This window comes from Humibacter ginsengiterrae (assembly GCF_054780115.1).
Genome location: NZ_BAAGWY010000010.1, coordinates 1 through 57,671, shown reverse-complemented (window position 1 = coordinate 57,671; position 57,671 = coordinate 1). Strand labels below are relative to the sequence as shown.

The 57,671-nt window shown below is 66.9% G+C and carries 49 protein-coding genes (1 of these 49 running past the window's edge); 26 read left to right on the top strand and 23 right to left on the bottom strand.

Features of this window, described 5'->3' with window-relative positions; translation table 11 throughout:
• From ACYVII_RS12640 to ACYVII_RS12605, 8 genes are all read left to right on the top strand, one after another.
• Window positions 1-277: the 3' portion of a MarR family winged helix-turn-helix transcriptional regulator gene (locus tag ACYVII_RS12640; protein WP_460535545.1), read on the top strand. The gene continues 179 nt to the left of window position 1, outside the view; the window shows 277 of its 456 coding nt (coding positions 180-456); the start codon falls outside the window, past its left edge; it ends in the stop codon at window positions 275-277.
• A 32-nt stretch (window positions 278-309) separates the two neighbouring features.
• On the top strand, window positions 310-3,762 hold the full coding sequence (locus ACYVII_RS12635; RefSeq protein WP_460535543.1) for a DEAD/DEAH box helicase: 3,453 nt from the start codon (window positions 310-312) through the stop codon (window positions 3,760-3,762).
• An 85-nt stretch (window positions 3,763-3,847) separates the two neighbouring features.
• Window positions 3,848-4,291, top strand: a complete 444-nt coding sequence (locus ACYVII_RS12630; protein ID WP_460535540.1) for a MarR family winged helix-turn-helix transcriptional regulator — start codon at window positions 3,848-3,850, stop codon at window positions 4,289-4,291.
• Between the two features lie 139 nt (window positions 4,292-4,430).
• Window positions 4,431-5,888: an MATE family efflux transporter gene (locus tag ACYVII_RS12625; RefSeq protein WP_460535538.1), complete on the top strand. Its 1,458-nt coding sequence runs from the start codon at window positions 4,431-4,433 to the stop codon at window positions 5,886-5,888.
• Window positions 5,889-6,064: 176 nt separating this feature from the next.
• Complete coding sequence (locus ACYVII_RS12620) at window positions 6,065-6,478, top strand: YciI family protein (protein WP_460535536.1); 414 nt, start codon at window positions 6,065-6,067, stop codon at window positions 6,476-6,478.
• Window position 6,479: 1 nt separating this feature from the next.
• Window positions 6,480-7,775: an RNA polymerase sigma factor gene (locus ACYVII_RS12615; RefSeq protein WP_460535534.1), complete on the top strand. Its 1,296-nt coding sequence runs from the start codon at window positions 6,480-6,482 to the stop codon at window positions 7,773-7,775.
• A gap of 176 nt (window positions 7,776-7,951) precedes the next feature.
• The gene (locus ACYVII_RS12610) at window positions 7,952-9,199 is read left to right on the top strand and encodes a hypothetical protein (RefSeq protein ID WP_460535532.1); all 1,248 of its coding nucleotides are present in this window, start codon (window positions 7,952-7,954) and stop codon (window positions 9,197-9,199) included.
• 32 nt (window positions 9,200-9,231) lie between these two features.
• On the top strand, window positions 9,232-9,672 hold the full coding sequence (locus ACYVII_RS12605; RefSeq protein ID WP_460535530.1) for a YdeI/OmpD-associated family protein: 441 nt from the start codon (window positions 9,232-9,234) through the stop codon (window positions 9,670-9,672).
• On the opposite strand, the gene ACYVII_RS12600 is transcribed toward ACYVII_RS12605, so the two are convergent.
• The 4 genes from ACYVII_RS12600 to ACYVII_RS12585 all read right to left on the bottom strand — a co-directional run bounded on the left by ACYVII_RS12600 (window position 9,663) and on the right by ACYVII_RS12585 (window position 12,793).
• Window positions 9,663-10,898, bottom strand: a complete 1,236-nt coding sequence (locus ACYVII_RS12600) for an RNA polymerase sigma factor (protein ID WP_460535528.1) — start codon at window positions 10,896-10,898, stop codon at window positions 9,663-9,665. The two genes, ACYVII_RS12605 and ACYVII_RS12600, sit on opposite strands and share 10 nt — an antisense overlap.
• Window positions 10,895-11,218, bottom strand: coding sequence for a YciI family protein (locus tag ACYVII_RS12595; RefSeq protein ID WP_460535526.1), 324 nt, complete (start codon window positions 11,216-11,218; stop codon window positions 10,895-10,897). Before ACYVII_RS12595 ends, ACYVII_RS12600 begins: the two co-directional genes overlap by 4 nt.
• Before the next feature lie 26 nt (window positions 11,219-11,244).
• A complete protein-coding gene (locus ACYVII_RS12590) occupies window positions 11,245-11,853 on the bottom strand; it encodes a dihydrofolate reductase family protein (RefSeq protein WP_460535525.1) in 609 nt (202 codons plus the stop codon).
• A 109-nt stretch (window positions 11,854-11,962) separates the two neighbouring features.
• Window positions 11,963-12,793, bottom strand: coding sequence for a helix-turn-helix domain-containing protein (locus ACYVII_RS12585; protein WP_460535523.1), 831 nt, complete (start codon window positions 12,791-12,793; stop codon window positions 11,963-11,965).
• 64 nt (window positions 12,794-12,857) lie between these two features.
• Between ACYVII_RS12585 and ACYVII_RS12580 the strand changes: the two genes are divergently transcribed.
• Both ACYVII_RS12580 and ACYVII_RS12575 read left to right on the top strand, forming a co-directional pair.
• Window positions 12,858-13,376 carry a VOC family protein gene (locus ACYVII_RS12580; protein WP_460535521.1) on the top strand — a complete coding sequence of 173 codons (519 nt, stop codon included), beginning with the start codon at window positions 12,858-12,860 and terminating at the stop codon, window positions 13,374-13,376.
• Between the two features lie 155 nt (window positions 13,377-13,531).
• The gene (locus ACYVII_RS12575; protein WP_460535519.1) at window positions 13,532-14,326 is read left to right on the top strand and encodes a PadR family transcriptional regulator; all 795 of its coding nucleotides are present in this window, start codon (window positions 13,532-13,534) and stop codon (window positions 14,324-14,326) included.
• Window positions 14,327-14,444: 118 nt separating this feature from the next.
• On the opposite strand, the gene ACYVII_RS12570 is transcribed toward ACYVII_RS12575, so the two are convergent.
• The 3 genes from ACYVII_RS12570 to ACYVII_RS12560 all read right to left on the bottom strand — a co-directional run bounded on the left by ACYVII_RS12570 (window position 14,445) and on the right by ACYVII_RS12560 (window position 16,083).
• Entirely contained in the window at window positions 14,445-14,858 is a 414-nt protein-coding gene (locus ACYVII_RS12570; RefSeq protein WP_460535517.1) for a YchJ family protein, read from the bottom strand.
• Window positions 14,859-15,004: 146 nt separating this feature from the next.
• The gene (locus ACYVII_RS12565; protein ID WP_460535515.1) at window positions 15,005-15,733 is read right to left on the bottom strand and encodes a uracil-DNA glycosylase; all 729 of its coding nucleotides are present in this window, start codon (window positions 15,731-15,733) and stop codon (window positions 15,005-15,007) included.
• Entirely contained in the window at window positions 15,730-16,083 is a 354-nt protein-coding gene (locus ACYVII_RS12560) for a hypothetical protein (RefSeq protein WP_460535513.1), read from the bottom strand. Before ACYVII_RS12560 ends, ACYVII_RS12565 begins: the two co-directional genes overlap by 4 nt.
• Before the next feature lie 151 nt (window positions 16,084-16,234).
• Between ACYVII_RS12560 and ACYVII_RS12555 the strand changes: the two genes are divergently transcribed.
• Together ACYVII_RS12555 and ACYVII_RS12550 are read left to right on the top strand one after the other, a co-directional pair.
• Window positions 16,235-17,527, top strand: a complete 1,293-nt coding sequence (locus ACYVII_RS12555) for an alpha/beta hydrolase family protein (protein ID WP_460535511.1) — start codon at window positions 16,235-16,237, stop codon at window positions 17,525-17,527.
• Between the two features lie 187 nt (window positions 17,528-17,714).
• Complete coding sequence (locus tag ACYVII_RS12550) at window positions 17,715-19,196, top strand: ricin-type beta-trefoil lectin domain protein (protein ID WP_460535714.1); 1,482 nt, start codon at window positions 17,715-17,717, stop codon at window positions 19,194-19,196.
• Window positions 19,197-19,239: 43 nt separating this feature from the next.
• Here the strand turns inward: ACYVII_RS12550 and ACYVII_RS12545 are convergent, their stop codons facing one another.
• The 13 genes from ACYVII_RS12545 to ACYVII_RS12485 form a co-directional block, all read right to left on the bottom strand.
• Window positions 19,240-20,115, bottom strand: coding sequence for an EamA family transporter (locus tag ACYVII_RS12545; protein ID WP_460535712.1), 876 nt, complete (start codon window positions 20,113-20,115; stop codon window positions 19,240-19,242).
• A gap of 103 nt (window positions 20,116-20,218) precedes the next feature.
• Entirely contained in the window at window positions 20,219-21,433 is a 1,215-nt protein-coding gene (locus ACYVII_RS12540) for an ROK family transcriptional regulator (RefSeq protein WP_460535509.1), read from the bottom strand.
• A gap of 2 nt (window positions 21,434-21,435) precedes the next feature.
• The gene (locus tag ACYVII_RS12535) at window positions 21,436-24,045 is read right to left on the bottom strand and encodes a beta-galactosidase (RefSeq protein WP_460535507.1); all 2,610 of its coding nucleotides are present in this window, start codon (window positions 24,043-24,045) and stop codon (window positions 21,436-21,438) included.
• Window positions 24,042-24,803 carry a carbohydrate ABC transporter permease gene (locus ACYVII_RS12530; RefSeq protein ID WP_460535505.1) on the bottom strand — a complete coding sequence of 254 codons (762 nt, stop codon included), beginning with the start codon at window positions 24,801-24,803 and terminating at the stop codon, window positions 24,042-24,044. Before ACYVII_RS12530 ends, ACYVII_RS12535 begins: the two co-directional genes overlap by 4 nt.
• A gap of 149 nt (window positions 24,804-24,952) precedes the next feature.
• Entirely contained in the window at window positions 24,953-25,924 is a 972-nt protein-coding gene (locus tag ACYVII_RS12525; protein ID WP_460535503.1) for a carbohydrate ABC transporter permease, read from the bottom strand.
• Window positions 25,925-25,932: 8 nt separating this feature from the next.
• The gene (locus ACYVII_RS12520) at window positions 25,933-27,231 is read right to left on the bottom strand and encodes an ABC transporter substrate-binding protein (RefSeq protein ID WP_460535501.1); all 1,299 of its coding nucleotides are present in this window, start codon (window positions 27,229-27,231) and stop codon (window positions 25,933-25,935) included.
• Between the two features lie 241 nt (window positions 27,232-27,472).
• Window positions 27,473-27,862: a hypothetical protein gene (locus ACYVII_RS12515; RefSeq protein WP_460535499.1), complete on the bottom strand. Its 390-nt coding sequence runs from the start codon at window positions 27,860-27,862 to the stop codon at window positions 27,473-27,475.
• Window positions 27,863-27,954: 92 nt separating this feature from the next.
• Entirely contained in the window at window positions 27,955-30,009 is a 2,055-nt protein-coding gene (locus ACYVII_RS12510; RefSeq protein ID WP_460535497.1) for a beta-galactosidase, read from the bottom strand.
• Entirely contained in the window at window positions 30,006-30,701 is a 696-nt protein-coding gene (locus ACYVII_RS12505) for a YesL family protein (protein WP_460535495.1), read from the bottom strand. The genes ACYVII_RS12510 and ACYVII_RS12505 overlap by 4 nt, the downstream gene beginning before the upstream one ends.
• A gap of 4 nt (window positions 30,702-30,705) precedes the next feature.
• Window positions 30,706-32,367: a type 2 periplasmic-binding domain-containing protein gene (locus ACYVII_RS12500; protein ID WP_460535493.1), complete on the bottom strand. Its 1,662-nt coding sequence runs from the start codon at window positions 32,365-32,367 to the stop codon at window positions 30,706-30,708.
• 87 nt (window positions 32,368-32,454) lie between these two features.
• Complete coding sequence (locus tag ACYVII_RS12495) at window positions 32,455-33,327, bottom strand: carbohydrate ABC transporter permease (protein ID WP_460535710.1); 873 nt, start codon at window positions 33,325-33,327, stop codon at window positions 32,455-32,457.
• A gap of 110 nt (window positions 33,328-33,437) precedes the next feature.
• On the bottom strand, window positions 33,438-34,403 hold the full coding sequence (locus tag ACYVII_RS12490; protein WP_460535491.1) for an ABC transporter permease: 966 nt from the start codon (window positions 34,401-34,403) through the stop codon (window positions 33,438-33,440).
• A 356-nt stretch (window positions 34,404-34,759) separates the two neighbouring features.
• The gene (locus ACYVII_RS12485) at window positions 34,760-35,809 is read right to left on the bottom strand and encodes a LacI family DNA-binding transcriptional regulator (protein WP_460535489.1); all 1,050 of its coding nucleotides are present in this window, start codon (window positions 35,807-35,809) and stop codon (window positions 34,760-34,762) included.
• Window positions 35,810-36,015: 206 nt separating this feature from the next.
• Between ACYVII_RS12485 and ACYVII_RS12480 the strand changes: the two genes are divergently transcribed.
• From ACYVII_RS12480 to ACYVII_RS12460, 5 genes are all read left to right on the top strand, one after another.
• Window positions 36,016-37,056: a DUF6807 domain-containing protein gene (locus tag ACYVII_RS12480; protein WP_460535487.1), complete on the top strand. Its 1,041-nt coding sequence runs from the start codon at window positions 36,016-36,018 to the stop codon at window positions 37,054-37,056.
• A 1-nt stretch (window position 37,057) separates the two neighbouring features.
• The gene (locus tag ACYVII_RS12475) at window positions 37,058-38,272 is read left to right on the top strand and encodes a Gfo/Idh/MocA family protein (RefSeq protein ID WP_460535485.1); all 1,215 of its coding nucleotides are present in this window, start codon (window positions 37,058-37,060) and stop codon (window positions 38,270-38,272) included.
• Window positions 38,269-39,285: an endo-1,4-beta-xylanase gene (locus ACYVII_RS12470; RefSeq protein WP_460535483.1), complete on the top strand. Its 1,017-nt coding sequence runs from the start codon at window positions 38,269-38,271 to the stop codon at window positions 39,283-39,285. Before ACYVII_RS12475 ends, ACYVII_RS12470 begins: the two co-directional genes overlap by 4 nt.
• Entirely contained in the window at window positions 39,282-40,079 is a 798-nt protein-coding gene (locus tag ACYVII_RS12465) for a cupin domain-containing protein (RefSeq protein WP_460535480.1), read from the top strand. The genes ACYVII_RS12470 and ACYVII_RS12465 overlap by 4 nt, the downstream gene beginning before the upstream one ends.
• A 100-nt stretch (window positions 40,080-40,179) precedes the next feature.
• Window positions 40,180-41,865 (top strand): glycoside hydrolase family 30 beta sandwich domain-containing protein, encoded by a 1,686-nt coding sequence (locus ACYVII_RS12460; protein WP_460535477.1) that lies wholly within the window; start codon window positions 40,180-40,182, stop codon window positions 41,863-41,865.
• Window positions 41,866-41,926: 61 nt separating this feature from the next.
• Here ACYVII_RS12460 and ACYVII_RS12455 read toward each other — a convergent pair whose 3' ends face one another.
• Window positions 41,927-43,450, bottom strand: a complete 1,524-nt coding sequence (locus ACYVII_RS12455; RefSeq protein WP_460535475.1) for an alpha-N-arabinofuranosidase — start codon at window positions 43,448-43,450, stop codon at window positions 41,927-41,929.
• Window positions 43,451-43,752: 302 nt separating this feature from the next.
• Between ACYVII_RS12455 and ACYVII_RS12450 the strand changes: the two genes are divergently transcribed.
• From ACYVII_RS12450 to ACYVII_RS12420, 7 genes are all read left to right on the top strand, one after another.
• Window positions 43,753-45,027: an ABC transporter substrate-binding protein gene (locus ACYVII_RS12450; RefSeq protein WP_460535473.1), complete on the top strand. Its 1,275-nt coding sequence runs from the start codon at window positions 43,753-43,755 to the stop codon at window positions 45,025-45,027.
• Window positions 45,028-45,091: 64 nt separating this feature from the next.
• Complete coding sequence (locus ACYVII_RS12445) at window positions 45,092-46,030, top strand: carbohydrate ABC transporter permease (RefSeq protein WP_460535471.1); 939 nt, start codon at window positions 45,092-45,094, stop codon at window positions 46,028-46,030.
• Complete coding sequence (locus ACYVII_RS12440; protein WP_460535468.1) at window positions 46,027-46,944, top strand: carbohydrate ABC transporter permease; 918 nt, start codon at window positions 46,027-46,029, stop codon at window positions 46,942-46,944. Before ACYVII_RS12445 ends, ACYVII_RS12440 begins: the two co-directional genes overlap by 4 nt.
• Before the next feature lie 65 nt (window positions 46,945-47,009).
• The gene (locus ACYVII_RS12435) at window positions 47,010-48,026 is read left to right on the top strand and encodes a LacI family DNA-binding transcriptional regulator (RefSeq protein ID WP_460535466.1); all 1,017 of its coding nucleotides are present in this window, start codon (window positions 47,010-47,012) and stop codon (window positions 48,024-48,026) included.
• A 66-nt stretch (window positions 48,027-48,092) separates the two neighbouring features.
• Window positions 48,093-50,579 (top strand): glycosyl hydrolase family 95 catalytic domain-containing protein, encoded by a 2,487-nt coding sequence (locus tag ACYVII_RS12430; protein WP_460535463.1) that lies wholly within the window; start codon window positions 48,093-48,095, stop codon window positions 50,577-50,579.
• A 123-nt stretch (window positions 50,580-50,702) separates the two neighbouring features.
• Window positions 50,703-51,911 (top strand): glycoside hydrolase family 3 protein, encoded by a 1,209-nt coding sequence (locus tag ACYVII_RS12425; RefSeq protein ID WP_460535461.1) that lies wholly within the window; start codon window positions 50,703-50,705, stop codon window positions 51,909-51,911.
• Between the two features lie 153 nt (window positions 51,912-52,064).
• On the top strand, window positions 52,065-52,469 hold the full coding sequence (locus ACYVII_RS12420; protein WP_460535459.1) for a PLDc N-terminal domain-containing protein: 405 nt from the start codon (window positions 52,065-52,067) through the stop codon (window positions 52,467-52,469).
• A gap of 28 nt (window positions 52,470-52,497) precedes the next feature.
• Here the strand turns inward: ACYVII_RS12420 and argG are convergent, their stop codons facing one another.
• Window positions 52,498-53,925 carry an argininosuccinate synthase gene (gene argG / locus ACYVII_RS12415; protein WP_460535458.1) on the bottom strand — a complete coding sequence of 476 codons (1,428 nt, stop codon included), beginning with the start codon at window positions 53,923-53,925 and terminating at the stop codon, window positions 52,498-52,500.
• Window positions 53,926-54,060: 135 nt separating this feature from the next.
• Here argG and ACYVII_RS12410 point away from each other — a divergent pair, with 135 nt between their 5' ends.
• Together ACYVII_RS12410 and ACYVII_RS12405 are read left to right on the top strand one after the other, a co-directional pair.
• Entirely contained in the window at window positions 54,061-54,489 is a 429-nt protein-coding gene (locus tag ACYVII_RS12410; RefSeq protein WP_460535457.1) for a YciI family protein, read from the top strand.
• Between the two features lie 22 nt (window positions 54,490-54,511).
• Window positions 54,512-55,738, top strand: a complete 1,227-nt coding sequence (locus ACYVII_RS12405; RefSeq protein ID WP_460535456.1) for an RNA polymerase sigma factor — start codon at window positions 54,512-54,514, stop codon at window positions 55,736-55,738.
• A gap of 48 nt (window positions 55,739-55,786) precedes the next feature.
• Here ACYVII_RS12405 and ACYVII_RS12400 read toward each other — a convergent pair whose 3' ends face one another.
• Window positions 55,787-56,740 (bottom strand): ketoacyl-ACP synthase III, encoded by a 954-nt coding sequence (locus tag ACYVII_RS12400; protein ID WP_460535454.1) that lies wholly within the window; start codon window positions 56,738-56,740, stop codon window positions 55,787-55,789.
• Window positions 56,741-57,671 lie beyond the last annotated feature (931 nt).

Sequence of the window (57,671 nt, the reverse complement as noted above, 5' to 3'; positions counted from 1 at the left end):
AGCGGGCGAGACGCCGAACCAGGTGCGCGTGGCCGCACAGGCCGGCGTCGAGGTGAAGACTGCGTCGGAGGTTTTCGGCCGGCTGGAGGCGAAGGGTCTGCTCACGCGAGCACCCGACCCGAACGACAGCCGGGCCAAGACGATCCGGGTGACGCCTGCGGGCGAGGAGCTGGCAGTGAAGGCGGTTGCCGTCGTTGAGGATGCCGACGCAGCGTTCTTCGCGGGCGTCGAGACCGAGCGCGTCGTCTCGGTGCTGCGGGCGCTCACAGACGGCTGACCGCCGTCGCACGGGCGTGAGAGGATGCTCCGGTGTCCGGCTCCGCGTTCCCGATCGTCGAGCCGAGCGTCATCCGCAGCTACGTCGGCGAGGCATCCTTCGCTCGTGCGGAGCCGTACGCGAGCACTGCCGTGCTCGAACTCCGCTGGAAGCTGGGCATCCTCGAGGCGACAGTCGCCGGATCCGAGCCGGAGCCGTACGGCACCTGGGTGACGCTGGTGCCGGCATCCGGTGCGCGCTACCGGCCCACGGCCAGCGGATGCTCGTGCCCCGTCACGACGCGCTGCAAGCACGTCGCCGCAGCGATGCTCGCCGCACGCGAGAGCCAGTTGCTGGCGGATGCCTCGACACCCGACGACGGCCCCGGCTGGCGTTCGGCCGTGCGTACTTTGGCCGCGGAGCCGCCCCGCGAATTCACGCCGCTCGCGCTCATCGTCGAGGTGCGCGAACGCATTCAGAAACGCACAGGCGGACGCTGGAATCGCGTCACCCAGACCGCCCACGCGGCGTCTCGCGAATCCGCCGGACGCATCGAGATCACCGTGCGCATCGGCGCGCCGGGCAAACGAGGCTGGGTCGGGGCGAAACTGAACTGGGGATCGCTGCAGTACCGCACCCACGAGCTCGGATACGACCCGGCGCAGGTGCGCTGGTTCCTCGAGTTCGAGACGCTCGCGCGCGCCGCGCCCGGCCGCTACTTCCAGGTCGAGAACGGCAGGCTCGACCTCGCCGAGTTCTCCAGCCCCCTCCTCTGGCGCTTGTTAGCGGATGCCCGCGAGCGCGGCATCCCGGTCGTCGCCGGCAACAAGAACGGCTCGGTGGTGCTCGCCGAACGGGCGCACGTCGTGGTCGATGCAGCAGAACACGACGGCGGGCTGGCGCTCGTGCCGCGCATCCTCGTCGATGGCTCCGCAGTGGAGCCATCTGCCGTGCGTGCAATCGGCGACCACGGCGTCACGGTGCTGGAGTGGCCGTCACCCGATGCCGGCGTCGAGGCCGGCCCCGTGGTCACGCTCGCGCCGACGGACCGTCCGATCTCCGGCGCCGTACTCTCCGCGCTTCGTCGCGGCGCGATCCAGGTGCCGGCGGACGAAGTGGCGGAGTTCGAGCGCGAGGCGTATCCGCAACTGGCGCGGTCTGTGGAGGTGCGCGCAGCGGATGCGGGCATCCGGCTCCCCGAGCTCAGCCCGCCGATGCTCGTGCTCACCGTCGAGTTCCGCGCGAGGCAGACCGTGTCCCTCGGCTGGTCGTGGGAGTACCGGTTCGGCGGCGAGGTGACCCGATTCGGGGTGGCTGCCGGGGCGTCCGATCGCGGCCGGCGCGACCTCGATGCGGAGGCCGGGGTGCTCGCGGCGGTGACGGAGGCGGCTCCCATCGCTGTCGTGGACGGCCGACTGCTCGACGACCGCACGATGTCGGGCGTGGACGCCGCAGAGTGGGTGGCCCACGTGCTTCCGGCGCTCGAGACGCTGGCGTCTGGCGCGGCACCGGATTCGTCGGCCACCGGGCCGGACGCGTCGACTGCAGCGGACGACCCGCCGAACGCCGAGCACCTATCCGATCCGGGTCTTCGCGTCGACATCGTGGGCGACCGCGTCGACTACCGGGAGCTGACGGACCGGCCCGAGCTGACGGTGACGACCGTGCCCACCGACCAGCGCGACTGGTTCGACCTCGGCGTGCTCGTCACCGTGCAGGGCAGGCAGATCCCGTTCCTGCCGTTGTTCCGTGCGCTGGCCACGGGCAAGAAAAAGCTGCTGCTCGTCGACCACAGCTACCTCTCGCTGAACCAGCCCGTCTTCGATCGGCTCAAAGACCTCCTGGTCGAGGCGGAAGGACTCGCGGAGTGGGAGACCGGACCGCGCATCAGCCGCTACCAGGCGTCGCTCTGGGAGGACTTCGAAGACCTCGCCGACCAGTCGCAGCCCGCGGTCGAGTGGCGGACGACGGTGGTCGGGCTGCTGGCAACACCTGCCGGCGCCGCGGGTGCCGACACCGATGCGTCTTCGAGCGGCGCGGAGTCCGAGCCGGTGGTGCACCGCGCTCCCCTGCCGGCCGGGCTGAACGCCGAACTGCGTCCGTACCAGCGTGCGGGGTATGACTGGCTCGTGTTCCTCCGGGAGCACGGCCTCGGCGGAGTGCTCGCCGACGACATGGGACTGGGCAAGACGCTGCAGACGCTGGCGTTGATCCAGAGGGCTCACGAGGAGGGTGCGGATGCGCCCTTCCTCGTGGTGGCGCCCGCGTCGGTGGTCGCGAACTGGGCGAGTGAGGCGGCGAGGTTCACGCCCGGGCTGCGTGTGGCATCCGTCACCGCGACACGGCGCAAGGAGCACACCTCGCTGCAGGATGCGATCGCCGGCGCAGGCATCGTGCTCACGACGTACACCGTGTTCCGCCTGGATCACGACGAGTTCACCGCGCAGAAGTGGGCGGGTCTCGTGCTCGATGAGGCCCAGTTCGTGAAGAACCACGCGTCGCAGACCCATCGGCTCGCCACGGAGCTGGATGCCCCGTTCCGCCTTGCCGTCACCGGAACGCCTCTGGAGAACAACCTGCTCGAGCTGTGGGCGATGTTCCAGATCGTGGCGCCCGGGCTGTTCCCGTCGCGCCGCCGGTTCGTCGAGGAGTACGTGAAGCCGATCGCTGCTGCCGCGAGCCCGGTGCACGGAACCGACGAGGCACACGGCCGCGCGCGTCTGGAGCGGCTGCGGCGGCGCATCCGTCCGCTCATGCTGCGGCGCACCAAAGACGTCGTGGCGCCCGAGCTGCCCGAGAAGCAGGAGCAGGTGCTGAGCATCCCGCTCGCCCCGAAGCACCGGGCACTGTACGACACGTGGCTGCAGCGCGAACGGCAGAAGGTGCTCGGGCTGCTCGACGACCTGAACCGTCAGCGCTTCATCGTGTACCGCTCGATCACCCTACTGCGCATGCTTGCGGTGGATGCCTCGCTCATCGATCCCGCGAACGAGGGCGTGCCCTCCACAAAGCTCGACGCGCTGCTCGATCAGCTGAGCGACGTGCTCGCCGAAGGGCACCGAGCGCTGGTGTTCAGCCAGTTCACGTCGTATCTCGCGAAGGTGGCGGCGCGACTGGATGCGGCGGGCATCCGTCACTCGTATCTCGACGGGTCGACGAGGCGGCGGGCGGATGTGATCCGCGGATTCCGCGAGGGCGACGACCCGGTGTTCCTGATCAGCCTGAAAGCGGGCGGATTCGGTCTCACGCTCACCGAGGCGGACTACGTGTTCCTGCTCGACCCGTGGTGGAACCCCGCCGCCGAGGCGCAGGCCATCGACCGCACGCACCGCATCGGGCAGACGAAGCAGGTGATGGTGTACCGCATGGTGGCCTCCGACACGATCGAGGAGAAGGTGATGCGGCTGGCCCGCAAGAAGGGTGAGCTCTTCGACGCCGTGCTCGACGACGACGGCGCGTTCTCGTCCGCGTTGTCGGCCGACGACATCCGGGCCCTCCTGGAGTGAGGGATGCGGCCGTCAGCCGGCGCGGATGCGACCGACACGGTTCGACCAGTTGACAGTTAGGGATCTAACTATTAGAGTATCGAACATGAGCGAACGCGCGCCTCGAGAGGCGACCGGTCTCCAGCTGCTGCGTCAGATCGGCTGGGCGCAGCGCAAGGCCGCGGAACACTGGGTGCGCGAGCGCGGGCTCAGCTTCGAGCAGGGGTTCGTGCTCGGCTACCTCGTGGACCAGCCTGGACCGATCCAGCGCGAGATCGCCAAGGTGACGCGCACCAGCGCCGCGAGTGTGTCGAGTCTTCTGCAGGGACTCGAACGCCGTGAGCTCATTGAACGACGCTCGGAGGCCGGGGACGACCGCAGCAAGCGCATCTACGCCACGCCGGCCGGCGCCGAACTGGTCTCCGGATTCGAAGAGGCGATGGTCGCGGCAGACGAGGTCATTCTGGCGCCACTCACAGCCGCCGAGCGAAAACAGCTCGAAGCGCTGCTGACCAAGGTCACGGCCGCGCTTCCCGCACCCACTCGCTGACGACCTTCCCGAACCGACTCCCTGAAATCACGTATCCGTCGGGCCACATGCCGCCCGCGGATGCCTGAATCCACTTCTCCGTGCCCGGCGCACCTCGGTGCGACGGCGCCATCTCGTCATGCCCGAAAGGAGCACGATCATGAGCACCACGAACCTCCCCACTGCCGAGAACACCGCCACAGGTGCGGCGACACCGCATACCGACCGCTGGTACCTCTCCGCCGCGCCGATCGTGCGCGCCCTCGTGCACCTCTGCGTACCCATGGCCGCCGCGATGGTCGTCGGCGCCGTCTACAACGTCATCAGCGCCGGATTCATCGGCTCGCTGCACGACTCCACGCTTCTGGCCGCGATCACGTTCGGCACCCCGCTGCTCGGTCTCGTCATGGCCGTCGGCGGCGTGTTCGGCGTCGGCGGCGGCGCCCTCATCTCCCGGCTCCTCGGTGCTGCGGAGAACGATGCCGCGCAAGCAAACGAGATCAAGCACGTCTCCTCGTTCGCGGTGTGGGCATCCGTCATCACCGGCGCCGTGCTCGGCGGCATCGGACTGCTTCTGCTGCATCCGCTCGTGGGACTTCTCGGAGCGGATGCCGCCGCCGCGCCCGCGACGAGCGCCTACGTCGCCGTCATGCTCGCGTTCGTGCCCGTGCTCGCTGCAGGCTTCTGCCTGGAGCAGCTCGTACGCGCCGAGGGCGCGGCGCGGCAGTCGATGATCGGCCTCATCGCCTCGACGATCGCCAACCTCGTGTTCGACGTGCTGTTCATCCTGGTGCTTCACTGGGGCGTCGCGGGCGCCGCGCTGGCGATCGGGCTCTCGAACCTGGTCAGCGTCGCCTACTACGCCGCCTGGCTGCAGCGGAACAGCGAGCACGTCAGCCTGGCACCCCGGTGGTTCACGCTGCGGGCGAGCGTGCTGAAGCCGGTCTTCGGCGTCGGGATGGGGGAGCTGCTGCAGAGCGGATTCCTCATCGTCACGAGCCTCGTGCTCAACAACCTTGCCGTGGCGTACGGGGACGGGCCCCTGGCGGCGATGGGTGTCGCGGTGCGCATCGCCCAGGTGCCCGAATTCCTCATCATGGGCATCACGATCGGTGTGCTCCCGCTGCTGGCGTACTCCTACGGCAAGGGCGACCGGAGCCGCCTGTCGTCCGCGGTGCGGGCATCCGCTGTCGCAATCGGCGGCATCGCCGTGGTCTTCGCCTCGGTCGTGTTCCTGTTCCGCGATCAGGTGTTCTCGATCTTCTCCTCCGACCACTCGCTGCTCGCGATCGGCGTGACGATCCTCACCGCGCAACTCGTGGCGATGATCGGCAACGGCTTCACCGGGCTGCTCACGTCGCTGTTCCAGGCGACGGCTCGCTCGACGGCCGCGATCGTCATCTCGATGGCGCAGGGTGTGCTGTTCATTCCGATCGTGATCCTCGCGAACCTCTGGTTCGGCCTGACCGGCATCATCTGGGCGCTCACGGTGACCGAGATCATCGTGCTCGCGGTCGGGATCGTGCTGTGGCTGGCCCCCCGCCGCGCCATCGTCCGCGGCCTCGGCGAGGGCAGTCCCGAGCGTGCCGAGCAGGTGCTGGAGGCGGCCGAGGCCTGACGACTCGGTCCCACCCCAGTTCACGTCGCGAAGATGGCCCTTATGACGCCTCGATAAGGGCCATCTTCGCGACTTGAACGGCTCAGTTCGCGATAAGGGACGGTGCATCGAGATCGACGGGATGCCGCGCCGAGATCGACGGATGCTGTCGATTTCGCGGGAAGGTCCGCGTCGGTATGAATGAGCCCGGATCCCGGGCGACCGCGACGGATGCCCTGTCGCGGATCACGCGAGAAGACAAGGATGAGGCCATGGCCGAATACATTCTGCTGGTGCACACCGACGAGTCCCAGATGCCGAGCGACGTCGGTGCGGACGTGAGCTCGCCGTTCCAGGAATTCATGCAGCGCAACGCCGACCGCCTGCTCAGCGGCGCGGGCCTGACCGGACGCGACACGGCAACCTCGGTGCGCCGCGACTCCTCGGGTGCCGTCACCGTCACCGACGGCGTCTTCGTCGAGAGCAAGGAGGTGCTCGGCGGTTACTGGATCGTCGACGTCGCCGACCTCGACGAGGCGATCGCTCTGGCGAAGGAGGTTCCTGTCGTGAACGGCGGCGTCGAGGTGCGGCCGGTCGCCATGCGGAGCTGACATGGATCGCGCCGGCACGAACGTCCCAGCGAGCGTGGCATCCTCGGCTGCTGTTGCCGCGGCGGTCGCGGATGCGCACCGCCGCGAATGGGCGTTCGTGCTGGCGGCCACCGTGCGCGTCACGGGCGATCTCGACGATGCGGAAGAAGCGGTTCAGGATGCCTACGCCCGCGCCCTCGAAACCTGGCCCGAGCGGGGCATCCCGTCGAATCCCGGTGCCTGGCTCACGACGGCGGCGAAGCGTCGCGCCCTCGATCTGCTGCGCCGTGCGGATGTCTCGCGCCGCGCCCTGCCCAAGCTGGCCGAACCCGATCAGCGGGCTGCGGCATCCGGTGCGCCCGTCGCCGACGAGCCGGATGCCTCGCCCGTCGCGGATGACCGCCTGCGGCTGATCTTCACCTGCTGCCACCCCGCGCTCGCGTTCGACTCTCGCGTCGCGCTCACGCTGCGCATGGTCTGCGGCCTGAGCACTCCGGAGGTGGCGCGCGCGTTCCTCGTGTCCGAGCCCACGATGGCCGCGCGGATCACCCGGGCGAAACGCAAGATCGCCCAGGCGGGCATCCCGTACCGCGTGCCGGGCGAGGCGGACATCCGCGAGCGCATCGACGGCGTGCTCGACGTTGTGCACCTCGTGTATGCCACCGGCCACACAGCGCCCGCCGGAGCGGAGCTCGTGCGCCGCGAGCTCAGCGAGCGCGGCATCGAGCTGGCCGAGCTGCTGCGCCTGCTGCTCCCCCGCGATGCGGACGTTGCCGGGCTGCTCGCCCTGATCTACCTGACGGAGGCGCGCCGACCGGCGCGAACGGATGATTCGGGCGAGGAACTCCTGCTCGAGGAGCAGGACCGCGACCGATGGGATCCGCACTACATCGAACGCGGCCTCGACCAACTCTCCGTGGCGACGGATGCCCGCGACCCTGGCCGCTTCACCCTGCTGGCCGCGATCGCTGCCGTGCACGACTGCAGCCCGAGCTGGGATCAGACGGACTGGCAGCGCATCGCCCTGCTGTACGACCGGCTACGCGACCTGTGGCCATCGCCCGTCGTCGAACTGAACCGAGCGATCGCGATCGGCTTCGCGCAGGGCCCTTTCGCGGCCATGCCGCTGCTGGACGAACTCGCCATCGAACCGCAACTCGTGCGCTACCCGTACCTGCAGGCGGCGCGGGCCGACATGCTCGGCCGGCTCGGACGCCTCGAGGATGCCGCACTCGCCTACGACGAGGCCATCGCGCTCTGCGACAACGAGCGCGAGCGGGAACGACTGCGTCGTAAGCGGCTCGCGTTGCCCGTGTGACTGTCCCCGCCGCATCCCGGCAGTGCTACAGAAGAAGTCGACGGCCAGGTGACATCCAGATAACAGGTGGATAACATGGGGACGCTGTGCCGTTCGGCGCGGTGCCCCAGAAGTGCCCCAGTAAAGCCGCCGTGAGCCTCGCGGCGGTTCCCGCTAGCCCCGAAGACCCCGCCCTCGTGACAGATCCCGTTCTCCCCGTTCGCCCAGCGACCGGGCCCGGCTCGGAGTCGAGCGCGCCCAGTGCAGGGTCGGGAGAACCAGGGACGCAGGTGTTCCTCAGCCGCCGGGAGCGCCGGGCGTTCGAGGAGGCCCAGGCGCGTAGCGCCGAAACCCAGACAGCACAGCCGCGCAGCGCCGCAGCCCAGGCGACGCAGGTCGACGTGCGCGAGACGGATGCCCGCCTCGACGATTCCCGTCGCTCCCCTGATGCCGGCCGCGTGCACCACGTGGATGTCGTCCCTGTGTCGACCCAGACCGGACGCGTCCGGCTGCGCCCCGAGGAGCTGGCCAGGTCGACGGACTCGGCACCAGTGCCCATCACCCTGCCCGGACCGGGCGCAGAGGCGCAGGCATCCGTCGCCCCGACCCGGCGTAGCGTTCGCACCACTCCGAAGCCGGCGAAGGCCACGGGTGCGAAGCCGGCCAGGTCGAAGCCGGCGAAGGCCACTGCGACGAAGCGTCGCTCGCCCCTTTCCCGCATGCTGAGCAAGGCGCTGATCATGCTCGCCGCCGCTGGACTCGTGGCGACGACGGCGGTGCCGGCCTACGCCCAGTTCGAGCGGCCCACCTGGTTCGACCCCAGCACCGGCAAGACGCAGACGCTCGCAGTCGGAGCCGTGCAGAGCGGCCTGATCGACCGCAACGACTTCGCCGCGCACACGATGTCGACGGCGCTCGATTCCACGCTGGGAACCGTCGTCGCCCCAGAGGTGCAGGCCGTCGCTCAGCAGCTGATGACGGCGGTGGCCCAGGGCCGGCTCACCGGAAGCACGCCCGACCACATCTTCGAGATCCGCTATCTCGCCGCCGGCAAAGCCGTCCCGGGGTGCGGCATCGACTATCGCGTGCTGCAAGCCATCGCGTTTGCGCTCACCAAGTTCAACACCGTCGGAGTGAGCGACATCAACCGGCACTGCACCGGCCAGATCGAGGGTGCGGGCACCGCGTCAGCGCACTACGCGGACGGCGGTGGGCACGCCGTCGACTTCTTCCGCCTGAACGGGCACGCACTCACGGGCGGCGACCCCGACTCGATCAATCTGATCGAAGATCTCGACGCCGTGGTGCCGACGGATTCCACGGTCGGGCAGGTGAACTGTCGTTCGGGTCTCTCGCTCAGCCACTTCAAACAGATCGACGACACCTGCAACCACGTGCACGTCGACTTCCTCGACGCGAAGGCCGCGACGCTGCTCGGCGGCTGACAAGGCGAAGACTGACGCGCGAAGGAGTGTTGATGACGACGTTCGAGGCGGAGCTCTCGTTGGACGGCAAGACGGCCACCGGTATCACGGTGCCCGAGGCGGTGATCGAAGAGCTCGGCGGCGGAGGTCGCATCCCGGTCGCCGTCACCATCGGATCGGTCACGTACCCGAGCACGATCTCGCGCATGAACGGGCTGGCGAAGATCCCGGTGAGCGCGGAGATCCGTGGCAAAGCGGGCCTCGAGGCCGGGCAGCTGCTCACCGTGACGGTCGAGCGCGACGACGCTCCGCGCACCGTCGAGGTGCCGCAGGAGCTGCGTGCCGCGCTCGACGAGCATCCGGATGCCGCCGCACGGTTCGCCGCGCTGTCGCCCAGCAACCAGAAGCGCTTGGTGTTGGCCGTGACGTCGGCCAAGACCGACGAGACCAGGCAGCGCCGGCTCGCGGCGGTGCTCGCCGAGCTTCAGGGCTGACCGCTTCGCACCCGGTCTCGCCGGCGGATGAGTTCGGCGATCTCAGCCGTGTTGCCGGCCAGTGCGATGGCGCGGTCGTACGCGTCGCGCGACTCCTGCATGCGTCCCAGCCGTCGCAACAGGTCCGCTCGGGCGGCATGATAGGCGTGGTATCCGGCCAGTGCGTCGTCGAGGCGTTCGATCGAGGCCAGTCCGGCCTCGGGCCCGTCGAGTTCGGCGAGTGCGATGGCCCGGTTGAGGGCGACGATCGGCGACGGATCGAGACGAACGAGGTGGTCGTAGAGCGCGACCACCTGTGACCAGTCGGTCTTCGCGAAGGCCGCGGCGGAGGTGTGCACGGCGTTGATCGCTGCCAGTATCTGAAAGCGCCCAGGTGCCTCGCCGGCGGCGAGCCGGTCGCGGACCAACCGATGTCCTTCCGCGAGCAGCGTCGCATCCCACGCATCGCGATCCTGTTCGTCGAGGCTGACCAGCTGCCCATCGGTGGAGACCCGCGCATCGCGCCGCGCCTCCGTGAGGATCATCAGGGCGAGCAAGCCGGCCACCTCGCCGTCGCGCGGAACGAGGTCGTGAAGCATCCGGGTCAGTCGGATCGCCTCGTCGGTCAGTTCGCGGCGCACCGGATCGGTGTCCGGACCGGTCGCCAGGTAACCCTCGTTGAAGACGAGGTAGAGCACGGTGAGGACGCCGGACATCCGCGCGGGCAGGTCCTCGGCCTTCGGCACCCGGTAGGGGATGCCGGCCGCCTTGATCTTGGCCTTAGCTCGGGTGATCCGCTGCCCCATGGTGCTCTCCTGCACCAGAAAGGCTCGCGCGATCTCCGGCATGGTCAGACCCCCGACCATGCGCAGGGTGAGCGCGACTCGTGCCTCCATCGCGAGTGCCGGGTGGCAGCACGTGAAGATCAGCCGGAGCCGGTCGTCGTCGATGACGCCGAGAGGCTCAGGCGGCTCGTCGTGGAGCATCCATGCCTCCCTCTGCTTGTCATCGCGCTTGTTCTCGCGGCGGATGCGATCGATCGCCTTACGCACGGCTGTCGTGGTCAACCACGCGCCGGGGTTCGGCGGCACGCCGTGCGCCGGCCACCGTTCGACAGCGGTCGCGAACGCCTCGGCCGCGGCGTCCTCGGCGATGTCCAGGTCACCGAAACGTCTCGCGAGGGATGCGACCACGCGCGCCCACTCCTCCCGGTGGGCCAGCGTGATCGCCTCCGCGGCGTCGCTCACTGGAACGGCCGCACCTCGATCTTGCGATCGCAGACCCTCGACGCCTCGGTCGCGAGCGCCAGCGCCACATCCAGGTCCGGTGCCTCCCAGACCCAGACGCCGGCGAGGTACTCCTTCGACTCGATGAACGGCCCGTCGCTGACGACCGGATGCTCGCCCCGGTTGTCGATGACGGTCGCGGCGTCAGGGCTCGCGAGCCCGCCCGCGAAGACCCAGTGGCCCTCGGCGATCAGTCGTTCGTTGAACTTGCTGATGGCGGGACGCCTGTCGGTGCTGCCCGGGTCGGCCTTGTTGTCGATCACGGATACCAAGTACTGCATCTGAAGATCATCTCCTTCGTGAAGTGTCACACCGTTGCGTACTGCGGGCGGCCCGCCGGCCGGTAGCGCTGGATCGCCACGCCCTTCGAGTCGATGCGGGACTCGAGCAGCTCGAGCGCGAGATCCGGACCGGACTCCGGGAACAGCCGTGCACCCAGGCCGACGATCACCGGGATCACGATCATGGTCATCTCGTCGACCAGCTCGTTCGCCAGCAGCCATCGGATGAGGGCGCCGCTTCCGTGCACCTGCAGCTCGCCGCCCGGAGCGGCCTTCAACTCTTCGATCGCCGCAGCGAGATCGCCGCCGAGCACGGTGGTGTTCGCCCACTGCGGCGCCGACAGAGTGGTGGAGGCGACGTACTTCGGCGTCCCATTCAGCGCCACCCCGATCGGATGCGCGCGCATGCTCTTATCGGATCCCCACGAGCCGGCGAACAGCTCGTACGTGCGCCTGCCGAAGAGAAAGGCCTCGGCGTTCTGGTAGGTCTTCGTGATGAACGCCCTGGTGTCGTCGTCTCCCTTGCCGAACGCCCACCCGCCGCGCTCGAACCCGTTCGGGTGGTCGCGGGTCGGTGCTCCGTTGTTCTGGATCACGCCGTCGATGGAGATCTGGGTCATGGTCGTCAGCTTCATGGTCACGCTTCCTTTGCCTCGGCACCGCCCCTAGTGGGCGGTCTCACCAGTGCTACGAACGCGACCGACGTGATCCGACATCGTCGTGGGAATTCGTGATGAGCTCCCGTCATTTCCCGGCGCTCCCCGCGCGGCGGGTGGCGTTCGGGGTCTCGCCGAGCACGGTGCTGTAGCGGCGGGAGAAGTGAGCGTAGTCCGCGTACCCGAGCTGCGCCGCGAGCGCGCTGAGGTCGGTCTCCGGCTCCTGGTAGAGCGTGACCGCTGCGGCCTGCAACCGTCGGCATTCGATGAGCCACTTGGGACCGAGCCCGAGGTACTCCCGCACCGTGCGCTCCAACGTGCGGGGTGCGACCTCGAGGCACGCTGCCAGTTCCGAGGCACGGTTGATGGATGCCTCCATCTCTGCCAGACGGCACGCCTCGTCGACGAGGCGGTCGCGCTCGCCCACGCGGTCGGCGTACGGGAGCAGCCAGTTTGTCAGCGCCTGGACGAGCGGCTCGTGCGACCGCTGTGCCATGGCATCCGCGATCCGCTCGACCGGGGCGTCGTCGAGTGGGACGCCCTCGGCCGGCACGGCCCGTGGCAGCACACCGTGCCCATCGAGCAGGATGCGTCCAGCGCTCGGTCGCAGCAGCACGCCGACCGCCCAGCCGCGGCCTTCGAGGCGGCGAACGCTCACCCGTCCGGTCGGCGGGAACAGGCCGCCCGTCACGGCATCCCGAGCCGCACCCTCGACGACCACGTTGAACGCCGGGTACGTCAGCACGCGCTGGTCGACCGTCTCGCCCTTGGGAACGTCCCAGCGCACCACCCAGACATGCCGCACGAGCTCGTCCAGTGCCGAAGGCAGCGTGAACCGGTCGAACACGGCGCGCGGGTTGCCCGGGTTGAGGTGCCCGCGCGAGCGCGGTGCGGCATCCGCCATCGTCTTCCCCGTCATGCTCGTCGCTCGATGTCGCAAAAGTACAAGACGGCACCGACTGCCGATGCGTAGCGTCGAACGCATGAGTGAGAACACCACGACTGAGCGCGTCACGGCAGCGAACGGCGCGCACACGACCAACGGGATGCCGCACGGATCCACCTCGATCACGCCCCACATCGTCGTTCGCGACGCCGCCGAGGCGCTCGCCTTCTACCGCGACGTCTTCGGTGCCCGCGTGCTCGACGTCACCCGGTTCCCCGGCGGCGACGGCATCGCGCACGCCGTCGTCGACTTCGGGAACGGCATGCTCACACTGAGCGACCCGCTCGAGTCCGTCGGACTCGTCGCCCTCGACGACCCCGAGCGCCGCCCGTACTCGCTCGCCGTCTACGTGACCGACTGCGACGCGGTGACGGATGCCGCGGCATCCGCCGGCGCGACAGTCCGGGAACAGCCGGCAACGTTCGTCACCGGCGACAGGTACTCGTCGATCCTCGACCCGTTCGGGGTGCGGTGGGCAGTGATGACCCGCGTCGAAGACCTGTCGTTCGAGGAGAGCGCAGCCCGCGTGGCGGCCTGGGCTCAAGAGCAGAGCTAGAGCACAGGAGCAGAGCTGAAGCTCAGGAGCAGAGTCAAGGATCAGACGCCGCCGAGGGTCGGCCGGCCGACGCGGACCGGAGTGGAGTTCTTGCGGAATAGTTCTTAGCGATATATCGTTGACGTGTCTTAGATAGTCACGTTAGGAGATTCGCTATGAGAAACGACTACTTCCACGGCGACGAACACCGTCGCCACCACGACCACCCGGCACGCCCGTCCTTCGGCGGGGACCCCTGCACAGGCGCACCTCGCCGGCATCACCACGATGCCGCGGACGGACACGGCTCGGCCCACCATGGTGCTGGCCGCGGCGAGCCCGGCTTCGAGCACGAAGCGAACGCCGGCAGCGCCCCGCATGGGCACCACGACGAGCATCACGGCGGTCCCGAAGGCCTCCCGGGCTTCGGCCCACGCGGCTTCGGCTACGGACGCCGCGGCTTCGGCCCCACGTTCGACCCCCGCGGGTTCGATCCGGCCGCGTTCGCCGCGTTCGGCGGACGAGGGCGCAAGCGTGCGTCCCGCGGAGACATCCGTGCGGCCATCCTGAGCCTGCTCGCCGAGGAGCCCAAGAACGGCTACGCGCTGATCAAGGCCATCGCCGAGAAGACCGACGGCCTCTGGAAGCCGAGCCCCGGCTCGGTGTACCCCACGCTGCAGCAGCTGGTCGACGAGGAGCTGGTGGAGGCGACCGGTGACGGCCGTCGCACCGACTACGCGCTGACGGATGCAGGCAAGGCCTACGTCGCAGAGCACCAGTCGGAGCTCGACACGGCATGGCAGGCGGCGCCCGGGCTGAGCGCCTCAGGCGCCGCGCTGCACGAGGCCGTCGGCAAGCTCATGGGCGTGGTGCATCAATACCGGTTCGCCGCGACCGACGAGCAGCGCAAGCAGGCCGCCGAGAAGATCGATGAGCTGCGCAAGGCGCTGTACCTGATCCTCGCGGAGTGATCTGCAGCCCGGCCGCGCGTGTGCGGCCGTCGTCGAGCCACCCGGAAAACGTCGAGCCACCCGGAAATCTGCCCAGATTTCGGGGTGGTTCGGCAATACCCGGGTGGCTCGCTGCGGCTCAGCCCGCGACGTCGCCGTCCAGGTAATACCAGCGGCCGTGCTCGCGCACGAAGCGGCTGCGCTCGTGCAGCACACCGCCGTCGCGGGCGCGTCCGGGCGCGGGCAGGATGCGCCAGAACGCGCGGAACTCCACCTCGCCTCTTTCGCCGTCGGTATCGGTGTCGAGGATGTCCAGCCGCCGCCACTCCATGGCGGGGTCGAGATCGAGCGAGGCGGGACGGGTCGACGGATGCCACGTCGCCAGCAGATACTCCACGTCACCCACCGCGAACGCCGAGTAGCGCGACCGCATCAGCGTCTCCGGAGCGGACGCGATCGAGTCGCCGCGGTGCAGGCATCCGCAGCACTCGTCGTATGTCTCGCCACTGCCGCACGGGCATGGAGCGGTGCCGTCGTTTGCACTCCCGCTCATTCGCTCTCCCGCATCCCGCTCGACCGGCAGGCCGCGTGGGCTACCCATCGAGATCGCGTTTCACTGACGAAGAATGTCGTTCCAGAGCAACGCATCAGCAGTTTCTGTCAGTCAAACGAGATCTCGGTCCTGTCCGCAACGCAAGCTCACGGCTCGGGCAGCGGGGTCGCTTCGAGGGTGCCCGCGAGCATCCGCTCGTTCAACTCTGCCAGCTGCCTGGTGAACAACGCCGCTCCACCCTGCGCCGGATGACGCAACGCCGGTGCCGCGATGCCCGCGGCCTCCAGCGCACCCTGCGCCTTGCGCCCGACCGCCGCGATCGTGCGCACGCCGAACGCCCGCGCGAGCTCGAGTCCGACCGGCGCTCCCGCGCGCACCTCGGGCGAACGCGGCGCACGGTTGGTGCGCCGCTCGCCCGCCACGAACGGATGGTTCGGATAGACCGACCACAGCAGCGGCAGCGGTCCGCGCCACGATTTCAACGCGGCCCAGACCACCCGCGATGACGCCTCCCAGGGGGCACCCGGATGCTCCGGCAGTTCGAGCCCGTCACCCTCGGGTCGTCCGCTGATCAGGCCTGGACGGGTGTGCACCTCGCGCACGCTGGTGAACGGAACGCCGCTCACGGTCATGCCGCGGTGCCCTGGCGCCTCGCCGAGGAGCAGGATCTGCGGTCCCACCTCCGCCATCAGGCCGAGGTACCGCAGCAGGTTCCGCCGCCGGAGCGCACCGTGCGGGGTGCCGGCGTCGTACAGGAACTCCGCATCGTCCGGTGTCTGGGCGGCGACGGCATCCAGTGCGGCGAGGAACCGCGCGAGATCGGGCTCGCGACGCACACCGCCCACAGCCTCCGCAGCGAGATCGGGCTCGCTCACTCCTTGTCGCGCAGCCAGTGCGACCGCTTGAACGTGCGACCCCACCATGCGGTCAGGCCCTCGCCCTGGTACTGCTCCGGGTCGGCCTCCAGCACCGCGTCGCCCTCGGGTGCGGGAAGCCCCGCCACCTCCGACGCGTCGATCGACGTCGCGACCCCGTCGGTCGTGATCGAGGTGACCTGATTCGCATCCACGAACCGCAGCCCGTGGTGAGTGCGCACGGCGAGGCCGTCGAAGAGGTCGAGCGAGGCATCCTGCAGCACGTGCTCCACGGTGCCGAGCTCCTCGCCGGCGGATGTGGTCACGTGAGCGCCCTTCTGGAGCGCTGTGTAGGCGATGGGTTCAGGCATGGATGCCACCCTACGCCGCAACACCGGGTGGCAATCTCTGCGACGTGTGACGTTCGCGCCGCTTCTCGACGGCTCCCGGGTCTCCGGGTGAAAGCGGCCGGCAACTGTTAGCGTGCTGTGGGCAAGCATCCGTGATTCTGGGGGATTAGCGATGCGGTGGGGGCGTGCAGCGTCGGTCGTCGCGCTCGTCGTGATCGGCGTCGTCGGCATCACCGTCGCGCCGCTGCAGCAGAGCCCGGTCGCGACCTCGCGGTATGCGTTCCTCGACGCGATGTCATCGGGCAAACAGGATGCCTACCTCGAGAAGCACCCGGACGCCGCGGTCGGGCTGCTCAACCTTCACCCCGAGGCGAATGCCGCCGCGTGGCGCGACTTTCCCAAGGACCTGCGCCACGACCTCGCCGAGACCCTGCCGTCGCTCATCGGTGGGATGGAGGGTGTCGACTACGCGTCGCGCGACGTCGCGAACCGCGCGTGGCTGGCATCGCTCATCGCGTCGACGAAGCGTGCCGTGAAGAGGCATCCGTCGAATGCCGTCGCGCAGCAGAAACTGAGGTGCCTGCTCGCCGTCAAGGCTGCGTTGAAGGTCCACAAGCCGCGCCGCTACCTGGTCGACCTCACGAACGACCCGAAGCCGCTCGCCGCCATCGCGATCGGTAACCCTGACAAGGCGAGCATCGTCTCGTTCACCGTGCCAGGCATGGGCACGTACAGCGACGACATGCAGCTCTGGGCGGAGGGTGCGCAGAATCTCTACGACGCGCAGGGCGAAGCGGGCGCGACGAAGCAGCGGGCGACCGTCGCGTGGATCGGCTACGTCACGCCGCCACCCGGCATCGATGCGGCGCTCGGCCAGTACGCGCACATCGGGGCGCAGAACCTGGTCGAGGCGCTCGAGGGGTTCTGGGCGACCCGGGGCAAGAAGGCTCGCGACAAGGTGACGCTCAACGTCGTCGCGCACTCGTACGGCACGACGACCGCGGCGGATGCCCTCGCGGCGAAAGGCCTCGGCGTGTACTCCTTCGTGATGCTGGGCTCCGCGGGCATCGAGCAGAGCGTCGGCTCGGCGCGCCAGCTGCACGCCAAGCATGTCTACGCGGGCGAAGCGACCGGCGACACCGAAGCGAGGTGGGGGCGCATCTCGCGCATCGACCCGCGCTCGCCGTCGTTCGGTGCCATCCCGCTCGCGGTCGACGGCGACCCGAACAAAGACGAGTTGCCGGTGACCGGCCACACGCCGATCCTGCACTCCGACTGGAACGACAACCCCATGTCGAGTGCGTGGGCGAAGTTCACGAACGTCGACGAGTTCGCCCAGAAGTATCTGGATCACATCCAGACGTACGGGTATCTGGATGCCGGCACCGAGTCGATCGCGAACGTCGCCGCGGTCACCGTACCGCTGCACCACCGCGACGCGCACGACGCGACGGTGTCGCCGTAACGCTCGCGCCCGGGCGGCTGTGGATCCCGAAGAAGCCAGGGTGACACGGGCCTGCGCGGCGCGGTCCTCTTATCGCTGTGTTGACAGAGCAGCACAGGGATGGCAGCGTTACCATTTGCAGCCTCAGTGGCCTGCCTGATTCACACCCCCTTCCAGCGAGATCGATGAGGATCACATTTTGACCAAAATGTTTACGCTAACATTCCGCCGCGGTCGCGCGGCCCTCGGCTTCAGTGCCGTCGTGTTCGCCGTGGTGCTGGCACTCCTTGCAAGTGCAGCCCCCGCCTCGGCGGATCCGGCACTCCCGCATTCGGTGCAGCCTCATCCTTCACCGAGCTACGGCACCGCGCAGTTCCGCGGCGTGAACTGGGCTGACCCGAGGGACAACTACGCCAGCGACGCGGTCGTCCCGACCGGCCTGTCGACGTCGGACGACTACCAGCAGGTCTACGCCGAGTCGATGAAGGTACTGCAGGGTTTCCGTCAGAACCTCGGTGCGAACACCGTGCGCCTGCCGATCAACCCGGCCAGCGTCGGGACGACCTGGTGGAATTCGTACCGGGCGACCATCGACGCTGCGACGGATTCCGGTTTCAAGGTCATCGTGAGCTACTGGGAGTCCGATTCCGCCAAGGACGGCAAGATCGATGACACTGCGGCGTGGAACACGATGTGGAACACGGTCGCACGCACCTACGCCGGTGACTCGCGCGTCTACTTCGAGCCGATGAACGAACCGTTCGGCTACACGCTGCAGCAATGGGTCGGGATCACCAGCACCTGGCTCAGTGATCACCGCTATATCCCGCGCGACCGCGTGGTCATCAGCGGCACGGGCTACAACGACGACGTGACCGGCGTCGGGGCGGCCCCGCAGCTGGCCGGGACGCTGCTGTCGCTGCACTTCTACGGATTCTGGGCCTCCTCCACCACGGAGAGCGACTGGACGGCGAACCTCGCGCCGCGCGTCGGAAAGTACTCGAACCGCACCATCATCGACGAGGCCGGCGCCCCGATGACGATCGGGCTCAACTACGGGGCTCACAACGGCAACGTGTACACGTCGTACTTCGCGGCGCTGACCGACTTCGCCCGCAGCCATCACATGGGGATCGTGTACTGGCCGGGCCTGCGTGCAGGAGACTCGTACTCAATCGAGTCCCTCCAGCCCGACGGCACGCTCGCGAACAACAGCGCAAGCGGTGTCGCCCAGCTGCAGTGGGGCTGGGGCATCGGCGACCGCGAGCCGGTGAACGACCAGCCGGCAGCCCCTCCCGGCAAGCAGATCGTCGGCGCAGCGTCCGGGCGTTGCGTGGACGTTCCCGGTTTCAGCACGACGCCGGGGACCGCCCTGGACTTGTGGGACTGCAACGGCGGCGGCAACCAGTCATGGAACGCCGACGCCAAGGGCGAGCTGACGATCTACGGCAGCATGTGCATGCAGCTCGGCACCGATGGCACGATCGCCTCGGCCGGCGCGTCGGTCATCATCGCGAACTGCACGGGCGCGACGGTGCAGCAGTGGAAGATCAACACGGACGGCACGATCACGAGCGGCGCAGACTCCAGCCTGTGCCTGGATGCCGCTGGCGCCGGAACCGGAAATGGGACAGCGGTGGACGTGTGGTACTGCAACGGCGGTTCGAACCAAAGTTGGACCCTGAGCTGAGGGATCGGCGCGGCAACGGCAGCCAAGCTGTTGCCGCGCGGCCTCAGCTCCAGCGCCCCGGCGCACTCAGCCTCGCGGACCACACGGCGCCGATGCTCGCGCCGATCACGAGCAGCACGGCGACCACTCCGACCCAAGTGAACCGCTGCCCGAGCAACACCAGCCCGGCCAACGCCGCCGTCGCGGGCGCGAGGCTCATCAGCGTGGCGAACGTCGAGGCGTGCAGGTGCCGCAGGGCCAGGAGTTCGAGCCCGTACGGAATCGTTGATGACAGCAGCGCCACCGCCGCGCCGAGCAGCAGCACCTCCGGCCGCAGCAGTGCGGATCCGGCCGAGACGATCCCGAACGGTGCAGACGCGAGGGCGCCGATCGTCATCGCGATCGCCAGTCCGTCGAGCCCACCGAACCGTCGCCCGGTCTGGCGCGACAGCAGGATGTAGAACGCCCACGACGTGCCGGCAGCAGCCGCGAGCAGAACACCGATGAAGTCGAGGTGGCCGAAGCTGCCGTCGCCGAGCAACACCACGCCGATCGCGGCAAGTCCCGCCCACAGCCACGCGAAAGCCTTACGCGCGGCCACCACCGACAGCACGAGCGGTCCGAGCACCTCGATGGTGACAGCGGCGCCGAGTGGAATGCGGTCGAGCGACAGGTAGAACAGCGCGTTCATCAGTGCCAGCACAAGGCCGAAGGCGGCCACGGTCATCCAGGAGCCGAGGCGGATGCCGCGCAATCGTGGCCGCGCGATCGGCAGCAGGATCGCGGCCGAGAACAGCACCCGCAGAAACACCATTCCGAGCGAACCGACCTGCGGGAACAGCAGCACCGCGATGGATGCCCCGACCTCCTGGCACACCAGCCCGGCGACCACAAGCGCCGCGTACCGTGCGCCGCCGACCGTGCCGCGTGGCTGCGCAATCTCGGCAAGCTTCGACGTCACCCCTCGACGTTACGCTTTCGGCGATGACTCCCGAACCGTGCACCGAGGGCGACTTCGAAGAGGAATCAAGGATCGCTGCGTCTCAGGCGGCGGTAAGCAGGCCGATATCCCCTAGGAATCGCTCGAACACCGTTGTCGCAATGCCGAGCGCTGCGGGGTTCCCACGCACTGAAGAGATACCGAGCGCAACTCCATCGGCGGAGCCATCCGGAGCGAATTCGAGGAGATGGTCCCGCGCCGGATCCGCGATCACATCGCCCAGTGCCCATGCGATCCACCCGGTGAGGACCACGCGCTCCGGGTTGATGATCGCGACCAGATCAGCGATCGCCGCACCCAGGTATCGCCCGGTACGGCGCAGTGTCTCGACCACGGCCGGCTCGGACTCCTGGAACGCTTGAGCCAGGCCGCCGATGAAGTCTCGTTGCAGCGGGACGGCCGCAAGAGGGTGTACCGGGTCGATCTCTCTCAGTGTCTCCTGCAGGCCATAGCCGCCGATGTACGCCTCTACGCATCCGCGGCGACCGCATCGGCAGCGTCGGCCGTCGAGAACGAGGCGGGTGTGGCCCCATTCACCGGCGCTATTCGTGAAGCCGCGGACGACCCGCCCGTCGAGCACGATCCCGGCCCCTACGCCGGTCCCGAGGTTCAGGACGACCATGCTGGACGCATCCCGGCCGGCACCGAACCAGAGTTCTGCGGACGCTACCGCCTTGAGCGGGTTATCCACGATGAGCGCCGACCCGAGCCGATCCCGAAGCAGCCGGATCATCTCGTCGTCGTAGTCGCGCCGGCGGACGACGAGGGGTGCCCCGTCCTCCGACCGTTGCACGAGTCCAGGAAGGGTGATTCCGACACCGAGTATCGAATCACGCTTCGTCTGTGTCGTCTCCAGGGCTCGATCGAAGGCGGTGCCGATCCCTTCTGCCACGTAAGCGGGGCTCAGCTCGTGTTCATCGCGGGGGACTTCGAAGCTGCCGATCGGAGTCAGCGACGCATCGAACACGACGGCGCGAACATATGTCTCCGCCTCGTCGATACCCACAATTCGGCCGCGATCCGGATTGATCTGAAGGGTCATCGTAGGGCGGCCGACGGTCCCGGTCGACGTGCCGGCCTCCACGATGATGCCTTCGGCTAGCAGTTCTCCGACAATCGTGGCGACGGTGGCCTGGCTGAGGTCTGTGTTCTGGGCGAGTTCGGCGCGAGTCGTCTGCCGGGCATCGAGGAGAGCGTGGAGCAGAACTCGCCGCGAATCGCTTCGGATGTCTCGCGAGGTCGTCTTGCGTTTCGCCACTTTCATTCCCCAACCGGTGTCGCGACGATCCCTCCGAACTCCGGTGTGCGCGCGCCGGGAGTCGCAAACACGATGACTCGAATGCTACCGGCGTTCCAACATGCGGGGAGCCAGATTCTGCCCCCATCGCCCCCCGTGAACGGGGGTGCCTGAGGGTCGTCGAGCCAGACACGTCCCAGCAAGCGCCCGGCTGCGAAGGCGCTTGCCCGGACCTGGTGTCCGGTGAAGCGGATCGAGAGCCCGCCAGGAGGAACCGAGACTTCGAACAGCAGTTCCTCACCAGGCGAGAGTGATGCGGGAAGGGTGATATCGGGTCGTCGTGGATCCGTGGTGGCGGCTGGGCCGAGAACGCCGTCGATCAGCGCATCGTCGTTCTGAGCCTCTGCGCGCCAGCCCGTCACGCGCTCGAGCGAGAGCAGTTGCGCTCCGTTCAGCAATCCGGGGGTATGCGGACCGGTCACACTGACGGTTCGCCCCTGGCCCGCCGCGAGAAAGAGCCAGGGATCGTCAGCCGAGACGGTGCGCCGCGAGCCGTCGACCATCACGTTCACCGATCCGGATGCGAGCCCGAGGTGCAGCGCGTGCTCTCTCGTCCCGTCTATGGGAAGTGCTCGCCGGTAGGTGACCGGATCGCCGAGCCGGGTACTGCTCCAGCCCCCGAGCTCGCGAAGAGGCGCGAGGTCGTCGGCCCAATGGCCCTGGACCCGCCACAGGGAGCTCACGTCTGTTGACCCGACGATGGACCACACGCTACCCAGCCCTCTGAGAGAGCCGAGCCGGAGCGCGGGCAGACGGGCGTCGTCGAAATTCGGATGGCCCCATATCTCCGCGGTCGCGTCGACTCTTCTTGCGCCGGCCGTGGCCAATCGAGCGGTCGCCCCGAACCCGGCGAGGCTCACTGCCGCTCGGCCATCGAGGGACAGATCGACGAGGTCGCCCGCGCCCGCAACGAGGAGTTCTTCGACGTTTTCGAGTGCGGCCGCGTAGCGAACACGTCCGCGATAGACCGCCAGCTCCTCCGCAGAAGGCGGAAGCACGTGCGACGACACGCTGCCTTGGATGACCGCCGTGACCTCCCGCACGTCGGTCAGAATCGACTCCACGCGGTCATCGATCGAAGCCGGGCCGTAATCGTCGAAGTGTCTCATCGTGATCGTCCAGTCCCCGATTGCGATGCGCATCGGCCTGTTGATCGACGGTGTCCGGAACCTCAGAAGGACGATGGCACCACGTTGCTCCACCGAGACGTCAGCGTCATCATCAGGGGACGTCTGCTGCATGGCGGGACCCGGCCGCAGCGCGATCACCGCGTCGGTCTTGGAGACGAACTCCAGTCCGTGCTCGTCCGCGGCGATGAGGTCGGCAGTGGCGAGTGCTAGGAAGGCATCGATCCCGTAGGGATGCAAAGGGAGCTCGCGCAGTACGAGTGCACAGCCTTCGGCAGGAACGGTGAATGCCACCTCGGGAACGCCGGACCGTGCGGGAAGCGTCACCTCTGCCGGAACGTGGGTGAGATTCGGTATGCCGATCAACTCCCCGCCGCCGTTCAGGGCTATCAGCGAGGGAGCGGAGCTCGTGGCGGAGTCGATCGAGTAGGTCCGGTCGGCCGCCCGCGTCCTTCCGGCGGCGAGGCTCTCACCGAGGGTGCGCACGAGCGCCGCGAGGATCCGCGCATCCGCCACCTCGGCTCGCTCCTCGCCGACGGGCGAGAGAAGGCCGCCGAAATCGTAGTCGTGGCTCATGAATCCGCCGGGATTTCCCCAGTTGCCGACCGATGGCGTGAAGCCGTGGTTGAATCCGGATGCCTGCAAGTACGGGGCCAGCAGCTTCGCCCCGCTCACCAGCAGCCTCCGCAACGTGGCGTGCCGGCGATTGGTCTCGGTGACGAGGAGCGGTAGACCACGGTCTTCGAGTGCGGCTGAGTAGTGTCTTGCCTCCGACTCCACGAACGGGGACATGTCGTTCGGGTAGAAGTTCACCGTGGGGATGACATCCTCGGCGTGACCGGTTGCGCCGTGGAGATCGCCTTGCCCGGCACACGCGATGAGAGGCACTCTGATTCCAGAGCTCAACGCGAGGTCTCGTAACGCGCCGACGTATCGGCCTCGATCGTCGCAATCGAAGAAGTCGAGTTCGTTTTCCAGCTGAACGGCGACGACCGGCCCGCCCGCACCGTACTGGCGCAGTGCGATCAATGGCATCACGTGGGCGAACCACTCTTCCACGTGTGCGAGATACCTCGGCTCGAACTGGCGAAGGCGCAAGCCCCGGTCGAGGGCAAGCCATGCGGGAAGCCCGCCTCCGTCCCATTCGGAGCAGATGTACGGACCTGGGCGCGCAATGACGAGCAATCCGACTTCATGAGCGAGGTCGATGAAAGCTCCGACGTCGCGGTCCCCGGCGAAGTCCCAGACGCCGGGCGATCGTTCGTGATGGTTCCAGGGAATGTAGAGATCGATCGCGCGGTATCCGCTGTCCCGCACCTTCTCGAGCCGCGATCGCCATTGGGGTCTGGGGATGCGGAACGAGAAGAGGGAAGCGCAGAGCAGCACCTCTTCACGGCCGTCGATCACAAGTCCCGAACGCGTCAGGCGCACGGGTGGGCGACTCATTTGACTCCCGAGCTGCCGCCGGAGATGTTCATCTCGTAGAGATACCGCTGGCCGAGATAGTAGATCACGATCATGGGCACGGTCAGCATGATCGAACCGACCATAACCAGGTTCCACGGGGGCAACTGGAGCGCGTTGCTGGTGGAAGCCATGTACTGCACGCCGAGCGACAGTGGCATCTGGTTGACGTTGTTGAGGTAGATCAGCGGGCCCATGAAGTCACCCCAGGATGCGGTCAGCGTGAAGATGGCTATCGCCGCCAGCACCGGCCAGAGCAGCGGCAAGATCATGCGACGGTAGATCCCGAAGTACCCGAGCCCGTCGACCTGTGCAGCCTCGTCGATCTCATTCGTCATGCGGGAGACGAACTGGCGGACGAGGAAGACATTGAACGCGTTCGTGAAGAAGTTGGGCACGATCAACGGGAGGAACGTATTCACCCATCCGAGATCCTTGAACAGGATGAACTGAGGGATCATCGTGATCTGGCTCGGGATCATCATCGTCGCGATGACGATGATGAACATGACGTTCTTGCCCGGCGCCCGCAACCGTGCGAATGCGTACCCGACCAGGGACGACGAGAGTACCTGTCCGACAGCGGACAGCGAGGCAATGATCGCGGAATTCAGAACGAACCGGCCGACCGGGAGTCCCATGTTGAACACGTGGGCGAAATTTCCCCAATTCCATTCGTGGGGAAGGATCGTGAACTGGTTCTTCGCGCTTGTCAGGTCGCTCGACAGAGCGATGGACACCATGAGCACGCAAGGCACGAGGAATATCGCTGAAACAATCAGGAGTGCCGCGTATGTTCCGGGCGTGGCTTTGAACGCCCGTAACGTCAATCGGCGAGATCGGGTTTCGGCATCAAGCGTTTTCGCTTCGATGACAGCGGTTGCGCTCATCAGCGGATCTCCGTTTCGTAAAAGACCCACTTCCGCGACGTTGCGAACGCGATGGCGGTCACACCGATGATGATGAGGAACAAGAGCCAGGCGATGGCGGACGCGTAGCCGAAGTGGTAGAAGGTGAACGCCTGCTGAAACAAAAGAGGGACCATCGTGATGCTGGCGTTGTCAGGGCCGCCCGCGGTGAGGATGTATACCTGACCGAAAACCTGAAATGCTCCGATCAACCCGATCACCAGGTTGAAGAAGATCACCGGCGTGATCTGGGGAAAAGTGATCGACCAGAACTGCCGGATCGGTCCGGCGCCGTCGATCTCCGCAGCTTCGTAGAAGTCGCGAGGGATCCCGTTCATCGCGGACAGCAGGAGCACGGTTGCACCACCTGCACCCCATACCGACATCACGATGAGCGCCGGCTTCACCCAAACCGGGTCGAGCAGCCACTGGGGTCCCTGGATCCCGAAGAGCTTGAGGCCCTGATTGAGCACACCAGACGGGGCGAGGACCATCTTGAACACCATGGAGGTCGCGACCAGGGGCACGAGCGTCGGCAGGTAGATAAGGGCTCGGAACACCTTGCGTCCCCGAACCCGCTTATTGAGGAGGTTCGCGAGCCAGAGCCCGATGAACAGGCCGAGTGGAATAGAGAAGACGGCGTAGTAGAACGTGTTCCAGAGCGCCTTCCAGAAGACCGGGTCGTTGGTAAGTGCCTTCGCATAGTTGGCAAGCCCGACGAATTGCGGAGCCGTGAACGAGTCCCAGTTCGTCAGCGAGAAATAGATGGACGCGAGCATCGGGCCGAACAGGAACACGAGGAATCCGATAACCCAGGGGGAGATGAAGAGCCAGAAGTAGAGAGCTTCCTTCTTCTGTCGCTTCGAGAGTTTGCGTGGGGGAGTTCCCGCACGCAAGCGGCGCGACCCGATCGATCGCGCCGCACGGAAGGCCCCATCGAGACCGATTGCCACGACAGCCCTTAGCTACCGCTGATGACGGACTCGAGCTGCTTCTGCGTCGCGTCTAGCATGGTGCGGGTGTCGCCGCCCTTGTTCCACCAGTCCGTCATGGTGCTGGTGAACACGTTCTGCATCTCGTTCCATTGGGAGATGAACGGCGGGCGATAGATCATGCTCGACGACTGCGCGAACACGCCCATGTCGATTCCGCGCGACTCCCAGCTCGGGTGAAGCAGAGTATCGGACTTCTGCACGGCGAGATTGGCCGGTACGTCCTCGCCTTGGTCGATAATCACCTTCTGCGCCTTGGCATCGGTGAGGAAGCTGATCGCCTTGAAGGCCGCGTCGGGACTCTTGCAGTTGCGAGTGATGGCCAGCCCGGATCCGAAGGCGGACACCGCCTTCTCTTTGCCGTGCCAGAACGGGGCGATGTCCCACTCGAAGTCTGACTTGAGGAGCATGCCGATGTCCCAGAACCCGGTTGTATTCATGGCGACCTTGCCTGCCAGGAAGGCCTGGTCGCCGCCGGTGTTGGGGCCCATGTCCGCGTATTCCGCGGCCGTTGGGATGTAGTGCTTGTTCCAGGTGAGGTCGTTGATCCATTGCAACGCGTCGACAGCGGCCGACGAGTTGATCGCCGGCTTGCCCTTGCTGTCGATGATGCGCCCACCGTTCTGGTAGACGAGGCTCCACCACTGGGGCCACCAGCCGGCTCCCGCCCAACCCCACTGCTTTCCGGCGACGGTGAGTTTTTCCATGGCGTTCTCGGCGTCGGTCCAGTTCCAGGAGGCCGTGGGATACGCAACGCCTGCCTTCTTGAAGAGGTCTTTGTTGTAGAACGTGATCATCGCCCCGGAGCGGTCCGGGATCGCGTACACCTTGCCCTGATAGCTGTAGATGTCGCCGATCGAACCGAAACGTTGGCGGAGTGTGAAACCCGCACTCTTCACGTACTGGTCGAGTGGGATCAACTGTGACTTGGACGAATATGTGTTGACGTCCTCGGCGACCTGCATGATGTCTGGGCCGGTGCCGCCGGAGATCATCGTCTGCACCTTCTGCGGATACTGCGCGGCAGGGATCAATTGCAGATCGACGTGGATGCCGGGATTCGCCTTGTGGAACAGGTCGATACGCGTCTGGTACGCCTTCTTGTCGGCGTCACCACCCCAGACCACCATCGTGAGGTTGGCCTTGCCTGAGCTGCCGCTGCCGCTGCCGCCGCTGCCGGAGTCCGAGCAACCGGCGAGTGCCATGGCGCCCATCGCGCCGAGCCCAAGTGCTCCCGCCTTGAGTGCGGATCGTCTCGTCAAATCCATCGAATGCGCCTTTCGTATTCTGCTGGCCGGCGCTTCGAGGCTCGTATGTCCGGCCGCGCTGCCAGATAATCTGCGCATTAGAGTAACCATTAAAAGAATGGTCGAGACAAGGCTCGATTCGTAGCCGTTACCGAAGCGTTACCTTGACGCCGAGGCGGCGTTGCTTGTGCGGCCCGGGTTCGATGCCGCTTCCTTCCGATCTCGAAGGATCACGATGGGCCGAAGCGCGGTCGCGCTCTGGTTACTTCCGTGTCTCGTCGCCGGCATCCGCGTGCCAGACGCGTGTGCCGCTCGGCGGTTCGGCCCGCAGCCGTCGCAGCGCCGCGACGAAAGACGCCATGCTGTCGGAATCCGCACGGTAGCGATACGGGGCGCGGGAGATCGTGATCGTGATGATGGCAACGCCGCCCGATGTGGTGACCTCTGTCTCCACATCGCCGTCGAGCAGCGCGAAGTCGGGGGCGTCGTGCGGGTCGCCCGAGGCGAACACGAGCCACTCCTCGGTGAGACCGAGCTCGCCGTCCACCCAGCGCCGCTCGCGCAGAGCGGATGCCGCCACCGGCTCCGTCACCAGGAACTGGTTGCGCGGCAGCAACTGCTCGACGTGCACGCGTCGCACCGGCTCGCTCATGCGCGAAAGCCTACGGCCACGAACGCGCACCCTGGGTGCGCGTTCGTTCTCGCGAGAGTGCGGGTTCTTGCCGATGAGGGTGCGCCAGGGGGTCAGCGCGCAGATCGCACCACCGCGACGCAGAGCGGGGCCAGCGTGATCGCCTCGGCGACGTCGGTGTCTGTGAGCAGGTCGCGGCCCGCGAACGGCAGCGACACAGTCGCGGCATCCGTCTCCGAGTGGTTAAGCGCGAACAGGAACCGGGCATCCGCCGACTCCCGCACCGTGACCTCGACGTCGGCCGGTGCATCCGGCACGAGCGATCGGATGCCCGCCGCTGCCGCCTCGTCGTTCAGCAGACGGGCAAGCGCGGATGCCTCCAGCCGCGTTCCGATGTAGACGACGCGTCCGGCGCCCACCGCGTTTTCGACAACCGCGGGGCGCCCCTCGAGCAAGCCCGTCGTGTACACCGCGCGCACCGACGCGGATTCCGCGTGCAGGCTGTCCTGCCACCAGTCGGCGGTGGTCACGAAGCCGGGGTCCCCGAAGCGTACGCCGAACGACTCACCGTCCCGAGCTGGCCAGTACTCGTCGATGTATCCGCCGATCAGCTCGCGCAACCCGCCCGGATACGCGGGTTGCCGCACGTTGTTGTTCTCGTCGACCACTCCGGAGAAGAACGAGCACACCACGACACCCCCAGCCGCGACATAGCGCGTGAGCGCCGAGACGAAGCGATCCGTGACGAGGTAGGCGTTCGGAACCACGATCATCCGGTAGTCGGAGAAGTCGGAGTCGAACGAGACGACATCCACCGCGTGATGCGCCTCGAGCAGCGGCCGGTAGTGATCCAGCACGAGCTGCGGGTAGTCGAAGTCGTTGCGCGGCAGACCGTGCGTCTCGGTGAGCGCCCACCATGCATCCCAGTCGAAGAGCACCGCGATGTCGGCGTGCGAGCCGGATCCGAGGGCATCCTTGATCGATGGCAGCTCGTTGCCGAGGCGCTCGACCTCGCCCCAGGTGCGGGATGCCGTTCCGGAGTGCGGCAGCATCGCCGAGTGGAAGCGTTCGTGGCCACCGCGACTGGCGCGCCATTGGAAGTACAACACGGTGTCCGATCCGTGCGCGATGGCCTGGAACGAGCCGGTGCGCATCAGCCCCGGCCGCTTCACGTTGTTCACCTTCCACTGCGAGACGGCGCTAGCCGCCTGTTCCATCAGCACCCACGGCTCGCCCTTGAGCGAGCGCATCAGGTCGAAGTTGAACGCGGCGGCGACCCAGGAATCGGCCTCGCCAGGGTTCGGGTAGATGTCGAGGGCGACCGCGTCTTCCTGCTTCGCCCAGGCCCAGTAGTCGGCGTTGCGGTAGAAGCGCATGAAGTTGGTGACGATCGGGATGTCGTCCCGGAACGAGCGCACGATGTCGCGCTCCGCGACGAAGCACTCGAGCAGGGCATCCGAGACGAACCGTTTGAAGTCCAGCTGCCTGGCAGGGTTCATCCACGAGCGTGGGACGGCCGGAACATCCACCTGATCCCACGATGCATACCGCTGACTCCAGAACCGGGTGTACCAGGCGTCGTTCAGGGCATCCAGCGACCCGTAGCGCCGCTGCAGCCAGGCGCGGAACGCGACCGAGCTCTGCTCGTTGTAGGCGGTCGGGCCGTACTCGTTGCTGATGTGCCACATCGCCAGCGCTGGATGCCCCGAGTAGCGCTCCGCAAGCGCCCGAGTGATGATCGCGGCCCGCTCCCGGTACACCGGCGACGACGGGTCGTAGTGCAGCCGGTTGCCGAAGCCGAACGTCTCGCCGTCGGCCATGACCGGCAGCGTCTCCGGGAACTGCTTCGACAGCCAGACCGGTGGTGCCATCGTGGGAGTGGCCAGGTCGACGGCGATGCTCGCCGAGTGCAGCAGGTCCATCACCTCGTCCATCCATTCGAACGTGAACACGCCGGGTTCCGGCTCCAGCGACGCCCAGGCGAACACGCCGAGCGTCACGAGGTTGACGCCCGCCCGCCGCATGAGCTCGACATCCTCACGCCAGATCGAGGGGTCCCACTGCTCGGGGTTGTAGTCGCCGCCGAACGCGAACCCGCCGAGCCGGGCGCGTAGGCCGTCCATCCGGGCGCGACTGTGTTGCGGGTCGATCGGGTGGTCGAGCGTCACGAGGTGAACTCCTCGGTCAGACGCCGCACGAGCGGGCGTGAAGCGAACACGGTCAAAAGAGCGAACGGTGCGACCAGGATGCCTGCAGCCACGTCGCTCCCCAGGTACACGAGTCCACCGACGGCGGCCGTCAGAGCCGCGGCGGAGAGAAGCCAGCGCGGGTTGCGGGTCAGCGCGTACACCGCCAGGCGCATCACGTCGCGCAGGCGGAACGAGAAGAACGCGACGATCACGAGCACGGTGCTGCCCCAGAGCACGGCGGCGGCGCCGAGCGCGATGAGCAGCCACGAGACGGGGGCCGGCAGGCCCGAGGTGAGGTCGAACGCGAGCACGAAGAGCAGAGCGAAGTACGGTGCCCAGAACAAAAGCGACTGCCGCCATCCCAGGCGATACCCGCGGAGAAAGAGACGGAAGGGCTCGATGTCGCGACTCTCGGTGTAACCGCGCATCGTGTAGAGGGCGGCGACCCAGGCCGGCCCGATGGAGAACCCTCCGATGAGGAGCAGGAACTGGCCGCCGATCGGAACCAGCGGCGAGAAGAACACTGCAGCGCTGAATGGCAGGGTCGCGATGCCGAACGCGGCCGTCGTGCCGAGCAGCCCATAAAGCGCGTGCATGGCGCGGAACCACGGCTTGCCGAAGACGTCGCGCTGCGTCGTCGTGCTCCCCGCTGGTTCCGCGCCCTGCCACATGAGCTCAGCCGATCTTCTTCTGCACCGCTGCGTAATAGCGGTTCGCGTTGTCGACGTAGGTCTGCATGCCCTTGCTCTTCAACGAGGAGACGTACGAGTCCCACTGGTCGAAGCCCTGCTTGCCGAGAATGAAGTTCAGCGTCGCGGTGTTCGCGGTGTCGATCAGCGCGGTCTGCTGCAGGGTGGCCTGCTGAAGCTGTGTCGGTGTGTAGGGAACGCCCGGCGACGGCGGGATCTGCTTGTACGTCGACATGACCTTCTGCCAGGCGAGCTCCTCCGGGGGCATCGTGGAGTCGACGATCTTAGTCGTGCCGCCATACATGAAGTTGCCGCAGGAGAAGCCCATGTCGTTGCGGATGTCGGTCTTCGCATTCGGGTCGCCGAATCCGTAGGCGGAGAGCTTGTAGCCCGGGAGCAGCTCGTATTTGCCGTTCTTGACCTCGTAGGTCTTTCCTTCGATGCCCCACTTGAGGAACACCTGTGCGTCGTCGGAGTACCAGAGCCAGTCGATGAACTGCAGAAGCGCCTTGAAGTCGGACTTCTTGGTGGCATCCGTCGACACCATGATGCCGTTCTCGAGCCGCGAGCCGGTGATGACCTTGCCCAGGGGGCCCGCAGGGGACGGCAGCTTGGCGATCTTGAACTTTCCGGCGCCGAGGTTCTGCTCCATGGCCGTTCGAGAGAGCACGAGCGTCTGTGCGTTCACGTTGATGAAATAGGACTTGCCCGTGTTGAACTTCGCCAGCGCCTGATCGTCGCTCTGCGTGAAGCTCTCCGGATCCATCAGCCCTTCGCTGACCAGCGAGGCGAAGTACTTGAGCAGATCCTTGAACTGATCGGATGCCGGCGCGAACGAGAACTTCTGCTTCTTCGGGTCGAAGAGCAGGCCGTTGCCGATGCCCCAGTTCGGGCCCGCCATCGTTCCCCACGTCGCGGCCGCGAGGTTGAGCGTGCTGGCCCCGAGCCAGCGGTCGGAGAACGGGTACTGGATCTCCGGATGCTTCTGCTTGACCTTCTTCAGCGCCGAGTGCAGCTCATCCCATGAGGTCGGCGTGTCGATGCCGTCCGCCTCGAGGATGTCGGTACGGGCGCCGATGGTGTAGTCGACGAACAACGTCTCGTGGAGGCCGGGGAACACGTAGTACTTACCGTCTGCCTGGCGGATCGTGGCGAGGTCGGGCTCGAGCTTCCACTTCTTCACCTTGTCGGTGAAGTTGGGCATGTACTGCGTGTAGTCGCTCGCGGCGATGATGGCGCCACCGCCCACGAACTGGGTCTCGGAGCCCGGATAGGTCTTGGCGATGACGTCGGGCGCGTTGCCGGAGTTGATCAGCAGCGACCGCTTCGTGTTGTAGTCGGCGTACGGCACGATCGTCGGGTTGAACGTCACGTTCGTCTTGTCGGTGATGTCCTTCCACAGCTCCCACGAGGACTTCTCCGGGTACGAGGGGTTGTCGTCGAAGAGCAGCGAGACGGTCAGAGGCGTCGTCGCCTTGAACTGCTCGTTCACGCCGAGCGACTTCATCGCGCCCTTGGTCTTACCGGTGAACGGGTCTTTGCCCGACGACGACGAGCCGTCGCTCGACGTGCATCCGGCGAGCAGCCCGACGGTGATGCCCGCCAGGCCGAGCGCAAGCACGTTGCGCCGTGAGAGTTCGGTGGTCATGGCTGTGAACCTCCAGATTGGGGATGTGGGTGTGTGGTGGAACGAGAGGATCGCGGACGAGGGATGCCTGCACCTGGCATCCGTCGATCAGCCCTTGACGGAGCCGAGCATCACGCCCGAGATGAAGTAGCGCTGGATGAACGGGTAGACGCAGAGGATCGGCAGCACGCTGAGCACCATGGTCACGGCCTTGATGTTCGCGTTGATCTGCGTGAGGTCGCCGGCCGCGTTGGCCCCGGATGTCTGTGCGCTGCTCGCCCCTGCGATGAGGTTGCGCAGGTAGATCGTCACCGGGAACAGGTTCGAGTGGTCCAGGTAGAGGAACGCCTGGAACCACGAGTTCCAGTTCGTGACCGCGTAGAACAGGATCATCGTGGCGAGCACCGCCTTGGAGAGCGGCAGAACGATGCGCCACAGCGTGCCGTAGGTGCTGAGGCCGTCGATCTCCGCGGCCTCCTCCAGCTCGCGAGGCATGTTCTCGAAGAACGACTTCATGATCAGCAGGTTGTAGACGCTGATCGCGTTCGGGATCACGACCGCCCAGATCGTGTTCGTCATGTGCAGCCCGTTGACCAGCACGTAGTTCGGGATGAGTCCGCCGGAGAAGAACATCGTCACGACGGCGAGGCCGATGAAGAACTTGCGGCCCTTCAGCTCGGGCTTGGAGACCGCGTAGGCGAATATCGTGCTCAGCACCATCGAGATGGCCGTCGCGACGACGGTGTACAGCACCGTGTTGCCGTAGTTGATCCAGAACATCTTGTCGCTGGCGACCACCTTGTAGGTGTCGAGATTGAACCCGAGCGGCCAGACGGTGACCTGGCCGAACTGGATGTACTTCTCGCTGCTGAACGACTCCGCGATCACGTTGAGGAACGGGTACAGCGTCACAGCGACCGCGAGCAGCAGGATCACCGCGTTGACCCAGCCGAAGATGCGCTGCCCGCGGGTCACGTGCAGGCGAGAGCCTCTTCTGCTCGGCGTCCGCGAACCGAGGGTGAGTGCTACGGTCGCGTCGGACACGCCGTCCTTCGCGCTTGCGTTGTCGATCACGGGGACCGGGTTGTTGATCACCACAGGCTCGCTCCGATCAGGCGACGGGAGATGAAGTTGGCGGAGACGACGAGGATGAGCCCGATCACGGCCTCGAAGATGCCGATGGCTGCGGCATAGCTGAAGCTCCCGGACTGGATGCCGACGCGGTACAGATAGGTGGAGATGACGTCGGCGGTGTTGTAGATCGCCGGGTTGTAGAGCAGCAGGATCTTCTCGAAGCCGACGGCCATGAAGCTGCCGATGTTGAGGATGAGCAGCGTGATGATCGTGGGACGGATGCCCGGCAGCGTCACGTGCCAGATCTGCCGGATGCGGCTGGCTCCGTCGATGCGAGCCGCCTCGTAGAGGCTCTCGTCGATCGTCGTGAGAGCGGCGAGGTAGAGGATGGTGCCCCAGCCGGCGGTCTGCCAGATCTCGCTGATCACGTAGATGGCGGGGAACCAGGCAGGGTCTTGAAGGAACTCGATCTTGTGCATGCCGAACACGCTCAGCAGCTGATTGATCGATCCGGTCGCCGAGGTGAGCTGCATGATCATGCCGGCGACGATGACGATCGAGAGGAAGTGCGGCAGGTAGGTCGTGGTCTGCACGAACCTCTTGAATCCCCGGTTGCGCACCTCGTTCAGGAGCAGAGCGAGGATGAGCGGCACCGGGAACCCGAAGATCAGGGTGAGACCGCCGAGCATGATCGTGTTGCGGAAGACCTGCCAGAACGACGGGTCCGAGAGGAACATCGTGAAGTTGTCGAAACCGACCCAGCCTTCGCCGAAGATGTTCCCGCCCGGCACGTAGTTGCGGAACGCGATGATGTTGCCGGCCATCGGCACGTAGCGGAACACCACGAACCAGATCACGGGCAGCACGAGCAGCGAGTAGAGCTGCCAGTTGCGCCACCACGGGGTGCGTCGACGTTGCCGGCGCGCTTTCGGCGCTGGCTCGGCAGCGGTGTCCGCGCGTGGCGTCACCATGGTGCTGGTCATGCGCATCGTCCCTTCTCGTCACTCGTGCGATGAGGGGACTGCGCCACCGCACTGTGGTATTCCGAACTGGATCGCTTCCGGACCGTGATCGTTTCGGTTCAGTTACCGAAAGTCGTTTCGATCGGATATCGAAAGTGAAGCTAACCCAGGATCGTTCGCGGTGTCAACCGGTAAGCGCTTGCCGTGCCCCCAGTACGGGTGCGGGGGCCGTTCGAACGAAAGCAGCGACGCATCCGTGAGCACCGGCAAGACCGCGTAATCACGCGGAAGTGCGCACGTCGTACCGCATTACAGGCGCATCGGCCTCGTCCCGCTGGATGATGGCAAACCGCGGCATCCGTTTGCCATCGAGATGTTCAGCGCGTGGCGCGCGCCCGCTTCCCGGCCTTTCGCGGTGCCGCGTCGGAGTCGAATGGCACCGCGCTTCCCCGCTCCACGAGAAACGTCGGAAGCTCGAGGCGCTGCGCTCCGCGCACGCCCGCGCCCGATTCCTGCACCAGGCGCACCGCTTCCGCGGCCATTTGCGCCAGGGGTTGGTGGATCGTGGTGAGCGCGGGCGCGAGATGCTTGCTCAGCACCGTGTCGTCGAATCCGATCACCGACAGCTCGGAGGGAATGCGGATGTCCCGCTCCCTGGCCGCCTCGTACAACCCCGCCGCTTGCTGGTCGGAGCTGGCGAAGATGGCGGTAGGACGCTCCTTGAGATCGAGCAGTTCCCCGCCCGCACGGTGGCCGTCGCTGATCAGAAACTCGGCCTCGACCACGAGTTCGTGCCGGTAGGGGATGCCTGCCCGCCGCAGAGCCGCGGCGTAGCCCTCCTGCCGCTCAAGGGCATTGTCGAGATCGCCTCGCCCTGCCAGCAGGCCGATCCGGCGGTGCCCCAGCTCTACGAGCCGGTTCGTCGCCTCGTAACCACCTGACCAGTTGGTGGCGCGGATCGCGGGGAACTGCCACTTCTCCGCGTGTGGCGGATCCACGAGGACCACCGGGATCGTCAAGGTCGAGAGCGCCTGGAGTATCTCGTTCCCACGGCTGGGCAGCGCGGCGATCACACCGGCCGAGCGCCGTGTTCTGATGGCCTCGATCCAGCGATCGAGGGAGAAGTTCTCGTGCACGGAGCTCGTGATGATCATGGCGACCTCGCGCGCGGCAGACTCGCGCTCTGCGCCCTTGATGAGCTCGATGGCCCATGCCGAGTCCGCGCCCTCGATCAGGAACTCGACAGCGCCGGAGGCGTTGGAGATGCCGCGTCTGCTCTGGTATCCGGTTGCCTCGAGCGCCGCGAACACCTTGTCGCGCGTGGCCGCAGCCACATCGGCCTTGCCGTTGAGCACCTTCGACACCGTGGGAATGGAGACCCCGGCGTGGGCGGCGACGTCGGCCAACGTGCTCTTCGATCCGGCCATATGAACTTCCTCCTTGACGAGGCTCGGCGTGCGCGGGCCCCGGCAGTACCTCGTTGGCCGGCTCGAACACGTTTCGTTCGAGCCCATTCTTGACGACGGACATGAGCCGCCGTAGGCTGCCGTTCCGATAATCTATCGAAAAAGTTGCGGACTGGGCGTCGTCCGACTCCGATCAACGATGATTCTAGGGAAGGCCAATACCCGTCATGAGCGCGAAATCACCGCGATCGCTGGGCGTCGTACACGATGTCGACCGGGAGTTCCGTGTCGTTTCGGAAGCCGTAGGCGCCGGAACATCCGTCGAACTCATGCGCTACGTCTACGCGCCGACGGAAGCCCAGTTCGAGTCTCCGCGTCCGTACGTGCATCCGTTGCGAACGCCGAGCGGGCGCCTGGTGTCGGTGTTCCGCCCGTGGGATCACGTGTGGCACAAGGGGATCACCATGGCACTGCCCAACGTCGGCCCTGACAACTTCTGGGGAGGCGCCACCTACACGCGCAAGGTCGGCTGGTACGCGGATCTGAAGAACAACGGTTCGCAGGATCACGACGAGGTTCTCGAGACCGCTGTCGGCGAAGACCACGCCGTGTTCAAGCACGCTCTCGTCTGGCACCGGCAGCCCAGTGACGGTTCCCCGGTGGGAGCAGCGGTCTTCACCGAGACGCGAACGCTCACCGCGACACTCGTGCCGGAGCAGGATGCCTGGGTGCTCGGCTGGCTCAGCGTGCTCACGAATGTGTCCGGCGCGCCGATCGAGATGGGATCGCCCACCACCGAAGGCAGGGAGAACGCCGGCTACGGCGGTCTGTTCTGGCGCGGTCCGCGTTCGTTCACCGGCGGAGCGCTCATCGCGTCGAACGGCGTGACCGGCGAAGACGTTCGCGGAACCCGCGGCGAGTGGGCAGGGTTCTGCGGCCGGCACGACGACGTCGACGGCTCGTCCACTGTGGTGTTCGTCGACCGCACTCCCGATCAGGACCTCGACACGAAGTGGTTCGTGCGCTCCGAACCGTTCGCCTGCATCAACCCCGCGCCGTTCTTCGACCGGGTACGGGTGGTCGACGTGGCCGAGACGATCGAGCTGCACCACGCGGTGGTGATCGCAGACGGGGAATCGGATGCCTCACGGATGGCGGAGCTGGCGGCTGCCGTCGGGCGGGCGGACGGTCGTGCCCGCGCGCAGGCTGGTGCCGATGCGACGAACCCACGAGGCGCCGACGCGGCCGAGCTGGCGGAGGTGCGCTGAGATGACAACCGGCGAGAACACCGCTTCTGCACCCGGCAACGCGCCGACCAGGCGACGGATCACCACCGAGAGCCCGCTCCGCATCGGCGTCGTGGGCACCGGCGGCATCGCCCGCGTGCACGCGGAGGGCGTGCAGCGGCTGGAAGGGCGAGCGCGAATCGTCGCCGCGTGCGACATCGACGCAGACCGGGTGCGCGAGTATCAGCGTGCGTGGGACGTGCCCATCGGCACGACGACCCTGGACGAGATGCTCGAAGCCGCCGACCTCGACATCGTGCACCTGTGCTCCCCGCCCGGCCTGCACAAGGAGCAGGCGATCGCGGCGCTGCGGCGAGGCATCCACGTGCTCAGCGAGAAGCCGCCGGCGCTGTCGCTGGCGGAGCTCGACGAGATCGCGGAGGCGGAGCGCGAAGGGGGCGCCTGGTTCGCGACAGTGTCCCAGCACCGGTTCGGGGCGAGGGCGCTGTGGTTGCGCGACCGCGTGGCCGACGGCGCCTTGGGGCGCCCGCTCACCGCGGTGTGCGACACGCTCTGGTACCGACCCGACTCCTACTTCGACGTTCCGTGGCGCGGCAAGTGGGATGTCGAAGGCGGCGGCCCGACGATGGGGCACGGCATCCACCAGATGGACACCATGCTCTCCATCCTCGGCCCGTGGTCGCAGGTGGTCGCGGTCGCCGCGAGGCAGGCGCGGCCGGTGATCACCGAGGATGTCTCGCACGCGATCGTGACACTGCAGAACGGTGCGGTGGCGAGCGTCGTGAACAGCCTGCTCTCGCCCCGGGAGACGAGCTATCTGCGTTTCGACTTCGAGTACGCCACGGTCGAGCTCGAGCACCTGTACGGGTATTCGGACGACTCCTGGACCATCACGCCGGCGCCCGGTCACGAGGATGCGGTCGCGGATGCCTGGGCTCAGGGCCCCGCAGGATTCGGCAGCGGACACTCGGCCCAGTTCGCCGCGATCATCGCCGCGATCGAACGCGATGAGCCTCTGCCGGTGCGGCTCGAGGATGCCCGCAACACGCTGGAGCTCATCGCCGGCATCTACGCGTCGGCGTTCACGGGTGCACGCATCGACTCGGGGGAGCTCGACGTGGCGTCGCCGTTCTATCGCAGCATGGCCGGAAGCGGCGCACCGTGGGCAGAAGAGGCGGGCAGGAGCGCTTCCGCTCGCGTCGATCGCGACGGCACCGCCGAGGAGGCGGTCGCGTGACGAGCGATGGCGTGGTGACCGAGCCCGACCCTGCGGGCATGGGCACACTGCGGCGCCGCACCCTCCGCCTGGGCTGTGCCGTCGACGCACGCGCGCTCGACGACGACGCGTACAGCAGCACAGTCGCCCGGCTCTTCGACCTGGTCACGCCCGAGAACGCGCTGAAGTTCAGTCCGCTGCGACCCGACCGGGAGACATACGACTTCGGTACGGCCGACCGCGTGATGGAGTTCGCCGAATCGCACGGCTTGGCGGTTCGCGGCCACACTCTCGCGTGGCACAGCCAGCTCGCAGACTGGGTCGCGGAGACGCCCGAAGCCGAGCGGGAAGGCATCCTGCGCGATCACATCCGCACGGTCGCCGGACGCTATCGCGGGCGTATCGAACAGTGGGATGTCGTGAACGAGGCACTGGATGACGACGCCCAGCCGCGCACGTCGCCGTGGTTCGAGGCGATGGGCATCGACTACATCGCCGACGCGTTCCACTGGGCGCACGAAGCGGATGCGTCCGCACGGCTGTACCTGAACGACTACAACGTCGAAGACCTCTGCCCGAAGAGCGACGCCTACTACGAACTGGTGCAGCGGCTGCTGGCCGATGGCGTGCCGGTGCATGGCTTCGGGGTGCAGGGCCACCGCATCGTCGGCGACCCGCCGAGCACCATGCGCGAGAACCTGCAGCGGTTCGCCGACCTCGGGCTCGAGGTCGCGCTGACCGAGGTGGACGTGCGGATGCCCGTGGCCGAGTCCGGGCATCCCTCAGGCGAGCAGCTGGCCGCGCAGGCCGACGGCTATCGGTCCATGTTCGACGCCGCGCGGGCGGTCCCTGGGTGCACGGCTTTCGTGCTGTGGGGGCTGAGCGACGCGCACTCCTGGATTCCCGACACGTTCGCCGGCTTCGGCGCTGCGCACGTGCTCGACGAATCACTGCAGCCGAAGCCCGCGTTCGATGCGGTCTTCTCAGAGCCGGTAGGTGCTGCACCGTTCGTGAACGGGCCGGAGCTGCGATGACGGATGCCCAGGGCGCGGCATCCGGGCACCCGGATGGATCGGGGCAGGAGGCCGCCGAGTGGGCCGCCGCTCTGTCCAGGGGCCTGCCAGGGGGGATCGGAATCTCGCGCCTGCGGGTCTACGACTGGGAGGCGTCCGACGGACTGCGTGGCGGGTCGCCGCACCTGCACACCGCATCCACCGAGGGATACGTCGTGCTCGGCGGCCACGGCGCGGTCGAGACACTGAGCTCCCAGGGGCTGCAGCGCACAACCCTGGAGCCGGGCGCCGTGGTCTGGTTCACGCCGGGCACCGTGCACCGGCTCATCAACGCCGACGGAGCACTCGACATCCTCACGCTGATGTCGAACGCGGGCCTACCCGAGGCCGGGGATGCCGTGCTCACGTTCCCGCTCGAGGTTCTGCGCGACCCGGCGCGGTACCGCGAGCATGCGACGCTGCCCGCGCACGGCGACCAGGAGACGATGGCTGCCGCAGCACGGGCCCGCCGCGACCTCGCGCTGGAGGGCTTCGCTCAGCTGCGCGATCGCGCTGCGGACGACTTCGACGGCGCGCTCCGCGACCTCTACACCGCCGCTGCGGCGCTCGTTGCGCCCCGGGTCGCGTTCTGGGAGCAGATCGTCGCAACGGGACCCGGCGCCGGCTTGGATGCCACCGCACGGCAGCTCTCATCCCTCGCCGCCGGTGACCCAGGGCAGCTGGGGCTCAGTGGCATCCGCTCGGTACGTCCCGACGGCCCAGAGCGCTGGGGCATGTGCGGACACCTCACCGTGTGGAATGCCGGGGCGCACTGACAGGGCTGACAGGCGGCACCACACGGCAGCAACGCCGGCTCGACTGGAGATCCTGCACCCCTGAACCACAGCACAGCTCATCATTCAAAGGAGAAGATCGATGGCGACGAAGCCATTCAGCACCCCCATCACCCGCCGCACGTTCGTGGCGGGCGGCATCGCGGCAATTCCGGTCGCGATCGGACTTGCCGAACTCCCGGGCGCCCCCGCAGCCGCGGCCGATCCCCGGGCGTTCCTGGTCGACCCGCACGAGCAGCACCAGGTCATCCGTGGATTCGGAGGGATGAACCACACCGCGTGGATCGGCGACCTCACGCCCTCGCAGCGGAACACGGCATTCGGCAACGGCCAGGACGACCTCGGGCTGACCGTTCTGAGAATCCCGGTCCCCGAAGACCGCGCGGACTGGGGCCTCGATCTGGCGACTGCTCAGACTGCCGCGAGCAAGGGAGCCCTCGTCTTCGCGTCGCCGTGGAATCCGCCAGCGGATCTGATCGAGCTCTTCGAGCGCGACGTGGTCCCTCAGGGCAGCAAATATCAGGCAGAGGCCGGCAGTCTGGTCAACGCTCATGTCGCGTCGGCCGTCTCGGGCTTCGAGGGCACGGGATACGTGGACTTCGACGCGAGCACCGGGGCAAGCGTGCAGTTCGACGGCGTCTTCGTCGGCTCGAAGGGAACGAAGAACCTCGCTTTCCGCTACTGCTCGCCAGGACGCGACACGCACCTCGACATCACGGTCGCGGGCACTCTGGTCGCGCAGAACGAGCTGTTTCCGGCGACGTCGAACGGCGACTGGGAATGGCACTCGATCCAGGTGCCCATGACGCCGGGCCAGTGGAGCGTGGTGGTCGCGACGTCGGGCGATGGCGGGCCGTCACTCGACGAGCTGATGGTCGCGGCCTACACGCCTCCCGCCCAGTCCAGGCGCTTGCGCTACGACGCCTACGGCGCGTACGCGCAGCACCTGAACGACTTCGTGCACTTCTATCGCGACAACGGCGTTCAGCTCTACGGCATCTCGGTGCAGAACGAGCCGGACTACGCCTACGACTGGACCTGGTGGACGCCGGCGGAGATGACACGCTTCCTGCGCGACTATGCGGGATCGATCGATACGCGGGTCATCGCTCCTGAGTCCTTCCAGTACGTCAAGTCGCAGTCCGATCCGATCCTCGACGACCCGGCCGCGCTCGCGAACCTCGGCATTCTCGGGGCACACCTCTACGGCACACCGTATGCAGACTTCCCGTACCCGCTGTTCGAAGAGAAGGGTGCGGGCAAGGAGCTCTGGATGACGGAGGTGTACTACCCGAACAGCTCGAGCTCGGCGAACCTCTGGCCGGAAGCATTGGAGGTGGCCGAGCACGTGCACCACGCGATGGTCGACGCCCAGTTCCAGGCGTACGTGTGGTGGTACATCCGCCGCAGCTACGGGCCGATCCTCGAGGACGGCACGATCAGCAAGCGCGGCTACATGCTCGCGCACTTCACGAAGTTCGTCCGGCCCGGATTCACTCGCATCGAGGCGCCGAAGGAGGCCCAGGCGGGAGTGCTGACCTCCGCGTACGCCAGCGAAGACGGCGGCCTCGTCATCGTCGCCGTCAACACGACGACAAACACGGCGACCCAACCCATAGCCGTGCATGGACACGTCGTGAAGGCTGTGAAGTCGTGGATGACGGATGCCACGCGCAACCTGGAGCAGCAGCCGGACGTGGCAGGCCGCGGCACCGATTTCGTCGCCTCGCTGCCCCCGCAGAGCGTGACGACGTTCGTCATCGCGTGATCAGTACCTCCGCGAGCAAGTAGAGAAGGCCGGTCGCGCGCACGTGCTGGCGCGCGACCGGTCAGACGAGGTCCAGCTCCACAGTCACGTACGAATGGGGCGGCATATCGAGCTGGAGCCCGTGCCCGAACGCGTCCTGGGTTCGCGCAACGTGGAAGTCCCGCACGGTCACCGCTTCTGGGGCCGTCGCTGTGTTGTGCGCGTTGAGCTCGTCCGAGGTGAGGATCCGGCCGCGCACATCGGTGACCGTGCGGCCACGCAGGTCGAGGACCACCGTGGCGGAGTCCTCTGCGGCGAGGTTCGTGACCGAGACCAGAGCCTTGTCGTCCTTCGTCGATGCCGACGCGGACACCGTGGACAACTCGACTCCATCCACGTCGTGGACGGGGACGCCCGAAAGATGCGTGGGCAGCGCCTGCGCATCGTGGTGGCCGACGTTCATCGCGAAGGCGTGATAGGTCGGCGTGAGAATGAGCTGGTTGGTCTGCGGATCGGTTAGCACGACGGATTGCAGCACGTTCACGGTCTGCGCGATGTTGGCCATGGCCAGACGGTCCGCATGACGGTGGAACGCGTCGAAGTGCACGGTCGCTACGAGAGCGTCGCGCATGGTGTTCTGCTGGTAGAGGAAGCCCGGGTTCGTTCCGGGTTCGACGTCCCACCAGGTGCCCCATTCATCCAGCACCAGGCCGATGTTCCGCGCCGGATCCTCGACGTCCATGATCGCCGAGTGCCGGGAGATGACCTCCTCGACCCGGGCGGCGCGCACCATTGTGGAGTAGTAGCCGTCGGCATCGAAGCCTGTTGCGGTGCCGCGACCCCGCCAGTTGCCGCCCGGCACGGTGTAGTAGTGCAGCGAAATGGCCTCGAATGGATGCCCGCCAGAGGGCCCCTTCGCCGCCTCCATCAGCGCTTTCGTCCAGAAGTACGCCTCAGCGTCTGCGCCGGCGGCGATCCTGTAGAGGCGATTGTCGGCATGGTTGCGCAGATACGTCGAGTACTGCCTCGCCAGGTCGGCGTAGGCCTCCGCCCGCATGTTGCCGCCGCAACCCCACGGCTCGTTGCCGATGCCCCAGAACGGAACCTTCCATGGTTCGTCGCGACCGTTGCTGCGGCGCAGTGCTGCCATCGGTGAATCGTCGCCGCGGGTGAGGTATTCCACCCACTCGCTCATCTCCTGCACTGTGCCGGACCCGACGTTGCCATTGACGTACGGTGCTGCGCCGAGAAGCTCGCATAACGCCATGAATTCATGCGTGCCGAAGTGGTTGTTCTCCACGACATCGCCCCAGTGCGAGTTCACCATTCGCGGACGTTGCTCCCGCGGTCCGACCCCGTCGCGCCAGTGGTACTCATCGGCGAAGCATCCTCCCGGCCAGCGCAGGTTGGGGATCCGCAGGTCGCGCAGCGCATCGACGATGTCGGTGCGAATGCCGCCGGTGTTGGGGATGTCCGAGTCGTCGCCGACCCAGAACCCGTCGTAGATGCACCGTCCGAGGTGCTCCGCGAAATGCCCGTACAAGTGCCGGCTGATCGTCGCGCCGGGGATGTCGAGCTCGATCACGGCGCGCGTGGGGGAATGCATAGGTCTCCGATCGGTGGGTCTCGGCGCTCAGGTCGCGGCAACACCCTACGGTGTGCGGTGCTCGCGGTGCGCGCTACGGCTCGCCAGCCTAAGCGCGATCGGGTCAGTGCTGCAACGTTGCAGAAATCTTGTCCGGATCTCTTGCGCGCGCATCCTCCCCCGTGTTTATCTTTCCTGCAACGTTGCACGCCTGGTGGATGCGCACAGACCGCGACGTCGGCAGTGAGACCGCATGAACTCGCTGCATGGGCTCAGCGAAGTGGCCGAGCCGTCTCGTGATTCCGCACTGGAGAGGAATTGTTGTGAGAAGCAGAACCCGTCTGGCAGCCGCAGCTGTCGTGACAACGGCAATCGTCGCGTCCCTAGTGGGATGCTCGTCTGGAGGGTCCGGATCGTCGTCGGCGAGCAAGGACTTCACGTTCTGGTCGTTCACCGGGATCAACGCGAAGGCGGACGTCCAGGCCTATGAGAAGGCGCACCCCGGCGTCCACATCAAGCTGACCGAGGTGGGCAGTTCCACAGATACGGCGCAGGCGCTGACCACGGCCCTGGCCGGTGGCAAGGTGCCGGACCTCGTGCTGATCCAGGCAGCCGACCTGCCGAAGTTCGTCGAGAATCCCGACAACTTCGTCGATCTCAACACCTTGGGTGCGAAGAAGCTCAAGCCCGACTACGCGCCAGCGATCTTCTCCCAGTCCGTCGCCGCAGGTGGGCAGGTTCTGGGAGTGCCGACGGATGTCGGCGGCCTCGCACTGTCGTATCGCAAGAGCCTGTTCGCGGCAGCGGGGCTGCCCACCGACCCCGACCAGGTCGGCGCGCTCATGCCGACGTGGCAGGACTTCCTCAAGGTGGGCAAGGAGTACACGGCGAAGACGGGGAAACCCTTCGTGGACAACGCCGAGACCTCGATCTTCTACCAGGAGATCGGCCAGGGATCCGAACAGTTCTACAACAACCACACACGCAAGCTCGACTACACGAACTCCCAGGTGAAATCGGCATTCGACACAGCGCTTCAGGCGGTGGATGACGGCATCACCGCCAATCTGACGTCATTCTCCACAGGCTGGGCCGCTGGTCTCCAGAAGGGTGCATTCGCGACCGTTGCCACCCCGTCCTGGATGCTCGGGACGTTGAAGACGGATGCGCCGGCCACCAAGGGAGACTGGGCGATCGCGAAGATCCCCGGCGGATCGGGCAACTGGGGCGGAAGCTATCTCGCCATCCCGAAGCGAGCCGCCCATCCGCAGGCAGCATGGAACTACATCAAGACGTCGCAGTCGCCCGAGTCTCAGCTGCAGCACTTCTTGACGAGCGGTTCGCTTCCCACGACTACCGCCAACTACACCAACCCGAAGCTGCTCGGGTCGACGGATCCGTTCTTCTCGGATGCCCCGACGGGCAAGATCTTCACCGAGGCAGTCGCGAACATGAAGTCGTTCTACGTCGGCCCTGATTCCGGGCAGATCGGCACGGACTTCTTGAACACGATCATCAATGTCGAGAACAAGAAGATCTCCTCGGCTCAAGCCTGGTCGAGCGCGCTCTCGGCGATCAAGCAGGACGTCGCCAAGTAGGAAAGGTGCGGAACGCCGCGGCGGGGTCAGATCTCGCCGCGGCATCCGACCGCGAGACATCACCATGACTGTCACCGCCACTCGCCGCCTCCGGCCGCGCTCACGTATCCGAGAGAGCGTTTTCGAGCGCTCCGCGCCTTACGTCTACGTCGCGCCGTTCTTCCTTCTGTTCGCCGTCTTCGGACTCTTCCCGATGGCGTTCACGTTCGTGATCTCGCTGTTCGACTGGAATCCGATCGGCACGAAGACCTTTATCGGATTCGAGAACTTCACGACGCTCTTCTCCGACCCACGGTTCTGGAACGCCGCGGGCAACACCCTGTCGATCTGGATCATGTCGACGGTGCCGCAACTGATCATCGCCCTGGGACTCGCCCACCTTCTGCATTTCGCACGACTGCGGTTCGCGAACTTCTTCCGGATGTCGCTGCTGGTGCCCTACATCACATCCGTCGCTGCAACGGCGATCGTGTTCGCCCAGCTCTTCGACACCCACTACGGATTGATCAACTGGGTTCTGACCTTGATCGGCGGCAGCCCTGTGAACTGGCTGGCGGGTCAGTTATCGAGCCAGTTCGTCATCGCGGTCATGGTGATCTGGCGCTGGTCCGGCTACACGACTCTGCTCTACCTGGCCGGCCTGCAGTCGATCCCGAAAGAGATGTACGAAGCAGCGTCCGTCGATGGGGCGAGCGGATGGCGACAATTCACATCGATTACGATTCCGTCGCTGCGCCCGATCATCATCTTCACCATCATCACGTCGACCATCGGCGGTCTGCAGATCTTCACCGAGCCTCTGCTGGTGAATTCAACGGGCGGGCTCACGTGCGGAGCGGGCCGACAGTGTCAGACGCTCACTCTGTATCTCTACGAGCAGGCGTTCGGCGACTACAAGTTCGGGTACGGCGCCGCCATCGGCGTCGCCCTGTTCATCATGGTCGTCGTCATCGCAGCCATCAACTTCGCACTCTCCACGCGCATGAAGGGATCCCGCTCATGACCGGGACGACGGCAGAACTGACGGCGGCGGCAGACGTTTCGCCCGCGACGCCGGATTCGGGTCGACGCGATCGCGTGCGCGGGCGCCGCGGACGCATCGGCAAGGTCAGCTGGTGGGTGTACGGAATCCTGCTCCTTGCCGCGGCCGGAAGCATCTTCCCTCTGTATTGGATGTTCGTGGTCGCCTCGACGAATTCGGCGGCGGCCAGCCAGATGCCACCGCGTGTCATACCCGGTGGCAACTTCGCGCACATGGTCGGGGTCGTCTTCTCGACCGTGCCGTTCGCGCAGTCGATCCTGAACAGCGTCATCATCGCCGGGGTGGTCGCGTGCGGACAGGCCGTGCTCTGCGCGCTCGCGGGGTTCGCCTTCGCCAAGCTCCAGTTCCGCGGCCGCAACGCCTTGTTCGTGACCGTCTTGCTGACGATGACGGTGCCGGCGCAGCTTTCGATCATCCCGCAGTACATGATCATCAGCTCGTTCAATTGGGTGGACAGCCTCCAGGGCGTGATCTTCCCGGCGCTCGCCAGCGCCTTCGGCATCTTCTGGATGCGCCAGCACCTCGCCAGCACCATGGACGACGAGCTCATGGGTGCTGCACGGATCGACGGCGCAAGCAGCTGGCAGATCTTCTGGCGCATCGCCTTCCCGATCGTCAGGCCGGCGGCCTTCGTGCTCGGGTTGCTCGGCTTCGTTGCCAGCTGGAACGACTTCCTGTGGCCCTTCATCGTGCTGAAATCACCGGAGAACTACACGGTGCAGATCGCCATCCAGGCGCTCCAGAAGAGCTACACGGTCAACCTGGGGTTGGCGATGACGGGGTCGTTTCTCGCCACGATCCCGCTGCTGTTGGTCTTCTTCTTCGTTGGACGCAGACTGGTTGCTGGGATCATGGACGGGGCCTTCAAGGGATGAGACCCACGCATTCTCCGCCCGGGCCTTGATCGCTCCGATGGCCGAACACCCTGCAGAGGAGGAAAGTGGCAGCCACGTTACGTGATGTCGCTCGTCTGGCTGGAGTCTCCTTCCGCACGGTCTCGAACGTCGTCAACGGCTACCAGTACATCAGCGACACCACGCGGTCCAAGGTCGAGGCGGCGATCGAGGAGCTGAACTACCGGCCGAACTACTCGGCACGGAGCCTTCGTCTCGGCCGGAGCAATCTCATCGGGCTTGCCGTTCCAGCCCTCACGCAGGGATACTTCGCCGAGTTGACGTCGGAGATCATCGACACGGCGCGGGCCCGCGGAATCATCGTCCTGACCGAACAGACGAACTTGTCACGCGAGCTCGAGATCGACGCGCTCCAAGGCAGCCGACGGCAGATCACCGACGGGCTGATCATCGACCCGATAGCGCTGACATCGGAGGATGCCGACCAATTCGTGACCCAGCGACCTGTGGTCGTGCTCGGCGAGAACGTGTTCTCGCCGAGCGTCGACCACGTCACGATGAAGAACGTGGAGGCTGCTGCCGCCGCGACGGAGTATCTGATCGGCTTGGGACGACGCAGAATCGCTCTGATCGGTACCACTTCCCCGGGCGGCGTGACCATGGGAACCTCAGCACTCCGCACTCAGGGGTACCGGCAGGCGCTGGCTGCCCACGGCATCCCGCACGATCCCTCCCTGGAGCTGCCGGTCGGCGTGTGGGGTCGCGAGGACGGCGTGGCCGCCATCAGGTCCCTGATCAAAGCGGGTACGCCATTCGACGCCGTGTTCGCTGTCACCGATCTGCTTGCGCTGGGCGCACTGCACGAGTTGAATGCGGCGGGGCTCGACATACCGGACGACGTCGCGGTCATCGGATTCGACGATCTCTCCGATGACGTCTACGCGACACCGAGCCTCAGCTCCGTCGATGCGGGCAGGCGCAGCGTTGCTGCGCTCGCCGTGGACACCTTGATGGACCGGATCGCAAACCCTGACCGTCCTCCGGTCTATCGTGAGGTGGATTTCGCGATCGTGGAGCGCGAGTCCACCCGGCGGCATTCTTGAGGCGGTGCACGGCATCCGTCCCGGCAGCGTGAGCCTGCCCTGACGACAAGCACGATGAGGAGCACTGTGCCACACCCCGAACACGATCCGAGACCTCGCAGGCAGCTCGTGCTGGACCGCCCGGCTGCAAGCTTCCTCGAGGCATTCCTGCTCGGAAACGGCTGGCTGGGTGCCAGCGTTCACGGCAGAACCGGTACCGAGCGGATCGACTTCAACGCCGACACACTCTGGTCCGGTGGTCCTGACCTGTCATCCGCCAGAGTCGCCGATACGGCGACCATGGCATCCCTCCGCAGCGCGATCGCTCTACGCGACTTCACGCTGGCGAATGAGCTGGGTCGGTCCCTCCAGGGCGATCGCTTCTGCCAGTCGTATCAACCCGTCGGGGCGATCGAGTGGGAGTACTCATCGCGGCGCCGCTCCGGCCCGTTTCCCGGCTCAGCCGCGGCTTCCGGTCCTGGCTCTGGTTCCGGCAGCAGTTACGGCGGCAGCTACCGCGGCACTGAGCACTACGAACGCAGGCTCGATGTCGGCACCGCCACGGCGACGGTCACCTATGCCGACGCCGGAGCCGAGATCACGGTTCTCTCGTTCTGCAGCGCACCGGCCGGAGTCTTCGTCATGCACGCCACGGGTGACGTGGTGCCGACCGCTCCCGTGTTCACCAGCGAACACCCGGACGTGAGAGAGCAGCTGGAGTCCACCGGGGAGGGGACGATCCTGACCGCTGTGGGACGTGTCCCGGCCCACATCCTCCCGAACTACGTGACGGACGACTCGCCGATCGTCTACGCGACGGACGAGCCGGACGACGCTGGGCTGGTCGACGCCGGCATGGGCTTCGCGCTCGTTGCGATGTCCATGGCGGACCCCGACGGCGGATGCAGGCTGATCGTCTCCGTCGAAACAGGGTTCCGCGGATTCGACCAACGGCCCTCCGCCGATACCGTCGCGCTCGCGGCCGTCGCGCGCGCCCGAGTCGAAGCGGCATCCCACCGGACGACGGAGAGCATGCTGGCCGAGCACGTGACCGACTATCGGCGGCTGTTCGATCGCGTGCGACTCCAGGTGGCCGCCGACACCGGTCGTGAGCAGGATCAGCAGCGAGTAGATCGCGAAGTGCTGTACTTCGACTTCGGCCGCTACCTTCTCATCTCGTGTTCTCGCCCCAGCACGCAGGCGGCGAACCTGCAGGGAATCTGGAACGTCGACCGGCGGCCCGGATGGAGCTGCAACTACACCACGAACATCAATCTCGAGATGAACTACTGGGGCGCCGAACGACTGGGACTCCCCGAGACCGTCGAGCCTCTCCTCTCCTTCATCGCCGAACTCGCGAGCCGGGGACGGCGCATCGCGAGGGGGATCTATGGGGCGCGCGGCGCTGCAGCACACCACAACTCCGACCTCTGGCGGTTCGCCGAAGCGGTGCCGGGAGACCCGCAGTGGTCGAACTGGCCATCGGCTCTGCTGTGGCTCTCCGCGGCGGTCTGGGAGCACCGGGCGTTCGGGGCACGGGACGCGGATGACCTGCTCGATGACATCCTCACCGCATCGGCAGAGTTCGTGCTCGACATGCTCGTGCCCGATGACGACGGGAATCTCGTCATCAGCCCCTCCACGTCGCCGGAGCATTCGTTCATCTCCGAGCACGGTGCGCGTGCCGCGATCTCCGCAGGCACGACGATGGACCAGGAGCTGGCGCACGAGGTGCTGACGCGCGTCGTCCGGGTGTCGAACGATGCAGCACTCATCGGCCGTGCAACGGCCGCTCTCGAACGGCTCGCATCTCCGGGCATCGGAAGCCACGGCCAACTGCTCGAATGGGCAGACGAGCGGATCTCGGAGGAGCCCGGCCACCGCCACCTCTCTCACCTCTTCGGGGTCTTCCCGGGCGAGCGGATAAGCGCAGGGAACGAACCCGAGGTCCTGAACGCAGCACGTGTCGCACTGCGCGACCGACTCGCGGCAGGCGGCGGGTACACGGGGTGGAGCCAAGCATGGGTGCTGTGCCTGGCGGCACGACTCGGCGACCGCGAGCTGGTCGGCGTCGCCATCGACAAGCTCATCCACGAGCTGGCTTCTCCGTCGTTGCTCGACCTGCACCCCGACGACAGTCGGCCGGAGGGCTCGCTCTTCCAGATCGACGGCAACCTGGGTGCCACGGCGGGAATCGCGGAAGCACTCGTCTCTGGCACGAGCGCTGGTGTCGCACTGCTCCGAGCTCTCCCGCTGGACTGGAGCAGCGGCGAGGTGTCTGGGCTGCACTTTCCGGGAGGGAGTTGCACGCGCTTGAGGTGGGAGGATCATGCGCTTGTGGAGGCCGGAATCCTCACGTTGAATGCCGGGCCACTCGTGGTCGAGGTGCCCTCCGACGCGCTGTCCACCTTCACCGTGGAGGATGCGGCCGGCGAATCGGTACCGTTACTGGCCTCCGCGGAGCGCTCGACCCGGCGTGTCCGGCTCACCTGGAATACGCGTGCTGAAGGGCTCTATCTCCTGCGGAGGCAGCCGCACCGAGAGGATGCCGAGCGGCCGGGGACCCGCGCGTGAAAATCATCGCCAAGAATTTGTGACTACGCGAAAATTCCTGCCAAAACTCCTTGACACCCGGATGGGAGGGGAGAAATCTCGTCAGGGGTACCCGCAATGTTGCGGGTCGTTGAAGGAGCAAGCATGAATCACTCATCGTCCGAGCCGGACAACGCCCCTCAGTCCCCCGCCACCGGCGCCGCGTTCTCCCGCGGACCCGGTATGTCCCGCCGGGCGGTGCTCACCGCTGGGGTCGGAGCGGTCGCGGGAATCGCCCTCGCCGGAGCCGGCCTCGGAGCCGCAGCCCTTCCGGCATCCGCCACTCCGCCGTGGTGGGCGAAACTGTCGCTGCGCCAGCAGGCCGGCCAGCGCGTCATCTACTCGTATCCAGGCCTCACCCCTCCGCAGTCCCTCTTCGACGCGATCGCCGCAGGCGAGGTGGGCGGCGTGATCTTCTTCGGCGAGAACATCGCTACAGACCTCACCCAGATCGCCGGCGTGGTCGCCGACCTGCGCGCGGCGCAGGCATCCTCTCCGGTCAAGGAGCCGCTGCTGTTCATGACCGACCAGGAGGGTGGCTACATCCGCAGGCTGCGTGGACAGCAGCCGATCCTGTCCGAGAAGCAGATCGGTCTGCAGCCGGACCCGGATGCCGCAGCCACCGCAGCGGGAGCGGGCGCGGCTGCCGCGCTCCGCAACGTGGGCATGAACCTCAACCTCGCCCCGGTGCTCGACGTGTTCCGCACTCCGGGCGACTTCGACGACCAGTGGCAGCGTTCGTACAGCTCGGATCCGGTGCTCGCCGGCCGCCTGGGGGCCGACATGGTCACCGCCCAGCAGGGCGCGGGCGTGGCAGCGACGGCGAAGCACTTCCCAGGACTGGGCGCCGCGACCCAGGCGCAGAACACCGACCTCGGGCCGGTCACTCTCACCCAGCCGCTGAGCGAGCTGCGCGGAGTCGACGAGTTCGCGTTCTCCCCCGCGATCGCGGCGGGAGTGCAGCTCGTGATGACCTCGTGGGCGATCTACCCCGCGATCGACGCGACGTATCCGGCCGGCCTGTCGACCACGATCGTGCAGGGCGAGCTGCGCGGACGCCTCGGATTCGGCGGTGTGACGATCACGGATGCCCTCGAGGCCGGCGCCCTGGATGCGTTCGGAGACACCGGTGCCCGCTCGCTGCTCGCCGCAGAGGCAGGAATGGACCTGCTGCTGTGCTCTGCCCGCGACATGAGTCAGGGACAGGATGCCCTCGACTCGATCACCACGGCCGCCGGCGACGGCACGCTGAACCCCGGTCACTTCAAGCAGGCGCTGCGCCGTGTGCAGTCGCTGCGCGCGAGCCTGTTCTGATCCAAGGCGACCGCACGCCCGCCCGTGACGGCGAGAGTGCATGCCCGCCCCGAGAGCGTGGGGTTTACCCGCTGTCTCGGGGCGAGTGTGCAGTCTCGCGGTGAGCAGCAACCTCGGACCCACCAGGCGACGCCTGCGAATTATTGTGAACGTATGTCCGTGCTCTCCATCGTCATCCTGCTGCTGATGGTCGTCGCCCTGATCGACGCCATCCGCATCGACGACAGCCGGGTGAAGTACATGCACAAGATCGTGTGGATCCTGCTGATCATCTTCATCCCGCTGATCGGAATCGTGCTGTGGTTCGCGCTGGGACGATCGTACGAGGGCGCTTCGCGACCGATCCGGATGCCCCGGCGCCGGCCGCAGGCATCCGCGCCACGGATGTCCGCCCCGATGGGCACGGCGACAGTCACCGTGCAACCGGTGCCATCCCGCGACGGACGCTCGACCGAGCAGCAGCTGGCCGATCTCGAACGGGAGATCGAGGAGGACAAGCGTCGTCGCGCCGCTCTGGAGCAGCGTCGTAACGACGACACCGGCACCCCCGCCGCCTGAGCCGAGGACCTGCGCCGCGGCTTGAGTGTCAGTCCGCGCCGAGATCGAACGCGGCCGCCTCGTTCGCGGCGTCCACTTCGGCCTGCTCGGTCGATTCGCCCGGGCCTGCGCTGATCTCGCCCGCCTCGCCCGCGCCGAGGTCGCCGACCAGCAGCGCGGTCGCGCCGCTGATCACGCCGGACGCCGAGTACTGCTCGAGCCGGGCACGGGAGTCGGCGATGTCGAGGTTGCGCATCGTGAGTTGGCCGATGCGGTCCTCCGGCTCGAACGCGGCATCCCCCACCCGCTCCATCGACAGCTTGTCGGGGTGGTAGCTCAGCGCCGGCCCGCTGGTGTCGAGGATCGAGTAGTCGTCGCCACGCCGCAACCGCAGCGTTACCTCGCCGGTCACTGCCGAGCCGACCCAGCGCTGGATGCTCTCCCGCAGCATGAGCGACTGCGGATCGAACCAGCGGCCCTCGTACATCAGCCGGCCGAGCCGGCGGCCCTCGTTGTGGTAGTTCGCGACGGTGTCTTCGTTGTGGATCGCGTTGAGCAGGCGCTCGTAGGCGATGTGCAGGAGCGCCATACCCGGCGCCTCATAGATTCCGCGGCTCTTCGCCTCGATGATGCGGTTCTCGATCTGGTCGCTCATGCCGAGCCCGTGTCGTCCGCCGATGGTGTTCGCCTCCAGCACGAGAGCGACCGGGTCGTCGTATTCGACGCCGTTCAGCGCGACCGGGCGTCCCTGCTCGAACCGCACCCGAACATCCTCTGCGGCGATCTGCACGTCGTCACGCCAGAACGCGACCCCCATGATCGGCTCCACGATGGTCATCGGGGTGTCGAGCTGCTCGAGCAGCTTCGCCTCGTGCGTTGCGCCCCAGATGTTCGCGTCGGTCGAGTACGCCTTCTCGACGGATGCCCGATACGGCAGATCACGCGCCTGCAGCCACTCGCTCATCTCCTTGCGTCCACCGAGTTCGGAGACGAAGTCGCGGTCGAGCCACGGCTTGTAGATGCGCAGACGCGGGTTCGCCATGAGGCCGTAGCGGTAGAACCGCTCGATGTCGTTGCCCTTGTAGGTGGATCCGTCGCCCCAGATCTCGACGCCGTCCTCGAGCATCGCGCGCACCAGCAGTGTGCCGGTGACGGCCCGCCCGAGCGGGGTGGTGTTGAAGTACGTCTTGCCGCCGGAGCGGATGTGGAACGCGCCGCACTGCAGTGCGACGAGTCCCTCCTCGACCAGAGGGAGCTTGCAGTCGACGAGCCGGGAGAGCTCAGCCCCGTACTGTGCCGCGCGACCGGGAACGGCTTCGACATCCGGCTCGTCCGGCTGACCGAGGTCGGCAGTGTAGGTGCAGGGGATCGCACCCTTCTCACGCATCCACGCGACGGCGACGGACGTGTCGAGGCCACCGGAGAACGCGATGCCGACGCGTTCGCCGACGGGAAGGGATGCGAGGACTTTGGACATGCCTTCAAGAATATGGGGCGTCGAGCCGAGCATCCGCCGCGAAGAAGTTCGCGACCCATGTCGACTTCCGTGCGCGAGAGGCGACGCGATAGTAAGAGGGTGCAAGCGCATCCCACGACGAACGAGGAGACAACCATGAAGTACATGCTGATCATGCGAGCCACCGACGCCGCCAAGGAGGCGTACGAGGAGATGGACTTCAACGAGGTCATCACCAGGATGGGGCAATACAACGAGAAGCTCGTCAAGGCCGGCGTGCTGCTGGCCGGCGAGGGACTGTCGGACGACGTCGACACGACCGGGTTCGTGGTCGACTTCTCCAGCACGCCGCCGGCGGTGACAGACGGCCCGTACGGGGAGACGCACGAGCTGTTCAACGGGTTCTGGATCCTCCAGGTGAACTCCAAAGAGGAGGCCGCCGAGTGGGCGAGCCGTTGCCCGCTCGGTCCCGGCTCGAAGCTCGAGGTGCGCAGGGTGACCGGCGAGAGCGACTTCGCCGACTTCGCCGACAACGAGTACCTCCAGAAGGAAGCCGAGTGGCGCGCGGCGGCCGAGAACGCCTGACGAGCGCGACGTAGGGGCAGCCATGAACAAGATCCCGGCGAGGGTCGACGCCGTCTGGCGTATCGAGAGCGCACGCATCGTCGCCACGCTCGCCAAGGTGACCGGCGACGTCGGCCTCGCCGAGGATCTCGCACAGGAAGCACTCGTCCAGGCGCTGCAGCAGTGGCCGCGGGACGGCGTTCCCGACAACCCCGGCGCTTGGCTCACGGCGGTGGCCAAGCGTCGTGCGATCGACCAGTGGCGTCGCGGAGAACGACGCGACGACCGCTATCGTGCGATTGCGGCGACGCTTGAGACGGCATCCGAGGATGTCTGGGAGCCGATCGACGACGACGTGCTGCGGCTCGTCTTCACGGCCTGCCACCCGGTGCTCTCGCGCGAGGCGCAGGTGGCGCTCACGCTCCGCATCGTCGCGGGCCTGAGCACGGAGGAGATCGCGCGCATGTACTTCGTGCCGGTTGCGACCGTTCAGCAGCGCATCGTGCGGGCGAAGAAGACGATCGCGGAGGCCCGTGTGCCGTTCGAGACGCCGGATCCTTCGGAGTGGAAGGCGCGTCTCGATGGAGTGCTGAGCGTCGTGTATCTGGTGTTCACCGAAGGATATGCGGCGACATCCGGAAGCGAGTGGATGCGCGCTGATCTGGCGAATGAGGCGCTTCGCCTCGGCCGCATGGTCGCCGGGCTTCTGCCGCGGGAGCCGGAGGTGCACGGCCTCGTCGCGCTGATGGAGCTCCAGGGGGCGCGGTTCGGGGCACGTACGCATTCGGACGGCACCCCCATCCCGCTGGTCGAGCAGGACCGGACCCGCTGGAACCGGGCCCAGATCACTCGTGGGCGAGCGGCGCTCGCCCGGGTCGACGCGCTCGGTCGCGGACGAGGCCCCTACGCGCTGCAGGCCGCGATCGCGGAGTGCCATGCGATCGCTCCGAGCGCGGACCAGACCGACTGGGCCCGCATCGTGCTGCTGTACGAGGCACTCGGCCGGCTCGCGCCGAACCCGGTCGTCGAATTGAACAGGGCCGCCGCCGTCGCGATGGCGACGGGTCCGGCGACTGCGCTGCAGATCGTCGACCGCCTGGCAGAGCAGGGCGCGCTCCGCGGGTCGCACCTGTTGCCGAGTGTGCGCGGTGAGTTGCTCGCACGGCTGGGCCGCACCGACGAGGCGGGGTCCGAGTTGCGGGCGGCTGCTGCGCTCGCCGGGAACGAGCGGGAGCGCGAGTTCCTGCTCGCGAAAGCCGCGCGACTCTGAGACCGGGCCCCGCGCACCCGCCGTGCTGGAGCCCCTCGCCGACCCGGGCTACTCAGGCAGCGTGACCACCTGGCCGGCGAAGGCGAACCCGCCGCCGAAACCGAACAGCAGAGCTCGGCCACCACGCGGGAGTTCGCCGCGGTGCCACGCCTTGGAAAGTCCGAGCGGTACGCTGGCCGCCGACGTGTTGCCGGACTCCTCGATGTCGTGGATCACGATCTGCTTGCCCGTCGCGCCGACCGCCTTCGCGAGTGGCTCGATGAGGCGCAGGTTGGCCTGGTGGAACGCGACGACGTCGATGTCGTCGATGGTCACGCCAGCGACTTCCAGTGCACGCCGCACGTGGGATGCGGCCTTCGTGAGTGCCCAGCGCATGATGCCCTGCCCGTCTTGCGAGAACACCTGCGGATCCCCGTCGATCACGACGGCGTTCGTCATGCCCGGCACCGAGCCCCACACCACTGGTGACACTTTGGGCTCGTCGGAGGCGACCAGCACTGCCGCGCCCGCGCCGTCAGCGGTGAGGATGCAGGTGCGCCGGTCGCTCCAGTCCGTCACGTCCGACAGTCGCTCGGCGCCGATGACCAGCGCGCTCTCTGCGGAGCCCGAGCTGATCGCCAGGTCGGCGATGGCGACGGCGTGCTCGAATCCGGAGCACGCGGTGTTGATGTCGATGACGGCGGGGCCGGGCATGCCGAGCGCGTCTGCCACGCGAGCCGCTGTGAACGGTGTGCGGTCGACGAGTGTCGTGGAGGCGAGAACGATGAGTGAGACCGAGTCGAGGCCGGCATCCTCTAGTGCCATGCGGGCCGCTTCGGTGGCCATGCTCGCGACGGTCTCCGAGCTGTCGGCGATGTGTCGCTCACGGATGCCCGTACGTGTGCGGATCCATTCGTCGCTCGTGTCGACGGTTTGCGCGAGCTCTTCGTTGGTGAGGATTCGTTTGGGCTGGTAGTGCCCGAATCCGGCCAGTCGTGATCCACGTGGAGTACGAGCGCTCATGTTGCGACTCTAGAGACCGGTGCATGCGCGTCGCAAAATACGTCGGTGCATGGACTGCGATAGCGCGATGCGGCTGACGCGACGTGGCGGTACGGCCGACGGGACTCGCGTTGTCGCTGGCACGGGCGGTTGATCGGTGGCGTGGTCGGGTGGTCCGGTGGCGCGCCGGTTGGCCTGGTGGCGTGGTCGGGGTGGTTCGGGGGCGCGCCCGTTCGTCCGGTGGCGCGGTCGGGTGGTTCGGGGTGGGCGGTTGGTGCGGTGGCGTGGCAGGCGTGGTTCCGGGGGCGGGCCGGTTGGTGCGGTGGCGTGGCAGGCGTGGTTCCGGGGGCAGGCCGGTTGGTCCTGTGGCGGGGCCGGCGTGGTTCCGGCGGGCCCGTTCGTCCAGCGGCGCGGTCGGGGTGGTCCGGGGGCGGGCCCGTTCGTCCGGTGGCGCGGCCGGCGTCGTTCCGGGGTGGTCCGGGGGCGGGCCCGTTCGTCCGGTGGCGCGGCCGGCGTCGTTCCGGGGTGGTCCGGGGGCGGGCCCATTCGCCTGGCGGCGCGGCCGGCGTGGTCCAAGGTGGTCCGCCGTGCCGCACGCCTGCCCGCTCGTGCGCGCCGCTGCCCGTTCCTGATGCTGCGGGCGACGCCCGCGCACGAAGCCTTATCCGGTTCGTTGGCGTACGTGTTCCCGGGTGGTGTTTTTCGGGTGCAGGGGTATCGGCGCCGCGCCCGTCTCGGGCGGGGGTATCAGTTCGTAGTCGGTGCCGTTTCGGCGAATGCGCCAGTGGTTGTTGTGCAGGTTGAGGTGATGGAATTTGCAGAGCACAGGCTGTCGCGTGAATCTTCTGGGCGGTGGGGGTGCGGGATTTGGTAGCGTTCGGCGTCTGGCTGGAGGGTGCCGGCTTGCCCGGTCAGGCGGGGGTGGCTGCTCGGAGTTTGAGGAGGTTGTGGG

Excerpts from the sequence above, each read along its gene's own strand:
- ACYVII_RS12405 (WP_460535456.1), top strand. The coding sequence starts at position 54,512 with ATGAACAAGATCCCGGCGAGGGTCGACGCCGTCTGGCGTATCGAGAGC.
- ACYVII_RS12490 (WP_460535491.1), bottom strand. The coding sequence starts at position 34,403 with ATGACCAGCACCATGGTGACGCCACGCGCGGACACCGCTGCCGAGCCA.
- ACYVII_RS12440 (WP_460535468.1), top strand. The coding sequence starts at position 46,027 with ATGACCGGGACGACGGCAGAACTGACGGCGGCGGCAGACGTTTCGCCC.
- ACYVII_RS12605 (WP_460535530.1), top strand. The coding sequence starts at position 9,232 with ATGACGACGTTCGAGGCGGAGCTCTCGTTGGACGGCAAGACGGCCACC.
- ACYVII_RS12485 (WP_460535489.1), bottom strand. The coding sequence starts at position 35,809 with ATGGCCGGATCGAAGAGCACGTTGGCCGACGTCGCCGCCCACGCCGGG.
- ACYVII_RS12630 (WP_460535540.1), top strand. The coding sequence starts at position 3,848 with ATGAGCGAACGCGCGCCTCGAGAGGCGACCGGTCTCCAGCTGCTGCGT.
- ACYVII_RS12505 (WP_460535495.1), bottom strand. The coding sequence starts at position 30,701 with ATGTGGCAGGGCGCGGAACCAGCGGGGAGCACGACGACGCAGCGCGAC.
- ACYVII_RS12615 (WP_460535534.1), top strand. The coding sequence starts at position 6,480 with ATGGATCGCGCCGGCACGAACGTCCCAGCGAGCGTGGCATCCTCGGCT.
- ACYVII_RS12410 (WP_460535457.1), top strand. The coding sequence starts at position 54,061 with ATGAAGTACATGCTGATCATGCGAGCCACCGACGCCGCCAAGGAGGCG.
- ACYVII_RS12460 (WP_460535477.1), top strand. The coding sequence starts at position 40,180 with ATGGCGACGAAGCCATTCAGCACCCCCATCACCCGCCGCACGTTCGTG.
- ACYVII_RS12455 (WP_460535475.1), bottom strand. The coding sequence starts at position 43,450 with ATGCATTCCCCCACGCGCGCCGTGATCGAGCTCGACATCCCCGGCGCG.
- argG (WP_460535458.1), bottom strand. The coding sequence starts at position 53,925 with ATGTCCAAAGTCCTCGCATCCCTTCCCGTCGGCGAACGCGTCGGCATC.
- ACYVII_RS12500 (WP_460535493.1), bottom strand. The coding sequence starts at position 32,367 with ATGACCACCGAACTCTCACGGCGCAACGTGCTTGCGCTCGGCCTGGCG.
- ACYVII_RS12625 (WP_460535538.1), top strand. The coding sequence starts at position 4,431 with ATGAGCACCACGAACCTCCCCACTGCCGAGAACACCGCCACAGGTGCG.
- ACYVII_RS12590 (WP_460535525.1), bottom strand. The coding sequence starts at position 11,853 with ATGAAGCTGACGACCATGACCCAGATCTCCATCGACGGCGTGATCCAG.
- ACYVII_RS12480 (WP_460535487.1), top strand. The coding sequence starts at position 36,016 with ATGAGCGCGAAATCACCGCGATCGCTGGGCGTCGTACACGATGTCGAC.
- ACYVII_RS12425 (WP_460535461.1), top strand. The coding sequence starts at position 50,703 with ATGAATCACTCATCGTCCGAGCCGGACAACGCCCCTCAGTCCCCCGCC.
- ACYVII_RS12575 (WP_460535519.1), top strand. The coding sequence starts at position 13,532 with ATGAGAAACGACTACTTCCACGGCGACGAACACCGTCGCCACCACGAC.
- ACYVII_RS12570 (WP_460535517.1), bottom strand. The coding sequence starts at position 14,858 with ATGAGCGGGAGTGCAAACGACGGCACCGCTCCATGCCCGTGCGGCAGT.
- ACYVII_RS12580 (WP_460535521.1), top strand. The coding sequence starts at position 12,858 with ATGAGTGAGAACACCACGACTGAGCGCGTCACGGCAGCGAACGGCGCG.
- ACYVII_RS12555 (WP_460535511.1), top strand. The coding sequence starts at position 16,235 with ATGCGGTGGGGGCGTGCAGCGTCGGTCGTCGCGCTCGTCGTGATCGGC.
- ACYVII_RS12620 (WP_460535536.1), top strand. The coding sequence starts at position 6,065 with ATGAATGAGCCCGGATCCCGGGCGACCGCGACGGATGCCCTGTCGCGG.
- ACYVII_RS12560 (WP_460535513.1), bottom strand. The coding sequence starts at position 16,083 with ATGCCTGAACCCATCGCCTACACAGCGCTCCAGAAGGGCGCTCACGTG.
- ACYVII_RS12535 (WP_460535507.1), bottom strand. The coding sequence starts at position 24,045 with ATGAGTCGCCCACCCGTGCGCCTGACGCGTTCGGGACTTGTGATCGAC.
- ACYVII_RS12465 (WP_460535480.1), top strand. The coding sequence starts at position 39,282 with ATGACGGATGCCCAGGGCGCGGCATCCGGGCACCCGGATGGATCGGGG.
- ACYVII_RS12550 (WP_460535714.1), top strand. The coding sequence starts at position 17,715 with ATGTTTACGCTAACATTCCGCCGCGGTCGCGCGGCCCTCGGCTTCAGT.
- ACYVII_RS12475 (WP_460535485.1), top strand. The coding sequence starts at position 37,058 with ATGACAACCGGCGAGAACACCGCTTCTGCACCCGGCAACGCGCCGACC.
- ACYVII_RS12445 (WP_460535471.1), top strand. The coding sequence starts at position 45,092 with ATGACTGTCACCGCCACTCGCCGCCTCCGGCCGCGCTCACGTATCCGA.
- ACYVII_RS12400 (WP_460535454.1), bottom strand. The coding sequence starts at position 56,740 with ATGAGCGCTCGTACTCCACGTGGATCACGACTGGCCGGATTCGGGCAC.
- ACYVII_RS12420 (WP_460535459.1), top strand. The coding sequence starts at position 52,065 with ATGTCCGTGCTCTCCATCGTCATCCTGCTGCTGATGGTCGTCGCCCTG.
- ACYVII_RS12520 (WP_460535501.1), bottom strand. The coding sequence starts at position 27,231 with ATGGATTTGACGAGACGATCCGCACTCAAGGCGGGAGCACTTGGGCTC.
- ACYVII_RS12585 (WP_460535523.1), bottom strand. The coding sequence starts at position 12,793 with ATGACGGGGAAGACGATGGCGGATGCCGCACCGCGCTCGCGCGGGCAC.
- ACYVII_RS12595 (WP_460535526.1), bottom strand. The coding sequence starts at position 11,218 with ATGCAGTACTTGGTATCCGTGATCGACAACAAGGCCGACCCGGGCAGC.
- ACYVII_RS12515 (WP_460535499.1), bottom strand. The coding sequence starts at position 27,862 with ATGAGCGAGCCGGTGCGACGCGTGCACGTCGAGCAGTTGCTGCCGCGC.